Consider the following 41,540-nt stretch of genomic DNA (forward strand, 5'->3'; position numbering starts at 1 on the left):
CGAAGCTTGCGCTTCATTCGTTTTTGTATTCCGTAGAATACGATTTTTGCCTCATCGTTCAGTTTTCAAAGTTCGTCGTGTCGTTTTCAGCGACTTTAATATCTTAACAAGTTATCAACTCGATTGTCAACAACTTTTTTGATATTTATTTTTGTGTGTCGCGACCATTCGCGGCACAAGAAGTAATATACCATGGCTTTTTGAATCGTACAAGCATTTTATTAGAAAAACATTTAAAAACTTTTATTTACCCGTTTTTCAACTTGTTTATTCCTGTGTTAATTTCAAAAAGAACGCTCCGTTTCTTCTATAAGGTATAGGAGAAACGGAGCTCTACTCATTAATTTTGTTGGTGACGCATCGTTGGGAAGAGTAAGACATCACGAATCGATGGCGCATTCGTCAACAACATGACGAGACGATCGATCCCGATTCCAAGGCCACCCGTTGGCGGCATACCGTACTCAAGTGCTTCGATGAAGTCTGTATCCATTTCATGTGCTTCGTCGTTTCCTGCTTCTTTTTCAACGAGTTGAGCTTCGAACCGTTCACGTTGATCGATTGGATCGTTCAATTCCGTGAAGGCATTCGCATGTTCACGACGGACGATGAATAACTCGAAGCGATCCGTAAAGCGTGGATCCTCTGGATTTTTCTTCGCTAATGGAGATACTTCAACAGGATGACCATAGACGAATGTTGGCTGAACGAGTGTTTCTTCTACTTTTTGCTCGAAGAATTCATTTAGAATGTGTCCTGTCGTCATATGCGACTGGACTTCTACACCGTGCTCATGTGCAAGTTCGAGAGCACGTTCGTTTGAAATCTGTTCATAGAAGTCGACACCTGTCGCTTCTTTAACGAGATCAACCATGTGCGCCCGTTTCCAACCGACCGATAGATCGATGACGTCTTCTCCGTACGTGACTTGTGTCGTACCGAGTACTTCTTGCGCGACGTGTGCAATCAGGTTCTCTGTTAAGTTCATGATGTCTTTATAATCCGCATACGCTTCATAGAGTTCGATCATCGTGAATTCCGGGTTATGACGCGTCGAGATTCCTTCATTACGGAATACGCGACCGATTTCGTAGACTTTCTCAAGTCCACCGACAATCAAACGCTTCAAGTGAAGTTCAATCGCAATCCGCATGTAAAGCGTCATGTCGAGTGCATTATGATGCGTGATGAATGGACGAGCCGATGCGCCGCCCGCAATCGTGTGCAACATTGGTGTTTCGACTTCCAAGTATCCGAGGTTATCGAGATATTGACGGATTCCACGAATAACTTTACTGCGTGCGATGAATGTCTCACGCGATTCTTGGTTCGTGATGAGATCGAGGTAACGCTGACGGTAACGTTGTTCGATATCTTTTAATCCGTGATATTTATCCGGAAGCGGACGTAGTGCTTTTGTTAACAATGTAAAGGCTGTGACGTGAACAGAGAGTTCCCCGACATTCGTCTTGAACACGTATCCTTGAATTCCGACGATATCACCTAAGTCACATGTCTTATAGATCTCATACGCCTCTTCACCGACATCATCTTTACGGACGTATAACTGAATTTGACCTTGTACATCCTGAACGTTCGTAAAGCCGACCTTCCCTTTACGACGTGTCGTCATGACACGACCAGCAATGGCTACTTCCGGTTTCAATTCAGCTAGCTCTTCTTTTGTATGTTCACCAAACGAGGCACGAATGCTCGCGGTATCCGTCGAACGTTCAAAACGTGCGCCGAATGGATCGAGACCTTGGTCACGCATGGCGTTCATCTTACCGAGACGCACCTGCATTTGATCGTTCATTTCCATATCCTGACTCACTGTCTTCACTCCTTTTAATAATGGTTCACGACGATTCTCTCGACTAAAAAGCTGCCGGAATGACCGACAGCCCTTTCAGAAAACCGATACGCTCATCTTCAATGCAACTAGCGTACCACAAAACGACTCTGTCCGACTATACTTTACCTGTCAGGCATATGCTGCGTCCTCTTCGAGTGCTTGTAAGTACTGCTGTAAGAGTTCAACGAGTCCATCGTGCGTTTCAATATTGAATAACGCGTTGCGAACACGACCGTTCCCTTTCATTCCTTTTAAGTACCAGGCGACGTGTGTCCGCATTTCGCGTACTGCCAGTTCTTCTCCTTTTAAAGCGACTAAACGCGCTGCATGGAGAAGACAGATATCAATCTTCTCACGCGCCGTCGGTTCTGCCGGAAGCGTTCCGGATTCAAGGTACTGGATCGTCTGATACAACATCCATGGATTCCCGAGCGCTGCCCGTCCGATCATGACACCGTCGACGCCGATCTCATCAATCATCCGTTTGGCATCCTGCGGAGTCTGAACATCCCCGTTTCCGATGATCGGGATGTTGACGGCTTTTTTTGCTTCGCCGATGATGTTCCAGTCCGCAACCCCTTCATACTTTTGCGAACGTGTCCGACCATGGATGGCAACGGCTTTCGCACCGCCCGCTTCCGCTGCTTTGACGTTATCGACACAATAGATGTGATGGCTGTCCCAGCCGGTCCGCATCTTGACCGTCACCGGCTTATCGATCGCTTGCGTCACCGCATGGACCATCTCATAGACCTTATCCGGATCAAGCAACCATTTCGCTCCAGCATCACTCTTCGTGACTTTCGGGACGGGACAGCCCATATTGATGTCAATGATATCGGCATTCGTGTTCGCCTCGACATATTGCGCCGCTTGAACAAGCGTCTCTTTTGAACCGCCGTAGATTTGAAGACTGAGCGGCTTTTCCCGTTCATCCACGTACAGCATCTGTAACGTCCGCTCGTTCTCGTATAAAATCCCTTTATCGCTGACCATTTCCGCACAGACGAGTCCCGCACCGAATTCTTTTGCGATCAACCGAAATGCTGGGTTACAGACGCCTGCCATCGGTGCCAAGATGACCTGATTTTTCAGTGTGACATCGCCAATGTTAAATTCCATTACTGTTCCTCCGCTTCTAAAAGACCACCTAACCGTCGTACACCGTTTCGTTCCGACTCCGGTAACTGCTCATACAACTGTTCGACACTTTGCCCGAGACCCGGTATGACGCATGCTGCTGCCAGTTCCCGTAATGGTGCGAGGACGAATGCCCGCTCTTGCATCCGCGGATGCGGGACGGTTAATCCTTCGAGGTCGATCTGTTCTTCCGCATACAGCAAAATGTCTAAATCGAGCGTCCGTGGTCCATTTTTAAACAGACGCTTCCGCCCTTCCAACTGTTCGATTTCCTGCAGTCGCCCGAGTAAGACACCTGCCTCATCCGTCGTTTGCACCGCAACGACCATGTTATAGAATAAATCCTGCTCCAGATACCCGACCGGTACAGTCTCATAAATAGAGGAGGTCTTAACATCGTGTACAGACGGCAATGCGCTCAGATGCGCAATCGCCGCCGCTAGATGCGCTGCTTTATCCCCGATGTTCGAGCCGAGGGCGATATAGGCTTGCTTCATAGATAGTCCCCCCGGAGGCGGTTGATTTCAACCGCCACATGTTCATAGTGACCGGCAATCGGTGGGTCCGGTTTGATGACTTTGATTGATGCTTCTTCAATCCGTCCGTCTAACGCAAAGACGGCTTTTGCAATACGATCCGCCAAGGCTTCGACGAGTTGGAGCGGTTCTCCTTCGACGACACGTTTGGTTGCTTCATATAGTTCGGCGTAATTGACGCTTTTCGTTAAATCGTCCGTCCGACCGGCTTCTGCCAATGCAAGTCCAATCGATAAGTCGACATTAAAGCGTTGACCGAGTTTCGTCTCTTCTGCGAATACACCGTGGTATCCATAAAAACGCATTCCTGTTACATGAATTCGATCCACCGTTATTCCTCCTTCGTTGCAGCTAACATGATGTCCATCATCTGCGCTGCCCGTTTGACTTCTTTGACGTCATGCACCCGCATCCAGTCGCATCCTTGTTGGATGCCGTAGCAAACCGTTGCAATCGTCCCCTCGAGTCGTTCTTCTGTCGGTAAACCAAGGGCGAGACCGATCATCGATTTACGGGAGGTTCCGAGTAAAACCGGGTATCCGAAGTCCGTTACGATCGACAGATGACGCATCAGGTACAGGTTCTCTTCATGCGTCTTCATGAACCCGATTCCCGGATCGAGCCAGATGTGCTCTTCCGCTACGCCCGCCTGCTTGGCCAATCGGATCGATTCTTCAAGATCAGCCCGGACTTCCGCGAGCATATCTGTTCCATGCGCCGTCTCCCGGTTATGCATCAAAATGATTGGAACACGATGTCGTGCCGCCACATCGACCATCGAACGATCGCCCCACTTCGAACCCCACACATCATTGATGATATCTGCTCCCGCCTCAATAGCGGCTTCCGCGACGACCGGTTTATACGTATCAATCGAAACGAGCACATCCAGTTCCCGTTTAATCCGCTGGATGACCGGTACGACACGCGCGAGTTCTTCTTCGACCGATACGAATGCTGCACCCGGACGCGTCGATTCTCCACCGACATCAATCGCATCCGCTCCATCCGCAACCAGCTGACGGGCTTGTCGCATCGCTTGCTCGATATCGACATACTGCCCGCCGTCTGAAAACGAGTCCGGCGTCACGTTCAAGATTCCCATGATATAAGTCATCGTTGTTCCCTCCTTGTCGTCGCATGTTCGACGGATTGATCAAACAGCGCCATGATCTCTCTATATCCTGTTCCGTTAATTCCGGGGAATGGGCGTCCGTCAAGTGACGAGATGGCGACTGCTTCCTGAACGGAATTCGTATAGATGATCTCATCGGCTTCTTCGAGCTGTGGTAAATACGCTAGACGTTCTTCGACCGGTAGGTGCTGCATCAAGAACTGACGGGTAATTCCGTTCAGTGCACCCGTTTCAAGTGGCGACGTATACCATGTGCTTCCATAACGCCAAAAGATGTTGGATGTGATCCCTTCACAGACATGACCTTCCTTCGTTAAGAACAACCCTTCTGCTTCCGGATTGAATAGCTGACGTTTCGCGACTAGATTGTTCATGTAATGATGCGACTTCAGACGATAGGTCGTCTCCGGCGTACTACGCGGTAAACGAATCGTCTCGAGTGCACGTTCCGCCCGTTTTCGCGGAGCGATCGGTTTCGCATAGATCAACACGGTCGGCGTATCATATGGATCGATTGATAACCCGATCTCGCGCGGACCAGCCGAGACATTCAACCGGATATAGAGATCGTTTGCCTCGTAGGCGTCATATAAATCTTGGATCGCTTGCCGTAACGTGTCTCGATCGTACGCTAATTGAATTCCGAGCGCGACACAACTCATTCGTAAACGGTCAATATGATCATCGAATAAAAACGGGTGACCGTTATAGGTCCGAAACGTCTCGAACACCCCCATGCCGTAGACGAATCCGTGATCGAACGGGGAAATGCGAACGTCTTCTTCTCGTTTGATGGTTCCGTCATGCCAAAGATACATAATGCGTCAACTCCAAGAAATTTTTTAACATCTGTTTGCCGTCTCGCGTCAAAATCGCCTCCGGATGGAACTGGACACCGAGAATCGGTAACGTCCGATGGCGGAGTGCCATGATTTCGCCACCTGCTTCCGCCGTCACGTCGAGTACTTCCGGAAACGTCTCGCGTTCAATGACGAGTGAGTGGTAACGTGTCACCGGTGTTGCTTGCGGGATGTGTTCAAAGATTCCTTGTCCGTCATGCGTCAGCGGGGAGACTTTTCCGTGCATCAATTCCTTCGCCCGGATGACTTTCCCACCAAATACTTGTCCGATCGCTTGGTGACCTAAGCAGACCCCTAACATCGGTACCTTCCCAGCAAAATAAGCAATCGCGTCTAAGCTGATTCCCGCTTCATTCGGTGTACAGGGTCCAGGAGAGATGACGAGGTGATCCGGGCGTAACGCTTCGATTTCTTCAAGTGTAATCGCGTCGTTGCGAAACACACGGATGTCTTGTCCGAGTTCACCGAAATACTGGACTAAGTTATACGTAAATGAATCATAGTTATCAATCAGTACAATCATCGTGTTCCCTCCGCCGTTTCTTTTGTGACCCACAAGGCTTTTGCTTTACTGAGCGACTCCGCGTATTCACGCGCGGCATCGGAATCGGTGACGACTCCGGCACCCGCTTGGACATATGCCATGCCGTCTTTTGCGACGAGCGTCCGAATCAGGATGTTGAAGATAACATCATCTGCCCAGCTGATGAAGCCAAGCGATCCCGTGTAGATGCCGCGCCGGACCGGTTCGAGTTCCTCAATGATTTCCATCGTCCGGATCTTGGGCGCTCCAGTAATCGTACCACCCGGAAACATCGCGGCGAGTACCTGACTTCCCGAGTGTTCCGGCGCCACCTGCCCCCGGACGTTCGAGACGATGTGCTGTACGTGCGAGTACTTCTCGATCACCATCAGTTCATCGACATGAACCGTTCCGTAACGACTGACACGTCCTAAATCGTTGCGCTCTAAATCAACAAGCATCACGTGTTCTGCCCGTTCCTTTTCGTTATCGAGTAAGGTTTTCGCGAGTCGTAAATCCTCCGCCTCATCTTTTCCACGTGGACGTGTTCCGGCAATCGGGCGCGTCGACAGTTCGTCACCGATTTTTTCGACAAGCAATTCTGGCGATGCCGACACAAGTGTTAAATCCTCATCTGCAAAGTAACCCATATAGGGCGATGGATTGACCTGTCGCAATACATCGTACAAATGCTCCGCTGTCGTGCCAAGCGGTTCCTGCTGACGGACGGACAAATTGACTTGGAAGACATCACCGTCCTCAATATACGATTTAATCCGGTGTGCGGCTGTCATGAACGCTTCCTGTCCGAAAGCCCGTTCCCGCTCGCCGGATGGACCGGTCGCTTCAAACTGCGGTGCGTCCGTCTCGATGCACCAACGCGTGATTTCTGTTTCAAGGACACGCGCCGCTTCTTCCGCTGTATCTCGTGTCACAGCAAGGAACAGCTGCTCTGTTTCTTCATCAAAGACGGCGACTTCATCGTACCAGTAGAATGATAGATCGGGTGTTTGTAGATCATCCATCGCTTGCTCTGGTAACTTCTCTAAATAACGGACGGCATCATAACTCACGTAGCCAGCAAATCCACCAAAAAACGGTGGCATCCCGGCAGGTCGAACAGATTCACGTTCGACTCGGAGCTGTTCGAGGACATCAAACGGATTCGCCGTCGATGTCTCGACTTTTCCCTCTGCCTCGATCGTCGTCATCCCGTCTTTCGTCCGAACATATCCGACAGGACGGATCGCGGCCATCGTATAGCGTCCGATCCGACCGCTTTCAAGCCAGACATGTCCGGTTGTTCCGGTCGTTTGCTCCACGTAGCGATGATAGAATTGTTCTTTTGTCCATGGTATTGCTTTGTATTTCGTCTGTCGCATGCGCGTCCCCCACTTCACACTATTCTGCTCTCATTATACGCAAAAAAGTACACGGAAGCCGAATGACTTCCGTGTACGTGCTGTTGATTATTTGGATTGATCTGCTTCTTCTTCGACTTGATACAGTGGTGTACTTAAATACCGCTCACCGTTTGAAGGAATGATCGCGAGGACATTTTTTCCTTTTCCAAGGCGTTTTGCTGTCTTGAGCGCTGCCGCAATCGCAGCACCTGACGAGATACCACCTAAGACACCGTTCGTCTTCGCTGCTCGACGTGCATGATCGAATGCTTCTTCCGTCGTGATTTGCTCAACACCATCATAAATGTCTGTATCGAGAATCGACGGGACGAAGCCGGCACCGATGCCTTGCAGTTTGTGCGGTCCAGGTTTCCCGCCTGATAAGACTGGTGAATCCGTTGGTTCGACGGCAATGATTTCGATTCCTTTGAAAGCATCGCGTAACACTTTCCCAGCACCCGTGATCGTTCCACCTGTTCCGATTCCGGCGATGAACGCATCGAGTTGCATGCCTTCGAACGCTTCGACGATTTCAGGACCTGTCGTTTTTTCGTGGACGACCGGATTGGCACCGTTATTGAATTGTTGCGGCATGAAGTAACCGTGCTCTTCCGCTTCCGCCGTCGCGCGAGCAATCGCACCCTTCATTCCTTCAGGTCCTGGTGTCAGAATCAATTCTGCTCCATAAGCGCGAAGCAACGTCCGACGCTCCATGCTCATCGTTTCCGGCATGACAAGAATCGCGCGGTATCCTTTCGCCGAAGCGACCATCGCGAGTCCGATTCCCGTATTCCCACTCGTCGGCTCGATGATCGTATCGCCTTCTTTGAGTTGCCCCGCTTCTTCCGCCGCTTCGATCATTGATAAGGCGATCCGGTCTTTTACGCTCGACCCCGGGTTCATGTACTCCAGTTTCAGATAAACATCTGCATCCTCAGGACCTGTTAGATGATGTAACTTGACGATCGGTGTCCGACCGACTAAATCTAATACTGAATTCGCAATACGCATGACCATTCCTCCTCATTAGTGAACCGCTTGAATTCCAAGTAATCCGATAGCTTAATTATCAGCGGATTGGATGAAATCTGTCAATCAAAGCGTTTGACTTCCGGCTTTTTTCCATCTTTCGTCTGGCGTTCGACCGCTTCTTGAATCAACCGATCGATCGTCTGCTTCTCCTGCTCCGTCCGCATCGTCTGATAAACCATCGCTCGCGTGATTTTTTCATCACCGACTTCGGCAACGACATCCTCAAGCGGACCACCGATGCTGTCCTGAACGATTTTCGGAGAATCGACTTTCGGAAGCTCACCCATGAAGGCATAAGCGCCGGTCATGAAATTCGTCAACAGTAAGATGAAGATCAACATCCACAAGTACTTAGGTTGTACATTCCCCATATTCGTTTCCTCTTATGCTCTTTCGAGTGATTTTTCACGAAGTTCTTCTAATGCCGGAACATCGTAATGATAATGTTCTGAACAGAAGTGGCAGACTGCTTCCGCACCGCCATCTTCATCAATCATCGCTTGAATCTCATCTGGTCCGAGGGCGATGATTGCTGTCGCTAACTTTTCACGGTCACACGTACATTCGAATGAGACCGGAATCGTATCGAGATGTTCGTAATCACCGAGAACGAGTTCTAACATCTCTTCTGGTGTTTTTTCCTCACCGACGAGGATAGAGATTGGTTTAAGGGCTGCAACACGTTTTTCAAGCGCTGCAATCGTCTCTTCCGATGCACCCGGCATCAATTGAACGATCAAACCACCTGCTGCGATGACCGATTCGTCTTCTGGATAAACGAGTACACCTGCGCCAACGACCGATGGACTTTGTTCCGATACAGCGAAGTAATACGTGAAGTCTTCACTGATCTCACCTGTTTGAATCGGTGACTGACCACCGACGAAGTCACGTAGTCCGAGGTCTTTGATGACGGAGATATTTCCGCGACCGACGGCTTCACCGACTTTTAATTTCGTCAGACCGTCTGCATTGACGTACGTATCCATCTCGACACGTGGACGACTGACGTAGCCACGAACGACACCTTTTGCGTCGGCATCGACGATGATTTTCCCGATTGGTCCATCCCCTTCGACTTTCAGCGTGACACGTGTGTCGCCTTTTTGCATCGTTCCCATCATCGCACCGATTGTCAGTGTCCGACCGAGTGCAGCCGTGACGACGGGTGTCGTCTGGTGACGGAGCTGTGCTTCATAGACCGTTTTTGTTGAACGGATCGCAAACGCACGGACTTCACCGTTGAAGCCTAACGCCCGTACTAAATAATCATCTTTTAATTGTGCTAATAATTCTTCACGTTTCATCTTGATTCCCTCACTTATTTCGTTCGTAGATAATCCGTAATCCATCTAACGTCAAGAATGGATCGACGACTTCAATCATCGTGGATTCCTCGCTGATTAATCGGGCTAAACCACCAGTCGCAATGACCTTCGCTTCACCCATTTCATCTTTCATCCGGTGGACGAGTCCGTCTACCTGTGCCACGTATCCGAAATACGTGCCCGACTGCATCGCATGGATCGTATTCCGACCGATCGCTGACTGCGGTTTCGCAATTTCGATTCGTGGTAATTTTGCTGCCTTATTATAGAGTGCCTCGGTCGCAACCATCACACCTGGTGAGATGATGCCACCGTAATACCGTTTTTGTGCATCGATGTAACAATACGTCGTTGCTGTTCCGAAATCGACGATGATCATCGGTCCCTCGTATTTTGCTGTCGCTGCTACTGCATTGACGATGCGATCGGCTCCCACTTCACGTGGATTATCGACTTTTAAATCAAGTCCTGTCTTAATGCCTGGTCCAATCAAGAACGGACGGCGCTTAAAGTAACGCACGCACATATTTTCGAGTGGAAACACGACGGGGGGTACGACAGATGATAACACGATTCCCTCGACTTCTTCCACGTTTAGCTCTGCGTCCCGGAACAATGCTTTAACGAGCATACCGTATTCGTCCGTCGTCCGCGTCCGGTCTGTCGCAATCCGCCAATGCTCGATCAACTCTTGTCCTTGATAGACACCTAAGACGATATTCGTATTTCCGACATCGATGACTAAAATCATTTGCTTATTTCCCCGCTTCTTCTCGATTTTCGTGCTTCTCTTCATTCCGACTCTGCATGATAGGAATGATATACGCTGTGATTATACCATGCCCGTATCACGACACCTACCGATGTGTATTCACCCGTTCTGCAACAAAAAAGCGGATTCGATCGATGATCGAATCCGTCTTCTCGAATTACACTTGATCGTCGCGACGCGGCGTATCTGGTGTATCCGTATCTACATTTGTGCCTTCGTCAACGACTGAGCCCGTTTGCGTCGGAGACTGAGTCGGTTGATCGACGATTGCATCTGTCGATTCCGGTGCTTTCTCTTCTGCCTTTGGCATCGTTGCTTCTGGTTCATGTTTTTTGTATTCGCCCGTCTCGAGGAGATGGTGAATTTGTTTTTGATCGAGGGTTTCAACTTCAAGCAACGTCGTTGCAATCAAGTCGAGCTGATCGCGTTTCTCAGTCAGGATATCTTTCGCTTTTTGGTAACAGCGGTTGATGATCGCTTGGATTTCCATATCGATCTCGTGTGCAATCGCATCCGAGTAGTTTTGCTCGTTTTGGAAATCACGGCCGAGGAAGACGTTACCGCTTTGACCTGATCCGAATTGAAGGGGTCCGAGTTTTTCACTCATCCCGAACTCCATGACCATTTTCCGTGCAAGACCTGTTGCACGCTGGAAGTCATTGCTTGCCCCAGTCGACACTTCTCCGAAGACGATATCCTCTGCAACACGACCACCGAGCAATCCAGTAATCTTATCTTCGAGTTCCGGCTTCGTCATGAAGTAACGATCTTCTTTTGGCAACATAACGACGTATCCACCCGCATTACCGCGAGGAACGATCGTTACCTTGTGTACTTCATCCGCATCGTCAAGTGTGACACCGATGATCGTATGTCCGGATTCATGCCATGCAACAATCTTTTTCTCTTTCGGCGAGATGATCCGGCTCTTCTTCGCTGGTCCAGCGATGACGCGGTCAATCGCTTCTTCGAGATCAACGATCGAGACTTTATCACGATCTGCCCGAGCGGCAACAAGTGCTGCTTCGTTCAGAAGGTTTTCAAGATCCGCACCTGAGAATCCAGGTGTCCGTTGCGCGATTGCTTTTAAATCAACTGTCGAATCGAGCGGTTTGTTCCGCGCGTGAACTTTCAAGACTGCTTCACGACCAACGACATCTGGACGGTCAACCGTGATTTGACGGTCAAAACGACCTGGACGGAGTAACGCTGGGTCAAGAATATCAGCACGGTTCGTCGCAGCGATCATGATGATGCCTTCGTTTTCACTGAATCCATCCATCTCGACGAGAAGTTGGTTCAATGTCTGCTCACGCTCATCGTGTCCACCACCGAGACCTGCGCCCCGTTGACGACCGACAGCATCGATTTCATCGATGAAGATGATACATGGTGCATTTTTCTTCGCGTTTTCGAACAAGTCACGGACACGTGATGCCCCGACACCGACGAACATCTCAACGAAGTCAGAACCTGAAATCGAGAAGAACGGTACGCCAGCTTCACCAGCTGCAGCACGCGCGAGCAACGTTTTACCTGTACCTGGAGGACCTACGAGGAGAACCCCTTTCGGAATACGGGCACCGAGTTTCGCGAATTTACGTGGGTCTTTCAAGAATTCAACGACTTCGACGAGCTCTTGTTTCTCTTCGTCTGCACCGGCGACATCGTCAAACGTAATCTTTTTCTTCTCTGTATCATAGAGGCGTGCCTTCGATTTCCCGAAGTTCATGACGCGACCGCCACCACCGCCGCCTTGGGCTTGATTGATCAAGAAGAAGAAGAGGATGAAGATGATGATGAATGGAACGATCGTCGTTAGTAACGCGATCCAGCCGCCATTCGTTTCTGCTGCCTTGAAGTCCATTTTGACTCCTTGGCTTCTCAGTTGCGTGTAGAGATCCGTTAGTTCCGTATCAACAGCCGGTACGACCGTCTCATACGTCGAATCTTTTTCACGCAAATCTCCTGTCACATTATACGTCTGCCCTTCATATTGGAAGGTAGCCGTCTTGATTTCACCTTTTTCAACAGACTCGACAAACTGTGTGTAATTGATTTCTTTGCTTTTGTTCACTGGACTCTGCAAGTATTGCAGAAACAAGATCAAAGCTAGAAAAATGACCCCAAACACGAGGGTATTCTTCACTGCTCGGTTCATCTTATGCCTCCTCTCCGCATCCATCTCGTTTTTCTAGTGGATGAATACGAATCCTGGCGCGACAGGGCGCGCTTTGTAATTGGTTTCATCTTATCATGGGACAGACGAGATTAAAAATAATTAGCCGCCGTAGACTGCAGGTTTCAAGACACCTACATACGGAAGGTTCCGGTACTTCTCTTCGTAATCGAGACCATAGCCGACGACGAATTCGTGCGGAATGACGAAGCCGCTGTAATCTGCATGCAAGTCATTCTTACGTCCTGTCGGTTTGTCGAGCAATGTCACGATTTTAACGGACTTCGCTTTCCGGTACTTGAAGAGGTCGACGAGGTAACCAAGCGTTAATCCGCTGTCGATGATATCTTCGACAATCAAGATGTCGCGTCCTTCTACTGATGTGTTCAAATCTTTTTCAATCTTGACTTCACCAGTTGATGTAGTTCCACCGTGATACGTCGAAACGTCCATGAAGTCCATCTCAAGGTGCATATCCATCTTTTTAACAAGATCGGACATGAAAGGCATGGCACCTTTTAAGACACACACAAGCAACGGAAAACGATCATGATAATCCGCTGTCAGTTCGCCGGCGAGTTCGCCCACTTTATTTTGGATCTCTTCTTCTGAAATCAGTACTTTTTCCATATCGTTCATCAAGGTCATGCTAGGTATTCCTCCTCCATAATAAACACTACATTACCATTCTATCATTAAATAAGATTTTGCGAGGAGTTCAAATGACCCGAATATTGCAATTCGATGTCCAATGACGGCTAAAATCACTCCATTTGCATCGACGACGACCGGAATGTGGTCCCGGAGATAACGCGGAACCTTCGCATCAATCAGGATTCGACTGACTTTTTTCGAACCAACCGCAAGCTGGATCCGGTCTCCCGGAAGCGGTCGGCGTACTGTCAGCGGAAACGTAATCGCATCCAGCGGGATACCTTGGTTTCCGGTGGAGAAGCGAACCATTTGTTCACCATAATGATACGTTCCCAAATTCTCCCCTACTTGAAACGGTAAATCGTCATTCATTGACCGTATCACACGATCTTGCATCAAAAAGCCATAAGCACGTCGCATCCTCCAGTTTCCATAATACACTTCGTCCGAGCCCTTATCCACCCGAAGCCACGAGATGAAGCGAGTAATCACGTCCGAAGAAAACGTCTCTCCTGTTAAGGTCGGCAGGACGAACCGTTGTAAATCGGCCGGCAATTCCAAAATGCGTCCTATCGGAAATCCCCGCTCTTCTTGACACCGCTTGAGATAGGTCGCAACGAAGGTCGCGTGCTCGCGCGTGATGCGCTGTCGCGCATGAGCCGCAGCGACCGTCGCGTGTTCAAAACCGGGACGGCTCTCCCGCAGTGGCGGAAGAACGGTATGCCGGATCTGATTTCGCAGATAGGTCGTCTCTGCATTTGACATATCTTCCCGCCATGGTACCTTATATTGCTCAGCGTATTCAAGCAGCTCCTGCTTCGACTCCCTCAACAACGGGCGATGCAACCAACCGTTTCCAAACGGACGAATATCAGGAATCCCGTCGATGTTAGCTTCCCCCCGAACGAGTTGAATGAGCAGCGTCTCGACCTGATCATCTTGATGATGAGCAAGAATCAGTCGAAAACGGGCCGTCGCTTCCATGATGCGTTCAAAAAAGGCATATCGCGCTTCGCGACAAGCGGCTTGGGAACTGACTCGTCCTGTCCAGTCCAAACGGGTCATGAAAAACGGGATAGCACGGGACGCCGCCCATGATTCAATGAAACGGGCTTCCTCATCGGATGCTTCCCGTAATCCGTGGTGCACGTGCGCAATCGCAACATCATATCCTTCCCGGTACAACCGGTCGATGAGTACCATGGAATCACATCCTCCCGATACACCGACTACAAGAGGTACGAACGGTACACCTTCCACGATCACTCCACTCCTTTCTTAGAACCTAAAAAAAGCTATCTCTATATAATAGAGATAGCTTTTGAGAATGACCCGTACGGGATTCGAACCCGTGTTACCGCCGTGAAAGGGCGGTGTCTTAACCGCTTGACCAACGGGCCAAAAAAATATGGTAGCGGCGGAGGGAGTCGAACCCACGACCTCACGGGTATGAACCGTACGCTCTAGCCAGCTGAGCTACACCGCCATATTTTTAACTCGTGCGTCTTAAGCACATTTTCTATAATACGGGCAGGTCAAATGAAAGTCAACGCTTTTTCTAAAAATAATTTTAAAAAAATAAAAGATGGAATGAACGACGTCATTCCATCTCTATTCTTATAAAGAACAGGTCAGCAAGTTATTGACGTTTTGCACCGCGTCCGCCACGTTTTGAATCCGTTTGACGTTTCAATGTAGCAAGACGATCTTCACTATCTTTCAGGAAACTAGACATCAGCGTATCGAACGATTGCTCTTTACGCGGTGGTGGTGTACCACGGCCGCCTTTATTGAAGCCTCCACGGTTACCGCCTCCACGTGGTCCTTTGTTATCGAACGAACGTGGTCCACGATCTTGTCCTGCTGGACGTGGTCCGCGGTCGAACTGACGTGCTGGACGTGGACGTTCGCCTTCCGGACGATCGACGGCTTTTTTGATGGAAAGACCAATCTTACCATCATTTTCAACACTTAAGACTTTAACGGTGATCTCTTGACCAACCGTCAATACATCATTGATGTCTTTAACGTAAGAATCTGCCACTTCACTGATGTGAACAAGACCAGTTTTCCCTGTTGGTAACTCGACGAACGCTCCGAAATTCGTGATGCCTGTTACTTTCCCTTGCACTTTGCTGCCTACTTCAATCGACATAAATTGTATTGCTCCTTTTTAGTTGATTCGTTTCTTATTATACGAGTGATTCATTCTTTTTTCAATCAATCGGCAACCTTCAATTAGTCTTCCGGTGAAAAGTAGAAGATCGTTTCCCCTTTTTTCGAATAGAGCAACTCGCTCCGGGCTAAGTTCGCTACATATTCTTTATCGTTCAGACGGGTGATCTCCTCTTTCAGTCGAGCCGTCTCTTTTTTCGCCTTTGTCTGTTCCTGTTGCGCTACTTGAAACGACTGCTTTTGTTCCGCAATCAATTGCCGTTTTTCCATATATGACCACCCCATGAGGGAAAAGATGAGCAAAAAGACGGTCAGACATAAGAAAAAGCGATTTTTGAGACGTCGGCGGTTTTCGATGGCATTCTGACTCAATTGCTTCTTACGGTCATTGAGCGGCTTGATTTTCGGCGTTTGACGCCCTGATTCGAGCGGTGTTGGCATATCATCCCTCCTCTTTCTGAGTGGTCATTGCTGACACTCTTTAGTATACTTCCTTTTTCCGGTAAATTACATCGATTCCTCGGAATTCACCTTTTCTTCACGGACAATCTCATACATGTCAGATGCTTCTTCTTTTTTCGCATGTTCTTTAATGCTTGAGACAGCAACCGTGACGATCTTGTTTCCGAACCGGATCGTCATCTCATCACCTGCTGCGACCGTACTGCTTGCTTTCGCAACCGTACCGTTAATCGTAATCCGACCTTGATCGGCCACTTCTTTTGCCAGCGTCCGTCGTTTGATCAGACGCGATACCTTTAAAAATTTATCAAGTCTCATGACTTTTCCTCCTGCTTCGCTTGGTGCCAGAGCAAATCTTGCTCTTCAAGCGTCATCTCAACGAGCGGCCGATCCGCTAGTTGCTCCATTCGCATAAAGCGACGGATGAATTTATCATTCGTCCGTTGCAGTCCCTCTTCTGCCGATAGACCGAGGTATTTTCCGACGAGCGTCATCGAAAACAGAACGTCTCCGAATTCACCAAGTCGTTCCTCTGGTGAGGCTTCTTGTAACTCCCGGATCTCTTCGGCAACTTTTCCAAGTGCCCCCTCGACGTCATTCCATTCAAAACCGACTTTCGCTACTTTCTTTTGAATGTCTTCAGCCCGCATCAAGGCAGGTGCTCCTTTCGTCACACCGTCAAGCAAGGAAGTCCGCTCTGGTTTTTCTTGCGCTTTGATGTCTTGCCAGTTCGAGACGACGTCGTCCGAAGAATTGACGGTCGTTTCCCCGAAGACATGCGGATGGCGTCGAATCATCTTATCACTGACGCTTCCGATGACGTCCCGGATATCAAAATAGCCTTCATCGAGACCGATTTGCGCATGAAGCATGACCTGTAAGAGGACATCCCCTAACTCTTCTATCATTAAGTTATCGTCCTGAAGGTCGATGGCTTCCAGTAATTCGTAAGATTCTTCGATTAAATGTCGTTTTAAGGATTCATGCGTCTGCTCCTGATCCCACGGACAACCACCTTCACCGCGTAATCGGGCGATGATTTCTTTTAATGTCGCAAAATCTCGATTTAACGTTTGCTCATCCGTGACAGGCGGAACATAGACCGTCGTCAAGTTACTGAGCGTCGTCACATGATCGAGTTCATACAATGGTACCTTTTGAACGGTTTGTTGGCTTGTACCAGCTGCCGTGACGAGTGTCACCAGATGTTCATCCGGATACCGTTCCATCAGCTGGACCTTTAAATCACCCGCGACGAGCGCATCATAGACTTGTCCGATCAGTAGATGTTGACGAATCTGTGCTTCATCGACAGCAAATGCCGTAGCATCAAGTAACTGGAATCCTTCAATCGGATCTACGCCGAGCGCTGCAAACATCGGATCGAGAAAACTTTGTCCCCCTACGATGTCGACCGCGTCCGTCCGCTCTAATAACTGTTGCACCGTACTCTCAGCAACTAGAGGATGCCCCGGTACGGCGTAGATGATGTCCGTCGTCTCGGCAAGTCGAAGTAACTCCTCGACGATTTCTGTGTACACATCCTCAAAGCGGCTATGTCGTTCATAAACCGAGTCAAATGATGTAAAGTTCATTCCCTCTGCAGCGAGTTCTGAAACGACCGGATGATCCATTGTCCGCAAATAGACGGGTTGTGTCGTATTTTTTAATAATCGATAGATGCCAAACGGCAATTGTTCCAGCTCGCCGACGCCAAGGCCGACGATTGTAATTCGGTGTGTCATATACTCCTCCTACGTTGATGTATCTGATACAGTTTATCTCCTAAGGGCAACAATGCCCATTCCTGCTTCGTTAACACATGGGTACGCAAAGCGATACTGCCATAAAGGACGGCACCCCCGATGACGAGAACACCGACTTCAAGCGTCGCACCGATCCGTGTTTCAAGATCGAACAGCTGAAAGAGTGTTTCGACCAGGTAAAGAAACACACCCATGGCGAGTACAGGTAAGACCAGTCGTCGGTAAAAAGCATTTCCCGCCGATACCCGACCGAATTTACGGTTCAATAACAACCACTGCGCTGCCGCCATGACGGCAAAACCGCCAAACGTCGCCATACCCGCCCCGATCATACCATATCGCGGGATGAAATAGAGGTTCAGCGCGAGCTTTGTCCCTAGTCCGACAAGAACACCAACAAGTGCGTATTTTTCAGCATCGACCGATTGCAAACAGGAGACGATCATCATCGCAATCGAAGCAGCGAACGCTGTCGCGGCAAGCCAAATCAGTCCTGTCGTTCCTTGGTCGTTTTGATATAGCGCAACGTTGAGCGGACGCATCACACCCATTAATCCGACCGTCGCCGCAGCAGCAATCAGTAATCCTGAACGCAGGAGCGTTTCAAGCTGTTGGCGCATCAACGCCTTCTCACGCTTCCGGTACGCAGTCGAAAGCGATGGCACACTCGCTAGACTCATCGACGTCGCAAATAAAATCGCGAATTGAAGTAACGGATACCCACGGTCGAGGACCCCTTTTTCGATTTTTGTCTCCGTCGTGTTGCCAAGCAGATTGACGAATGTCAACCCATCAATCAATTGCATCAGTAGCAAGGCAAGTGACGCGATACTGACCGCCACTCCGCTCGTGACGAGGACCTTACCGACCCGACGGACGTGAACGCTTGAAAATACCGGACGACCGATCTTTCCTTTGGCAAACCGTAACAGGACGAGTAACGAGACGATACTGCCGCCGATTGCTGTCAAATGAGCACTGGCTCCAATCCAATACGGGTCTGCTTGCATCGAGACGCCGATATAGGTCACGAGTAACAGCAGTCCGACACGGACGGCATTTTCTGATACTTGCGATACAGCCGTCGGTCGCATCTCAAGATCCGCCTGAAACATTCCTCTTAACACGGCAATCACTGGTAACAAATAAAACGTACACGTGACGGCTCGCAAAGGAACGACGAGTTTGTCATCCCCAAACCATCCGGCAAGTGTCGGGGCGATCCACCAACCGAGCAGACCAAAGAAGACTGTCATGCCGAGTAAGACGTAAAAGATCGACCAAAGGACTTCTCGCTTCTCGTCCGGGTGGTGAAGGGTCAACTTCGCCACGATGACGGGCAGCGCGTAAATCCCTAGCGCTGCCGCGATCGCAAATAACGGGTAGACGGTCTGGTAGACATACAGACCAAAATCACCTGCAAGGTTCTGATACGGAATCCGGTAAAAGAAACTGAGCAGTTTCGAGATATAACTAGAGATGGCAAGTAGTGCCGCACCTTGTGCAATCGTCCGTTTATTCATCGTGCGACGAGCCGGCGATCAAGCTCTGCGAGCAACTGCTCTGCCTGCATCGTCATCTGTTGCGTCGACTGTTTGTTCCGGTTGAGGGTCAAGACGAGTTTTTGGTCTTGTTGTCCCATTCCTAAACCACGTCCAAGCGGAACGGTCCATTTGACGAAATCGGCTACATCCAGCTGCTGTGTCGCTTGGAGCGACAGGACGATCTCGATTTTCGGATCGGTTTGTTTGACACGTTCGATCCGCGCCCGTTCGGCAAGAATCCGCATCCGTGTCAACTGAATCAAACGGGCGACCTCATCCGGGAATTCACCGAAGCGTTCGAGCATTTCCGTTTCGAGTTGTTCGAGACTGTCGACGGTATCGACATATTTCAAACGTTTATAGAACTCGATTTTCAGCTCGGAGTCCGTCATGTAGTGCGATGGAATATAGGCATCGAGGCTGAACGTGAACTCAGGTACGAATTTCTCGACTCGTTTTTTACCTTTCATCCGTTCTTTCCGTTCCTCGACTGCTTCTGCGAGCATCTGTGAATAGAGATCGAAACCAACGGAATCGATGAAGCCAGATTGTTGCGAACCGAGTAAGTTCCCGGCACCACGAATCGATAAGTCACGCATGGCGATTTTAAAGCCACTTCCAAGCTCCGTGAATTCCTTGATCGCCTGCAGACGACTTTCCGCCACTTCCGTCAAACGTTTTTGCGGACGGTACGTAAAGTACGAATAAGCGACACGACTGGAGCGCCCGACACGACCGCGCAATTGATACAGTTGCGATAAGCCCATTTGATCGGCGTCATGAACGATCAGCGTATTGACGTTCGGGATATCAATCCCTGTCTCAATGATCGTCGTACTGACGAGGACGTCGGCATCTCCTTCGAAGAAGGCGATCAGCTGACTTTCGAGTTCCGTTTCCGTCATCCGACCGTGCGCCGTGACGATCCTCGCTTCCGGTACGAGCGCGCGAATCTCTTCTGCCTTTCGCTCAATGCCTTCGACCCGGTTATAGAGGAAGAACGCTTGTCCACCGCGTCCGAGTTCCCGCTCGAGCGCTTCCCGCATGACGATTCCGTCGTATTCCATGACATACGTCTGGACCGGGTATCGGTTTTCCGGCGGTGTCTCAAGGACCGAAAGATCGCGGATTCCGATCATCGACATGTGCAATGTCCGCGGAATCGGTGTTGCCGTCAACGTCAAGACGTCGACGTTCGTCTTCAACTGTTTCAGGCGTTCCTTGTGTTTGACACCGAACCGTTGCTCCTCATCGATGATCAACAATCCGATATCAGCGAACTGGACGTCTTTCGACAACACACGATGCGTTCCGACGACGACATCGATCGTTCCCTCTTTTAGTCCTTGTTTTGTCGCCTTTAATTCTGCCGGTGAACGGAACCTGCTCATGACCGATACTCGAATCGGCCATTCACTGAATCGCTCAAGCATCGTTTCATAATGCTGTTGCGCAAGGACGGTCGTCGGTACGAGCAACGCGACTTGTTTTCCAGACATGACTGCTTTAAACGCCGCTCGAATCGCCACTTCTGTTTTTCCGTACCCGACGTCGCCACACAAGAGACGATCCATCGGGCGCGGACGTTCCATGTCTTTTTTAATCTCGGCGATCGACCGCAACTGATCGACCGTCTCCTCGTACGGGAACGAAGCCTCGAACGCCTGCATGTTATCATCGTCCTCTGGGAACGCAAAACCGACAGCTGCTTCACGAGCCGCATAGAGCTTGATTAACTCATCCGCGATATCCTCGACCGATTTCTGGACCTTCGCTTTGACCTTTTTCCATTCTGTCCCACCGAGTTTATAGATTTTTGGCTCTTTTCCTTCCGCCCCGACGTACTTTTGGATCAAGTCGATCTGGTCGACAGGAACATACAACGAGTCCTCTCCCGCGTAAACGAGATGGAGATAATCCTGATGATTGCCGGCAACATCAATCGTCTTGATGCCATGGTACCGACCGATCCCGTGATGGATATGGACGACGTAATCACCGGTTTTTAGTTCCTGGTAGCTTTTGATCCGTTCAGCGTTCGTCAATTTCGTCGTCTGCTTCCGGCGGCGCGCCGGTTGTTTGAAGACTTCCTCTTCCGTGATGACGACGAGACGTGCATTCGTCATCTCGAATCCACCATGGATTCCCCCAATTAGGATTGCCGGTTGACCACGGGTGATGCCTTCTTTTGTTACGATCGAGGCTTCCACCCCATAATCGGATAACGTTTGGCGCATCCGCTCGGCACGTTCCCTGTTACTCGCTAAGAAGACCATCCACATGTCAGCGCGACGATATCGGTCGACTTCTTGCTTTAGGCGCTCCATCTGACCGTGGAACGGCGCAATCGGTTTGATATTGAAGTGGATCGCTGCACTCTCCGGTACCCCACTGCGGCGTGTCGGTAGTAGCGAGAGGTACAACAACGGTTGTCCTTCAAAGACATGTGCCATCGGAACCGACAGGACATAATCACTGACGCTTTGTCCGCGTTCAATGAGCGACGCCATCCATTCCGCCTCCTCCGCATCCTGGACTTCCGCCGCTTCTTCAACCCGCGCGACTTCATCAACGATCAAGACACTGCCCGTCACGTCTTGACGTAACGTCGACGTATAGAGAACCGGTGCATACTTCGCGAATTGTTTCGGTTGATCACCGTTTTCTAGCAATTCGACGTCGTAAGCGATCCCTTCTTCGAGTGCCGCAAGGACTTCCGTACTTTGGACGCGCTCTTTTGTCGCCTCATAGAGACGGCGGACTTTTTCACCCGCGTCCTTCAACTGATCCTTCGTCGCGAAGTGCTCCGCTGCTGGCATCAAACATGCTTCTGCGACGACACCGAGCGAGCGTTGGGTCTCCGCATCGAATGTATAGATTGAATCGACTTCCTCATCAAATAGGTCGAGCCGGTACGGACGTTCGACCGTCAGCGGATAGATATCGATGATACTTCCGCGCACAGCAAATTCACCTGGTGTCGTCACGGTCGCTGTCCGTTCATATCCCGCATCGACTAAATCCTGGACGAAGTCCGGGATCGACAAGATATCGCCTGGTTTGACCTGTTTGACGTGTGACAGGAACGTCTGTGCATCCGGAACATAGCGCCGTAAACCGACGAGCGGAATGATCAGGATCCCGTCGTCCGTCGTCAGTAGACGATGGCGGGTCTCGATCCGCGTTGCCCGCAATTCTGGACTCGCCCCGTAAGAAAGTTCCGCTGCTAACGTCTCGTCGACCGGATAGAGCATGACATCTTCTTCCGGTACGAGTTCAATCAAATCATCATACAGTTTTTGCGCTTGGAACATATTATGCGTCACGAGCACGAATCGACGTTTTGTCTCCTGATAAATCCCGGCGACAAACAGTGCTTTTCCGCTATTCATCAAACCGGTGATCAACTGTGCATTGACACCATCTCGGAAGCGTTCCCGAACCGTCTTGATTTCAGGAATCGCTAGTAAGAGTTCTTGTAATTGTTTCATCTTCTTCCTCCTAAAACACGACAGCAAAAACGCTTTGGAACCCCAAAGCGTTGCGTTCAGTTATACCGATTCATCAAAGCGAGAAACGGTGTGTCTATGAAGTCCGTCGCTACATCGACAGACGCATTGAGTACATGTTGCAGGCTTCCTTGTTCCGCCTTTGAAAAATTCATCAACACCCAGTCGATGACTTGGATCGGTGCCGGTGGTCGACCGACGCCGAGTTTGAGACGTTTGATTTCCTGTGTCCCGAGGTGCTGGATCAACGACTTGACGCCATTATGACCGCCTGCACTGCCTTTCGAACGTAAACGTAGTTTCTCAAGCGGCAGATCTAAATCATCATAGATGACGAGCATATCTTCGACCGCAATCTTATAGAAATCAAGTAACGGTCGCACCGCTTCACCTGATATGTTCATATACGTCAATGGCTTCACGAGCACGACACGTTCTCCGTTTATCATTCCCGTTCCGAAGAGGGCTTTAAACTTCGATTCTGAGAGTGCGATCCCGTGCTTCTCCGCTAAGGCATCGATCGCAAGAAAACCGATGTTGTGGCGCGTATTCGCATACTTCGCTCCGGGATTCCCTAATCCGACGATACATTTCATATCGATTCCTCATTTCTGTTTAAAAAAGTAAACGAACAAGGGTCCGATTTCAATAAACCGGACCACGTCGTTCGTATGCATCAAGCAATCAGCTGAAGAGCGGGCTGATTGATTTCTGTTCGTGTACACGGATGATTGCTTCTGCAAGCAAGCGTGCCACAGAGATTTGTTTGATTTTGCTTGCACATTCGCGTTGTGTCAAATCGATCGTGTTCAAGACGACGAGTTCTTCGATCGCTGAGTTCTCGATCCGTTCCATTGCTGGACCTGAAAGAACAGGGTGTGTACAACATGCATAGACTTGTTTCGCTCCGTTTTCGATCAAAGCGTTCGCTGCAAGTGTGATCGTACCCGCTGTATCGATGATGTCATCGATGATGATGGCGATTTTGCCATCGACCTGACCAACGATGTTCATGACTTCTGCGACGTTCGGTTTCGGACGGCGTTTGTCGATGATCGCGATTGGTGCTTTTAATTGTTCTGCTAATTTACGTGCCCGTGTGACACCGCCATGGTCTGGAGAAACGATGACGAGTTCGTTTGGATCGATGTTCTTTTTCTCGAAGTATGACGCGAGAAGCGGTACACCCATCAACTGATCTACTGGAATATCGAAGAACCCTTGGATTTGTGCTGCATGGAGATCCATCGTCACGACGCGTGTCGCCCCTGCTACTTCAAGCAAGTTCGCTACGAGTTTCGCCGTGATCGGCTCACGTGAACGTGCTTTGCGGTCTTGACGCGCATACCCATAATACGGAATGACGACGTTGATTGTCCGTGCAGACGCCCGTTTCAGTGCATCGATCATGATGAGAAGTTCCATCAGGTTTTCGTTGACTGGTTGGCTTGTCGATTGAATGATGTAAATATCATCCCCGCGGACACTTTCTTCGATGTTCATCGAAATTTCGCCATCACTGAAGTGTTTGACTGAACTTTCGCTGACCGGGATTCCGATGACTTTAGCGATTTCCTCTGCCAGTGGTTTGTTCGAGTTGAGTGCGAAAATACGAATTTCATGTTCTAAGACAGTAGACATGTGTAGGTGGCCTCCATTTGTTTGGGTTTAGACGAGTAGAGCGACAAGTAATGAATTAACGATAATCGGGTTTCGTCGTTTGACGTTCCCGTGCGATCGCGAGACCGTTTTCCGGCACATCATCCGTGACGGTTGATCCGGCAGCAACAAGGGCATTCTTGCCGACCGTGACCGGTGCGATCAAGTTGACGTTACAGCCGATGAAGGCATCGTCTTCAATGATCGTCTGGAATTTATTTTTCCCATCGTAATTGACCGTGATTGATCCGCAACCGAGATTGACGTTGTCGCCGATCGTTGCATCTCCGATATAGCTCAAGTGCGCTGATTTGCTACCTTCGCCAAATGTCGATTTTTTGACCTCAACGAAGTTTCCGACGCGTGTGTTCGCACCGAGGACTGCTTGTTGACGTAAATGTGCGAATGGACCGACTTGTGCCGCTGGACCAATCTTGCTGTCCGTGACGACCGATTGACGAACGATTGCGCCATCTGCCACTTCACTGTTGCGGATATCCGAGTTCGGACCAATCGTACATTCTGAACCGATGACGGTGTGACCGAGTAATTGCGTACCCGGATAAAGAACAGTATCTGAACCGATCATGACGTCCGGTCCGATATACGTCGAAGACGGATCAACGAACGTGACACCTTGACGCATCCAGTACTCATTCGTACGCTTGCGCATCGATGTTTCCGCTTGTGCAAGTGCGACGCGGTCATTGACACCGATCGTCTCTTCAAACGTAGGTGCCGCATACGCTGCAATCGTCTCGCCCGCTGCTTTTGCAATCTCGATCACATCTGGTAAGTAATACTCACCTTGCGCGTTATCGTTCTTGACCTGCTTCAGCGTCGCGAACAACATCTCGTTATCGAATACATACGTCCCGGTATTGATTTCCCGAAGTGCGAGCTCTTCTGCATTTGCATCCTTATGCTCGACGATTTTCGAGACGTTTCCGTCTTCGCCACGCACGATTCGTCCGTAACCTGTCGGATCGTCAGCAAGTGCCGTCAAGACAGTCACTTTTGCGTTTGTCTCCGCATGATGTTGTAACAATGAAGCGAGTGTGTCACTCGTCAAGAGTGGTGTATCGCCACAGACGACGAGTGTTGCTCCCTGTTCGTTCCCGAGTACGGGTTCTGCCATTTGAACAGCATGTCCTGTGCCAAGCTGCTCACTTTGAAGTGCGTATTCCACCGATGTGCCAAGCACTTCTTTGACGGATTCCGCACCGTGACCGACGATGACGACCTGTCGCTTGACGCCGAGCGTCGCTAATTGATCGACGACGTGTTGTACCATAGGTTTCCCAGCGACTGGGTGAAGTACTTTGTAAAGCTTCGATTTCATCCGAGTTCCTTTACCCGCTGCTAGAATTACCGCGAAATGATTCATCCTTGTCGCTCCTCCACGTAAATTAGTGTTGATTTCGTTCTGAAATAGTACACTCGTTCCAACTATAACGAAAATGACCCCGTTATTCAATGATAGGACGACGAGGAATCGAGGAAAAAACGAGAAAAAGACAGCTTTTCCCAAGAAGAGAAAAGCTGTCTTTTTTCTTATGCTTGATCCGTCGTTTGGACAGAAGAGACTTCGTAACCGACGCCTTCTTCTTGATCCTCACGTGCCGCATAGGCTTCGAGTACTGAATCTTCGACCTTTTTTCGCATTAATGCATTGATTGGATGAGCGACATCCCGGAAGATACCTTCTTGCGTTCGTTTGCTTGGCATGGCGACGAAGAGACCACTGTTCCCTTCGATGACACGCAAATCATGTACCACGAATTCGTGGTCGAGCGTAATAGAGGCAAGTGCTTTCATTCGACCCTCTGCCACGACGCGACGAATTTTAACGTCCGTAACGTTCATTTTGTCCGCACTCCTTTAACCGTTGTCACAACTCTTCGTTGTCTACTTCTACTTACGGCTTAAAACAAACAAAGGTTTAGTCTTTCCCAATCTTTTTACGCATAATTTCCAAAAGTTTGATAATTACAGTATAGTTACAATCCATGCGGCTGTCAATTTCAGGTAGTCTCGCCCTCTGAGAAATAATGGTCGACATTTCCGCGCTTGACTTGGATTTGACCAAGATCGACATCGACGTCCGCTAGTTTCATTAAACTAACGTACTCATTGACCATCTTCTTCTCGGCACCTTCTGCCTCGATCAAGACACCAACGCCTGCGACTTTTGCTTCAAACTCGCTCAAGAGACTCATCATTCCGCGAATCGTTCCCCCGGCTTTCATGAAGTCATCAATCAGTAGGACGTTTGCTCCGCGTGGCAGACTGCGACGCGCCAGTGCCATCGTCCGGATCGCTTTTGAAGAACCCGAGACGTAGTTGATACTGACCGTTGATCCTTCCGTAACGCGACTATCCGAACGGACGATGACGAACGGTACACCGAGTTGCTCAGCGACCGCATAAGCAAGCGGAATCCCCTTCGTCGCGATCGTCATGACGACATCGACCTTCTTCTGACTGAAGACAGACGCAAATACTTGTCCCATCTGTTTGACCATCTTCGGATCCCCGAGTAAATCCGTCAAATAGAGATAGCCACCAGGCAACAATCGATCGGGACGTGCAACACGTTCACATAAATCATCAATGAACGGTAACGCCTTTTTACTGCTCCACGTCGGGATGAACATGACGCCACCTGCTGCCCCTGGTACCGTGACAAGACGCCCCGTTCCTTCATGTTCTAGCATCTCACTGACGATATCTAAATCTTCACTGATCGACGATTTCGCCGATTTGTAGCGTTCTGCGAAAATCGTCAATGAGACGAGATGATGGGGATGGTCCAGCAAGTACCGTGTCATGTCGACCAACCGACCACTTCTCCGAATTTTCATTTGTATTGTTCCACCTCTCCGTAATTCCGAATATTCAATAGTGAATATATCATTTTCATACGGATATTATCAATGGTTTTCGCCTAAAAGACGAACGACGTAGACTTCGTTACAAAAGCCGCGTAATCCATTATAGAGGCGATGTGCCCGGTTTTCGTGCTCCGTCAACGCAAAGACCGTCGGACCGCTGCCGCTCATCAAAACACCTTCTGCACCACAACTTGCCATGAATTCCTTGATCTGCTCGACTTCCGGGTGCATCGGTAACGTGACCGATTCGAGAACGTTACCGAGTGACTGACAGATTGCTTGGAAATCTTGTTCTTTCACGGCATCGATCATCGCTTCGACGTTCGGACGTTTTGCCGTGTTCAGGTCAAGCGCACCGTAGACATCCGCCGTCGAAACACCGATCGTCGGTTTGGCAAGGACAACCCAGCATGGGGGTGGTGAGACGAGTTTTTCGAGCTTTTCACCACGACCTGTTGCGATCGCCGTTCCACCCATGACACAAAACGGGACATCGGAGCCAACCACCGCGCCGACTTCCGCCAACTCTTCAAGCGTCAAACCGAGTTGCCATAACTCGTTCAAACCGCGTAACGTCGCTGCCGCGTCACTGGAACCACCAGCGAGTCCCGCTGCGACCGGGATGTGTTTCTCTAAGAAGATTTCGACCCCTGTCTTGACGTCATATTTTTCTTTTAAAATCGCTGCTGCTTTATATGCAAGATTGCGTTCGTCGTTCGGAACGTAAGCATGCTGGGCGTTCATCCGAATTTCTCCTGACGGGAGCTCCGTCAATTCCAAACGGTCTGCCAAATCGACTGTCGTCATCACCATATGTACATCGTGATAGCCGTCCGGGCGCTTTGCCGTCGCATCCAGGACTAGGTTGATCTTGGCCGGAGCCTTTACAATAATCGTCATCGTGCCGTTCCTCCTCTAGTTCGTTTCCTGTAGGAATTGTATCAACCTTTCCACAAAAAAAGAAGCGAACATTTTGTCCGCTTCGGAAGGTAAGTTTACGAATTCGCAAATTCGATTTGTACGGAGTCTGTTAGCACGTCGGCGTAGCTATAAGAAACTCGCTCGACATTGTGGCGCTCTGCGTCTAGCTTGACTACAAACACCGAAGGATACGTCTCAACGAGCGTTCCGATTCGGGTTACGACCTTTTTACGACCGCCGCTTGCTTTTAGCGTCAGTCTTTCACCAACATGTGTTTCGAAAACATGTCTGATTTCGTTCAACGTCTTTGGCATACGCTTCACCTCACTAATATTTATTATAGCATATTAAATAAATATTAGAAAGGGAAAATATTATATCTGTTCTGACCGCATCCGTCAACGGTTTTTAATCGGCAAAAGTGCATCTGCTAGCTGTGCGAATTCCTGCAGGCTGAGCGTTTCTCCGCGACGACGTGGTTCGATTCCGGCGTCTAGCAATGCTGCTTCGACCGCCGCCTTTTCCGTTTTTCCGAAGTGCGTCGTCAAGTTGTTCAAAATCGTTTTCCGACGTTGGGCAAAGCTTGCCCGGACGACTTCGAAGAAGAGGGCCTCATCCTGCGTCTGTACCGCCGGCTCTTTTCGAATGTTCAACCGGATGACAGCCGAGTCGACATTTGGTGCCGGAATGAAGACTTGTTTCGGAACCGTAAAGCAGACTTCGGCTTCCGCATAGTACTGGATTGCGATTGATAGTGAACCGTACGCCTTTGTTCCTGGTTTTGCCCCGATCCGTTCAGCGACCTCCTTTTGAATCATCATGACGAGCGTCCGAAACGGTGCTTTCGCTTCAAGGATTCGCATGATGATTGGTGTCGTGACGTAATACGGCAGGTTCGCGACGACTGCGATGTCGGTAATCCCTTCTTGCGTGAACTCCTCAGCAACGATCGTCGAAAGATCAAGTTCCAGGGCATCACCATGAATGACCTTCGTATGCGGATACGGCGAAAGCGTATCGTCAAGAATCGGTAACAATCGCTGATCGATCTCGAGAGCGACGACTTTTTTTACCTGTTTCGCTGATTGTTCCGTCAGTGAGCCGATTCCCGGTCCGATTTCGAGTACACCGCTCTCAGGTGTTAATCCAGCCGCCCCGACAATGTTTCCTAATACATTTAAATCGATTAAAAAGTTTTGTCCTAACGATTTTTTAAACGAAAAGCCATGTTTCGCTAAAATTTCTTTCGTCCGGTGCAATGTAGCAATGTCTTTCAAACTTCTTCCTCCTCTAATTGTTTCAAAGCCGCTTCCCACTCTGCCCGTGTGATCCGGATTGACGCGACGCGCTTCACGAGTTGTTTTGCATTCGGTTCACCGATTGCTAGAATCTGACCTAATCGACGTCGACGGATCGAGGCTGCCGGTCCACCGATCAAGTCAGCCGCTAGGATCATCTCTCGCGTCACTTCGGCAACCGGTGCTTCTTCCGTCTCATAGACAGCAGCGAGCGCCTCTTCGATCGCAGCTGGTGCGGCATGTTCAACACCGATTTTCCCGCGCTTATCCTTCGCTTGGGCGCGGGGAAGATAGGCATGTTTACAGCCCGGCACACGTTCATTGATCCGCGCACGAATCCGATCTCCCGGAAAATCAGGATCCGTGAAAATAATGACACCGCGCCGTTCAAGGGCCTTCTCAATCCGTTGCATCGTTTGTTCATTAACGGCTGAGCCGTTCGTTTCAATTGTATCGACATCAAAGACTTCTTGTAATCGTGTCGTATCATCCCGTCCTTCGACGACGATGACTTCTTTTAAGCGTTTCCGCATGATCTCTCCACCTTCTTCAAACACTCTCGTAATTGTACCTGTTTCCACGAAAAAAACAAGGAAGCGTCACGTGTCCGCTTCCGTTGCACTAGGAATGACCCAGACTTGCAGTTGTTTTCGACCGAACGTCTTCGCTTTTTGTTCTCCGTCGACTAAAAGATCGATCTTATTGCCTTTGATGGCGCCGCCTGTATCGAGGGCGATCGCAAGACCCACTCCTTCGACGTAAACCTTCGTTCCGAGCGGAATGACTTTTGGATCCACTGCGATGATCGGCAATCCTTGATAGGTGATCGTGTCGGTCACGTCATATCCGGTCGCCGTCAAGGCGCGACCGTTATACAAACGACTGCCGTTTGAAGCCGGATCGTTCGTATACGCCGTCGCTTCGACCATCAAGCTCTTCGCACTCGAAAAATCAAGATCCGCATCGGCCTTTGGTGTTTCAGCTAGTGGATTCGTCGCCTGTTCTTCGTTAAAAACAGGGGTTTCGACAGGCGTTTCGACGGGTTTTGTCCCTACTTTGACGACTTGTTTGATTGGCGTCCGTGTCACTTGATCACCAATCAGTTTTTTCTCTTTGCTGAGACCGTCAGCGAGCGTCAACTGATACTTTTTCGTTCGGACACCCGGACGACCTGATGTCGTCACCAGTTGTTCGCCTTCCGGTAAAGTCGGATCCTCGACTTCTTCGATTTCAAACGGAACGAGCTGCTCCTGTGTCAGTGTCGCCCGACGTGTCGTGTTGACTGTGATCATGGTACCTTCCGTCACACGGGTGTCGGGATCCGGTGCAACTCGGTCTTCCTTTTGGAGCCGAACGCCTTCCCGCGCTAACAATTCCCGGACTGACGTCTCATACGTGTAGATTTGTCGTGCTTTTCCACCGACGACGAGATCAACGGGAAACGCTTCCCGGTACCGAACTGTCATACCGTTCGTTAAGACAGCGTCAGAGGACGGATAGATATCATCGGTGTCCGCTTTCTTGATGCCACGTTCCGCAAGCAAGTCCTTTACCTGACGCGCCTGCGTCCGAACACGACGGGACTCACCGTATCCCATGATCAATGTGATTTCCTTCGCCCGTTGAATGACGATTAACCGTTTTTTCGGTAAATCGGCACTAAGAGCCGGTTCAATCACATCATTGTCACGTGTCGTGATCCCTGCTTCTTCGAGCACACCATAGACGGAATCAGCCGTCGTTTTGACCTGCTGTTCCCGTCCATCAATCAAGACGGTCACGGTTTGCGGATGATCCATCATCCCGTAGACGAGTGCAGCAGCAAGCAACAGACTGCACCCGATCGTAATGAACGAAAGTGCACGCATCATGGCAGACGGAAGACCCGTTTCGCATTGGCCGTCGTTGCGGCTTCGACGTCGGCATACATCATGCCGCGGAGCTGGGCGATCTCTTCAGCGACGAACCGGACATAGGCCGGTTCATTACGTTTTCCACGGTGTGGTGTCGGCGTCAGATACGGACAATCCGTTTCGACGAGCAGACGGTCGAGTGGCACTTCCTGGGCGACACGCTTTGGCATTTTCGCATTTTTGAATGTGACGGGACCACCGAGTGAAATATAGAAATTCATCGCCAGGCAACGCGGCAATAATTCGGCACTCATGCTGTAGCTGTGCAGGATTCCCCCGACTTCTTGTGCATCCTCTTCTTCAAGGATCCGTAACGTATCCTCCGTCGCTTCCCGGTTATGGATGACAATCGGCTTCTTCTTCTGCTTCGCAAGGCGGATCTGTTTCCGGAAAGCTTCCTGTTGCACGTCCTTCGGTGACGTATCCCAGTGGTAGTCGAGACCGATTTCTCCGAGGGCGACGACTTTTTCGTGGTCCATCAACCGCTCGACCTTTTGATAGGCTTCCTCATCAAAATCAATCGAGTCGACGGGATGCCACCCGATGACGGCATAGAGATCGTCATACGCTTCGACGAGTTCCATGGCGCGATCAATCGTCTTATGATCGAATCCGACGACGATCATCGGTGAAACACCGTTCGCGCGTGCCCGCTCAATCGTTTCATGGACATCGTCCGCAAATTGGTCTGCATTCAAATGAGTGTGTGTATCGATTAACATATTGATTCGACTCCTTCTTTAAAAAAATGCCTGTGACATGAAGTCCACAGGCATCGGTTTTATTTTACGCTTGCGCCGTTCGCCATCGTTGACGGGACCGTCGCCAGTTCAAGTTTTCCTGCCTTTTCAGCAGCAAGGACCATTCCTTGTGAGAGTTCGCCACGTAATGTGACCGGTTTTAAGTTCGCTACGACGATGACCTTGCGACCGACTAAATCTTCCGGCTCATACCACTGTGCGATACCCGAGACGATTTGACGTGTTTCTTTGCCCATATCGACTTGTAACTTCAATAGTTTTTTCGCCTTCTTGATTTTTTCAGCCGTCACGACTTCACCGACACGGAGTTCGATTTGATCAAAGACATCGATCGTCGTTTCCGGACGAATGTCTTCGTCTTCTTCTTCAACTTCCTCTTCCTCGACACGCGCAGCAGAAGCTTGACGCATCATGTCGACGATCGCTTCGACTTCTTCTTTGACGTCGAGGCGCGGGAAGATCGGTGTCGCTGTACCGACTTTTGTTCCCGGTGTGATATCTGCGAACTTCTCGAGCGCCGCCCAGTCCATCGCTTGTCCGGAGAGGCCGAGTTGCGCAAAGATCTCTTTTGGTGAACGTGTCATGAACGGTTGCAGCATGATTGCGACGTGGCGCAGGACACCGACGAGGTGCACCATGACCGAACCGAGTTCGACCGTTTTGCTTTCGTCTTTTGCAAGCACCCACGGTTGTGTCTCATCAATGTATTTATTGGCACGACTGATCAATTGCCAAATGTGCGACAGCACGACAGAGAATTCCATATGTTCCATCGATGCTTCGACTTTCGTGACCGTTTCTTTCGCAAGATCCGAGAGCGTCGCATCAAACGGTGTCACGTTGCCTGTATAAGCAGGGATCTCACCGTCAAAGTATTTCGTGACCATCGCAATTGTCCGGTTGAGTAAGTTCCCGAGGTCGTTCGCTAAATCGTAGTTCATCCGCTCAACGAAGGCTTCTGGTGTGAACATACCGTCCGAACCGAATGGTACTTCCCGTAACAGGTAATAACGAAGGGCATCAAGACCGTAACGATCCGTCAATGGAATCGGATCGACGACGTTCCCTTTTGATTTCGACATTTTTCCGTCCTTCATTAACAACCAACCGTGCGCGAAGACTTTCTTCGGCAACGGGAGGTCAAGCGCCATCAAGAGTGCCGGCCAGATGATCGTGTGGAAACGAACGATTTCTTTTCCGACGAGATGGACATCTGCTGGCCAGTACTTATCGAAGTTACCGTGATCGTCCGTCCCGTAACCGAGTGACGAGATGTAGTTCGTCAACGCATCGATCCAGACGTAGACGACGTGTTTCGGATTCGACGGGACTTGTACACCCCAGTTGAATGTCGTCCGTGAGACCGCTAAGTCTTGCAGACCTGGTTTAATGAAGTTATTGATCATCTCGTGTTTACGTGATTCTGGCAAGATGAATGACGGATTCGCTTCAAAGTACTCAAGTAGACGGTCCGCGTACTTGCTGATCCGGAAGAAGTAACATTCTTCGCGCACGAGTTCGACCGGGTGTCCACTGTCAGGGCTTTTCCCGTCGACGAGTTGTGATTCCGTGTAGTATGTCTCATCCGGAATCGAATACCAACCTTCATATTCACCAAGGTAGATATCACCTGATTCGAGGAGTGTCTCGAATACTTTTTCGACGACTTTCTTGTGACGTGGTTCTGTCGTCCGGATATAATCGTCGTACGAGATGTCGAGACGATCCCATAAGACTTTAATCTGCTCGACGACACCGTCGACGAATGCCTGTTCCGAGATCCCGGCTTCCGCTGCTTTTTCCTGGATCTTTTGACCGTGCTCATCGCTACCTGTCAAATATCGGACGTCAAATCCTTGAAGTCGTTTGTACCGTGCCATCGCATCTCCAGCCACCGTCGTGTACGCGTGACCGATATGTAGTTTTGCACTTGGATAATAAATCGGGGTCGTGATATAAAATGTCTTTGCCATGTTATTCCTCCGTTCTCTGATTTCCTTCTTCATTATAGGCTATTATACGCTGTTACGGGGCTGATGTCGAAACTCGCTTTTTGTCGAATCGAAACATTTTTTGACATCGGACATCAAATTACAAAAAAACACACTCTATAGTTTGATTTCCTTAAAAAAGGGAAAATGTATTAATAAATCGTTTCAAATATGGGGTTTTTGAGAAATAAATGACATTTTGATTTCAAGGTAATCAGATTGGTTGACTACTTTTGGAAAGTCTAGTATTCTACATTCTATAGAAACGATGTCGAATTTTGACGATTTTTCAAAAGAAAAAGAGACCCATGACATCAAAGGAGGAACAACAAAATGAAATCAACAGGTATTGTACGTAAAGTAGATGAGCTCGGTCGTGTCGTTATTCCAATCGAATTACGCCGCACACTTCAAATCGCAGAAAAGGATGCACTCGAGATCTATGTCGATAACGAACAGATCATCCTTAAAAAATATAAACCAAACATGACTTGCCAAGTCACAGGTGAAGTATCAGAAGATAACTTCAAATTAGCGGATGGCAAATTGATTCTTTCACCAGACGGCGCACAGCGCGTTCTCGTTGAATTAAAAGATTTCCTCGATCGCCACTACGCTAGCAACGAATAACAAGGAAGGAAGCTCCTAACGGGGCTTCCTTTTTTTAGTCTGCTTCATGAAACGCGAGGTACAATTCCTGCCGATCCAGTCCGCGTTCTTTTGCGACACGCTTCAACGCCGCATTCGGCTTTTCGCCTTCTTCGATATACCGGCGGATTTGCTCGAGCGGATCACTGTCTTGGATGACCGTGTCCGGTCGTTCTTCGTTTGATCCTTCGACAAGGACGACGAACTCGCCCCGAACGTCTTCTGCTGCCCAAGCGCGTAGTTCACTGACAGTGCCACGAATGTATTCTTCATACCGTTTCGTGAGTTCCCGGGCTAATGTCACGTGGCGATTGCCGAGTACCTCTTCGATTCCTTGCAGCATCTCTTTCAATCGATGCGGTGCTTCATAAAAAACGAGTGTTCCTATTTCATATTTCAGGTGTTCCAGCGCTTCGCGGCGCTCTTTTTTCTTCCGTGGCAAAAAGCCGTAATACAAAAAGCGTTCCGTCGATAATCCGGACGCGACAAGAGCGGTCAACGCAGCATTTGCCCCCGGCAGCACGATCACAGGAATATCTGCTGCGATCGCTTGACGAATCAAATCACTTCCCGGATCCGAGATACCCGGCATACCGGCATCGGAAACGAGAGCGACTTGTTTTCCTGACTGCAAGTCAGCGAGCAATCGTTCGCCGCTCGTTTGTTTATTGTGTTCGTGGTAACTGACGAGTTTCGTCTCAATCGAAAAATGCCGAAATAGTTTCATCGTCTGCCGGGTATCTTCCGCTGCAACGATATCGGATTCCTGTAAAATCCGGACGGCCCGGTACGTCATGTCTTCTAGATTACCGATCGGTGTCGGGACGATATAAAGACCGGCTCCTGGTTGTTGATAGCTACTCGTCGCTTTCATGAAGTTCCTCCTTGAATCAGCCGTTCCTTTTGTGAACGGGTTAATTGTTTAATCGCATACTCCCGCTTCATCGCTTCCGACTTCGTTGCAAAGACTTCCTGATGAACGAGGACGACCGGTAGACGGGCGCGGGTATACTTCGCACCCTTACCTGCGTTATGTGTCGCGATGCGTTGCGTGACGTCTACCGCGTAACCCGTATAATACGTATCATCTTGGCAACGGACGATATAGACCGCATGCTCAGACATCGAATAATTCCTTCATCTGCGTCGCGTACGCATTATCCGCTTCATAGACGATGAAGGGGGGAAGCACCTTCAGTCCCGGTTTTGCGTCCTTGATCCCTTCGATTAACAACATGTTTGCTTCTTTCCCTGCTTTTGGATAAATCAACTGCATCCGCTTCGGTTCTAGACGATACGTCCGCATCAAGGTAACGATATCAAGCAATCGTTCCGGACGATGAACGAACGCTGCTTTTCCGCCTTGTTTTAATAAATCCGCAGCACCACGAATACAGTCTTCAAGCGTACAGAGAACTTCGTGTCTTGCAATCGTATAGTGTTCACTCTGATTTTGATTCGATGTCTCGTTGGCTAAAAAATAAGGCGGGTTACACGTAACCGCATCATAGATCCCGTATCCGAGACACGCTCCCGCCTCTTTGACGTCGCCTTCGATCATCTCAATCTGGTCGTTCAGTTCATTCAAGTCGATGCTACGACGTGCCATCTCCGCCAGTCGCGGTTGAATTTCAAGACCTGTGATCTGTCCTTTCGTCCGGTAGGATAAAAAGAGTGGAATGGCACCGTTTCCCGAACAGAGATCGGCAATCCGTCCCTGCTGAATCGGGACCCAGGCAAACCGTGCGAGCAGTGCCGCATCGAGTGAATAGGAAAAGACGGACGGACTTTGAATGATTTTCCCCTCTTGTCCTAAGAGATAATCGAGTCGCTCGTCTGGTAATAGTTCAAACATGTGATGCCTTCCTTTCCGAAAAAAAGACTGACTCATGTAGAAGTCAGCCTCTCAATGTTTCGTTAACATGGATAAGCAGAAAAGACAATCGCCGTCTTTTCGTACTTGTCCATAATGCAAGTTACAGATGTGGAATCCTTCCTGGTACAAGCGTCCGAGATTATCATAGCCTGCGCCGACGCCCGCTTCCGCTGCTTCCGCTTCCGTGACCGGCTGTTGTTCATCGCGTTCGACTTTTTCCCGAAGATGATGATTCTCCAGATACAGGTGTTGGTTCTCTTCCATCATGTAAGCCAGCTGATCTTTTAACACGCTCAGATGCTCAGTCAGCAAATGAATCTGTTGCTCAATCGCATCGACACGCGTAATGATTTCTTTTTTATCGACTCTCTCCACGCGTATGCACCCCGTTATTCTTTTGGTCGTTTTGATTTTACGGCACCGACGGACAATAATTCTTCCATCGAATACGTCAAGACGCGGGAACGATCCTTCAGTTCGATTTGAACGACTTGATCGAGGATGTTCAAGCCAACGACGCGTCCTTCGCCTTCAGGTACCGTTAATCGTTTTCCGTAATCCGGCAAGTCACGGCGCATCTCTTCATACGTATCGTTCTCATATTTCAGACAGCACATCAAACGACCACATACCCCTGAAATCTTCGTCGGATTCAATGAGAGATTTTGATCTTTTGCCATCTTGATCGAGACCGGTTCGAACTCACCGAGAAAAGACGAACAACATAAGACACGACCACATGGACCGATGCCTCCCAGTAACTTTGCTTCATCCCGAACACCGATTTGACGGAGTTCGATGCGCGTCCGGAAGACAGCTGCTAAATCTTTGACGAGCTCACGGAAGTCAACACGTCCTTCTGCCGTGAAGTAGAAAATGACCTTATTGCGGTCAAACGTGTACTCGACATCGACCAATTTCATATCGAGTTTATGTTCACGAATTTTTTCGACACATACCGCATGCGCATCCAGCGCTGCGACTTTATTTTCGCGGACGATCATTGCATCCTTATCGTCAGCAATCCGAAGAATGGATTTCAGTGGCAACACCACATCTTCTTCGTCCATTTGTTTATCGGCGATGACCACTTCGCCATATTCAATGCCCCGTACCGTCTCAACGATGACTGCTTGTCCTCGTGATAATGACTCTTGTCCAGGTGCAAAATAATAAATTTTGCCCGCTTCTTTAAAGCGAACGCCTACTACTTCTAGCATGTCGCTCTACCCTTTCTGTAAGTCAAACATGAGACGCTCAACTGTTAATTGGGGATTAACATTCGCTTCGACCCGTCGGACTGCGGCAAGCACAGCTTGTAACCAGCGGGTGATCGTCGTCTGGCTCTTGGACCCCATCTGTTCAAGTTGGGGTTTACTATTCGTATAGGTCATCCCTTCCCACGCCGGATTCAGTTTCAGGCGTAAGACATCCTCGAAGAAACAAGTGACGAGTTCAAGACCGATTCGGACATCCTGACGGTTCTTGAATTGCCCCATCCATTTCTCTTGTACGAACAGCGGTAAATCAGCCGGACGATTCGCTAATTCCTCCATCAATTGTAACACTGACGCTCGCGCATTTACAAACCAGTCTTCGAGTAATGCTTCTTCCGCATCCTCGACTTTTGGATAGACACGCGCTGCCAGTTGTGTCAACTCGTGGTCCCGTCCCGTTTTTTCAGACAGGACAGCTCCGATCATTTGACGATCCGCCGGACGAAAACTTAATAACTGTCCCCGCGACCGAATCGTCGGTAGGAGGAGCTGGGGTTGGTTCGTCAGTAATAAAGCCACTTTCCCTTCCCCTGGCTCCTCAAAGAACTTCAGCAGGCTGTTCGCTGCCTGAGGTGTCATCTTATGGGACTGGGTAATGACATAAATTTGACGATCGCCTTCGAGTCCCCGCAGTGAGAGGTCATGCATCAATTGCTGAATCTGCTCTTTTTTGATGGTTGCGCCATCTGGTTCGATTTCATAATAATCGACCAGGTTGCCACTTTCCATCCGCCGACAGCTACGACAGACACCACACGGTTCTACATCGACCGGTGCTTCACAAAAAAGGCTCTTTGCGAACAAGTGAGCCGCTTCAAGTAGAAGCGGCTCATAATCTCCGGTGAAGATATAAGCGTGATTGATTCGGTCGTTACGCAACGAATTTTGAAGAATCGTCGAAATGACCGATTGTGTCTGTTCTAGTTCATGAAACGTCTGCATTAGAATTGGTGAAACCCTTCGATTGGTAAGACGAAGACCGTCGCTCCACCGACTTGGACTTCAACAGGATACGGGATATAAGAATCCGCATGCCCACCCATGGGTGAAATCGGGGATACCATCTGTTCACGACTCGAACAATTCTTTTTAATCAATCGTAAGAGATCATCAAGGCGCTCACTTTGAACACCAATCATGAACGTCGTATTCCCTTCTTTTAGGAAACCACCTGTCGTTGCCAGTTTTGTCGCTCGGAAGTCATGCTCGACAAGTGCTTCCGCCAAACGTAGGCTATCTTTATCTTGAACAATCGTAATGACCATTTTCATGAGAATCTCTCCCTTTCTTTTAAATACGTCATGACATCTTCCACTAAATCGGTGTGAATGTCTTCAATCGATCGATTGGCTTGCACGATTTGTACTCGTTCCGAGTCAGTCGCAGCAATCTGTTGAAAGCCTTCATAGACACGAGCACGAAACGCATCATCTCGTTGCTCGATTCGATCAAGTGCTCCCCGGTCCATCATTCGTTTTTTAGAATCCGTTACCGTTAAATCAAATAAATACGTCCGGTCTGGCGCTAATCCGCCTGTTGCAGAATCATTGATTTGACGCACGAGATCAATCGGATGCCCGAGACCATATCCTTGATAGGCAAGTGATGCATCCACGAATCGGTCACATAAGACGATCGTTCCTGCCTCTAACGCCGGTCGAATCAATTCCTCGACATGTTGGGCACGAGACGCTGCATACAATAGAATTTCTGTCATCTCTGTCATCTCTTCAAAAACAGGGTTCAGAATCAACGAACGGACTTCGTTTCCGACGCGTGTGCCTCCCGGTTCTCGTGTCGTGATGACGTTATAACCCTTTTCTTTTAACACATCACTAAGCAATTGTAGTTGTGTCGTTTTACCGGCACCATCTGGTCCTTCGACAGTAATGAACGTACCTTTCATGCTTCAAACCCTTCCTCTATGACGCGTAACGCTCCGTGTTGCAATTGTTCGCCCCCTTGCAAGTGAACGGTTACGGTTTGATAATGTCGCAAGCGTAGTATCTGTTCCGCCGTAATGCGCTCACCTCTGACGATCAACGGGATGCCTGGCGGGTACGGAATAATCGTTTCGAGTGAAACACGACCGATACACTCATCCAGACGACGGAACATACCTGTTGCTTGTTCTAACTGTTCATAAGAACAAGCTAAAGCAGATACCTGTATTTTACCCATAATTGGTTGCTCGATATACCTTTTCGAGGGAATTCCTTCTGATTTCATTATTTGAATGGCTCGTTCGACACGATGGACCCAGTCATCCTGCTCAGACTTAGTCAGCAGACGAAGCGGTAAAATACAGACGACGTGATCTCCTAGAGCAAATTCCGCATCGAGCTGAACCGCTCGTAATGCTTTCAACAATGCGTCTCCTGCATATCCTTCGTACGTTAACGTCATCCGTGACCAATCGTCAAAACGAAGGACAGTCACATGATCAACGCGTTGAAGTGTTTCGACGAACGCATCGTGACTAGCCCGAATATCTGACATACCTTTAACTGTCCACTGTTCGCGATAGGAACGGGCATAGTCTAATGAAGCCAGTAGTAAATACGAAGGACTCGATGTTTGAAACGCTTGCAGTGCCCGTTGTAACTTCCTTCTCATCTTTTCCGAAAATCGCTCATGCATCCATGCGCCCATTGTCAGTGCAGGTAGTGTTTTATGTGCCGACTGGACAACTGCTGTCGCTCCTAATTCAAAGGCAGAGTGCACACCAAATGCTTCACCAAAGTGAGCGCCATGTGCTTCATCGACTAGCAAAGGAATGCCGTACGACTGTGTCACCTCAATCAACGACGCGATATCAGCTGCTTCGCCGTAATAGGTTGGTGATGTCACAAACACACCAACTCCTCCCGGGTATTTCGTAAACGCTTCCTTTAATGTTTCACGTGAAACATGCCCACTGATTCCGGTTTCTTCATGGATCTCCGGTTCAAGGAAAACCGGTTCAATGCCTAACCATTCCAATGCATTAAACACGGATTTGTGCGAATTACGCTGTACATAAACGCGTTCTCCTCTTGCTGCTGTAGCTGCAAGCATCGCCCAATTTCCGACGGTTGAGCCATTGACGAGAAAATGACTCGCTTGTGCATCATACACCTGCCGCAATAAGGCAATCGCGTCAGCAATAGCTTCTTCTGGGTGATGAAAATCATCGAGTCCCGGCAATTCTGTAACATCCCACTTAAAAAAGTCTGGCAGAGATGTCAGTGTGCCATTTTTATGTCCGGGAACATGCCATGAGATCGGCGTTCGATTTAAGTGACGTTGAAGTGCATGTACAATAGGAAGTTCGTGTTTCATGAAAACACTCCTTTTTTCATCTAAAATGATTACACAAAAAGACCGACCTGCAATCTGCAGATCGGTCAAGTGCCTGGCAACGTCCTATCCTCACAGGGGGAAGCCCCC

Annotated in this window: 43 protein-coding genes and 2 tRNA genes; 1 reads left to right on the plus strand and 44 read right to left on the minus strand. The window is 49.3% G+C overall.

The annotated features are described in order from the left end of the window. Positions 1-340: 340 nt before the first annotated feature. The 35 genes from lysS to metG all read right to left on the minus strand — a co-directional run bounded on the left by lysS (position 341) and on the right by metG (position 34,325). On the minus strand, positions 341-1,822 hold the full coding sequence (lysS, locus tag ACRPK8_RS14380; protein ID WP_432238807.1) for a lysine--tRNA ligase: 1,482 nt from the start codon (positions 1,820-1,822) through the stop codon (positions 341-343). Between the two features lie 162 nt (positions 1,823-1,984). Then, on the minus strand, positions 1,985-2,977 hold the full coding sequence (dusB, locus tag ACRPK8_RS14385) for a tRNA dihydrouridine synthase DusB (protein ID WP_432238776.1): 993 nt from the start codon (positions 2,975-2,977) through the stop codon (positions 1,985-1,987). Next, positions 2,977-3,492 carry a 2-amino-4-hydroxy-6-hydroxymethyldihydropteridine diphosphokinase gene (gene folK / locus ACRPK8_RS14390; protein WP_432238777.1) on the minus strand — a complete coding sequence of 172 codons (516 nt, stop codon included), beginning with the start codon at positions 3,490-3,492 and terminating at the stop codon, positions 2,977-2,979. Before folK ends, dusB begins: the two co-directional genes overlap by 1 nt. Then, the gene (folB, locus tag ACRPK8_RS14395) at positions 3,489-3,860 is read right to left on the minus strand and encodes a dihydroneopterin aldolase (protein ID WP_432238778.1); all 372 of its coding nucleotides are present in this window, start codon (positions 3,858-3,860) and stop codon (positions 3,489-3,491) included. The genes folK and folB overlap by 4 nt, the downstream gene beginning before the upstream one ends. Positions 3,861-3,862: 2 nt before the next feature. Further along, positions 3,863-4,648: a dihydropteroate synthase gene (gene folP / locus ACRPK8_RS14400; protein WP_432238779.1), complete on the minus strand. Its 786-nt coding sequence runs from the start codon at positions 4,646-4,648 to the stop codon at positions 3,863-3,865. Then, positions 4,645-5,484 carry an aminotransferase class IV gene (locus ACRPK8_RS14405; protein WP_432238780.1) on the minus strand — a complete coding sequence of 280 codons (840 nt, stop codon included), beginning with the start codon at positions 5,482-5,484 and terminating at the stop codon, positions 4,645-4,647. The genes folP and ACRPK8_RS14405 overlap by 4 nt, the downstream gene beginning before the upstream one ends. Beyond that, a complete protein-coding gene (locus tag ACRPK8_RS14410; protein WP_432238781.1) occupies positions 5,468-6,049 on the minus strand; it encodes an anthranilate synthase component II in 582 nt (193 codons plus the stop codon). Before ACRPK8_RS14410 ends, ACRPK8_RS14405 begins: the two co-directional genes overlap by 17 nt. Beyond that, positions 6,046-7,431 (minus strand): anthranilate synthase component I family protein, encoded by a 1,386-nt coding sequence (locus tag ACRPK8_RS14415; RefSeq protein ID WP_432238782.1) that lies wholly within the window; start codon positions 7,429-7,431, stop codon positions 6,046-6,048. Before ACRPK8_RS14415 ends, ACRPK8_RS14410 begins: the two co-directional genes overlap by 4 nt. Positions 7,432-7,518: 87 nt before the next feature. Then, entirely contained in the window at positions 7,519-8,463 is a 945-nt protein-coding gene (cysK, locus tag ACRPK8_RS14420) for a cysteine synthase A (protein ID WP_432238783.1), read from the minus strand. A gap of 80 nt (positions 8,464-8,543) precedes the next feature. Beyond that, the gene (locus ACRPK8_RS14425) at positions 8,544-8,855 is read right to left on the minus strand and encodes a hypothetical protein (RefSeq protein WP_432238784.1); all 312 of its coding nucleotides are present in this window, start codon (positions 8,853-8,855) and stop codon (positions 8,544-8,546) included. Between the two features lie 12 nt (positions 8,856-8,867). Then, on the minus strand, positions 8,868-9,791 hold the full coding sequence (gene hslO, locus ACRPK8_RS14430) for an Hsp33 family molecular chaperone HslO (RefSeq protein WP_432238785.1): 924 nt from the start codon (positions 9,789-9,791) through the stop codon (positions 8,868-8,870). A 10-nt stretch (positions 9,792-9,801) separates the two neighbouring features. Further along, complete coding sequence (locus tag ACRPK8_RS14435) at positions 9,802-10,563, minus strand: type III pantothenate kinase (RefSeq protein ID WP_053454605.1); 762 nt, start codon at positions 10,561-10,563, stop codon at positions 9,802-9,804. A 178-nt stretch (positions 10,564-10,741) separates the two neighbouring features. Further along, positions 10,742-12,745 (minus strand): ATP-dependent zinc metalloprotease FtsH, encoded by a 2,004-nt coding sequence (gene ftsH / locus ACRPK8_RS14440; protein WP_432238786.1) that lies wholly within the window; start codon positions 12,743-12,745, stop codon positions 10,742-10,744. A 120-nt stretch (positions 12,746-12,865) separates the two neighbouring features. Next, the gene (hpt, locus tag ACRPK8_RS14445; RefSeq protein WP_023466560.1) at positions 12,866-13,411 is read right to left on the minus strand and encodes a hypoxanthine phosphoribosyltransferase; all 546 of its coding nucleotides are present in this window, start codon (positions 13,409-13,411) and stop codon (positions 12,866-12,868) included. Positions 13,412-13,444: 33 nt separating this feature from the next. Next, complete coding sequence (tilS, locus tag ACRPK8_RS14450; protein WP_432238787.1) at positions 13,445-14,677, minus strand: tRNA lysidine(34) synthetase TilS; 1,233 nt, start codon at positions 14,675-14,677, stop codon at positions 13,445-13,447. A gap of 68 nt (positions 14,678-14,745) precedes the next feature. Next, positions 14,746-14,817, minus strand: a tRNA-Glu gene (locus tag ACRPK8_RS14455). Between the two features lie 9 nt (positions 14,818-14,826). Beyond that, a tRNA-Met gene (locus ACRPK8_RS14460) sits at positions 14,827-14,903 on the minus strand. Between the two features lie 153 nt (positions 14,904-15,056). Further along, the gene (locus tag ACRPK8_RS14465) at positions 15,057-15,572 is read right to left on the minus strand and encodes a S1 domain-containing RNA-binding protein (RefSeq protein ID WP_023466558.1); all 516 of its coding nucleotides are present in this window, start codon (positions 15,570-15,572) and stop codon (positions 15,057-15,059) included. 83 nt (positions 15,573-15,655) lie between these two features. Beyond that, positions 15,656-16,033: an FtsB family cell division protein gene (locus ACRPK8_RS14470; RefSeq protein ID WP_432238788.1), complete on the minus strand. Its 378-nt coding sequence runs from the start codon at positions 16,031-16,033 to the stop codon at positions 15,656-15,658. A 66-nt stretch (positions 16,034-16,099) separates the two neighbouring features. After that, positions 16,100-16,372: an RNA-binding S4 domain-containing protein gene (locus ACRPK8_RS14475; protein WP_432238789.1), complete on the minus strand. Its 273-nt coding sequence runs from the start codon at positions 16,370-16,372 to the stop codon at positions 16,100-16,102. Continuing rightward, on the minus strand, positions 16,369-17,799 hold the full coding sequence (gene mazG, locus ACRPK8_RS14480; RefSeq protein WP_432238790.1) for a nucleoside triphosphate pyrophosphohydrolase: 1,431 nt from the start codon (positions 17,797-17,799) through the stop codon (positions 16,369-16,371). The genes ACRPK8_RS14475 and mazG overlap by 4 nt, the downstream gene beginning before the upstream one ends. Next, positions 17,796-19,343, minus strand: a complete 1,548-nt coding sequence (locus ACRPK8_RS14485; RefSeq protein WP_432238791.1) for a putative polysaccharide biosynthesis protein — start codon at positions 19,341-19,343, stop codon at positions 17,796-17,798. Before ACRPK8_RS14485 ends, mazG begins: the two co-directional genes overlap by 4 nt. Further along, on the minus strand, positions 19,340-22,855 hold the full coding sequence (mfd, locus tag ACRPK8_RS14490) for a transcription-repair coupling factor (protein ID WP_432238792.1): 3,516 nt from the start codon (positions 22,853-22,855) through the stop codon (positions 19,340-19,342). Before mfd ends, ACRPK8_RS14485 begins: the two co-directional genes overlap by 4 nt. 56 nt (positions 22,856-22,911) lie before the next feature. Next, the gene (pth, locus tag ACRPK8_RS14495) at positions 22,912-23,469 is read right to left on the minus strand and encodes an aminoacyl-tRNA hydrolase (protein WP_432238793.1); all 558 of its coding nucleotides are present in this window, start codon (positions 23,467-23,469) and stop codon (positions 22,912-22,914) included. Between the two features lie 88 nt (positions 23,470-23,557). Next, a complete protein-coding gene (locus tag ACRPK8_RS14500; protein ID WP_012368955.1) occupies positions 23,558-24,514 on the minus strand; it encodes a ribose-phosphate diphosphokinase in 957 nt (318 codons plus the stop codon). A gap of 55 nt (positions 24,515-24,569) precedes the next feature. Further along, a complete protein-coding gene (glmU, locus tag ACRPK8_RS14505) occupies positions 24,570-25,919 on the minus strand; it encodes a bifunctional UDP-N-acetylglucosamine diphosphorylase/glucosamine-1-phosphate N-acetyltransferase GlmU (protein WP_432238794.1) in 1,350 nt (449 codons plus the stop codon). Positions 25,920-26,086: 167 nt separating this feature from the next. Next, the gene (gene spoVG / locus ACRPK8_RS14510; RefSeq protein ID WP_238238362.1) at positions 26,087-26,398 is read right to left on the minus strand and encodes a septation regulator SpoVG; all 312 of its coding nucleotides are present in this window, start codon (positions 26,396-26,398) and stop codon (positions 26,087-26,089) included. 158 nt (positions 26,399-26,556) lie between these two features. Next, on the minus strand, positions 26,557-27,396 hold the full coding sequence (purR, locus tag ACRPK8_RS14515) for a pur operon repressor (RefSeq protein ID WP_432238795.1): 840 nt from the start codon (positions 27,394-27,396) through the stop codon (positions 26,557-26,559). 69 nt (positions 27,397-27,465) lie between these two features. Further along, positions 27,466-28,326: a 4-(cytidine 5'-diphospho)-2-C-methyl-D-erythritol kinase gene (gene ispE / locus ACRPK8_RS14520; RefSeq protein WP_432238796.1), complete on the minus strand. Its 861-nt coding sequence runs from the start codon at positions 28,324-28,326 to the stop codon at positions 27,466-27,468. A 95-nt stretch (positions 28,327-28,421) separates the two neighbouring features. After that, on the minus strand, positions 28,422-28,661 hold the full coding sequence (locus tag ACRPK8_RS14525; RefSeq protein ID WP_012368950.1) for a Veg family protein: 240 nt from the start codon (positions 28,659-28,661) through the stop codon (positions 28,422-28,424). A gap of 84 nt (positions 28,662-28,745) precedes the next feature. Continuing rightward, positions 28,746-29,624, minus strand: coding sequence for a 16S rRNA (adenine(1518)-N(6)/adenine(1519)-N(6))-dimethyltransferase RsmA (gene rsmA, locus ACRPK8_RS14530; protein ID WP_432238797.1), 879 nt, complete (start codon positions 29,622-29,624; stop codon positions 28,746-28,748). Further along, complete coding sequence (rnmV, locus tag ACRPK8_RS14535; RefSeq protein WP_432238798.1) at positions 29,621-30,178, minus strand: ribonuclease M5; 558 nt, start codon at positions 30,176-30,178, stop codon at positions 29,621-29,623. The genes rsmA and rnmV overlap by 4 nt, the downstream gene beginning before the upstream one ends. Positions 30,179-30,244: 66 nt before the next feature. Then, positions 30,245-31,516 (minus strand): ubiquitin-like domain-containing protein, encoded by a 1,272-nt coding sequence (locus ACRPK8_RS14540; RefSeq protein WP_432238799.1) that lies wholly within the window; start codon positions 31,514-31,516, stop codon positions 30,245-30,247. Continuing rightward, positions 31,513-32,280: a TatD family hydrolase gene (locus ACRPK8_RS14545; RefSeq protein WP_432238800.1), complete on the minus strand. Its 768-nt coding sequence runs from the start codon at positions 32,278-32,280 to the stop codon at positions 31,513-31,515. The genes ACRPK8_RS14540 and ACRPK8_RS14545 overlap by 4 nt, the downstream gene beginning before the upstream one ends. A 59-nt stretch (positions 32,281-32,339) precedes the next feature. Further along, positions 32,340-34,325: a methionine--tRNA ligase gene (gene metG, locus ACRPK8_RS14550; protein WP_432238801.1), complete on the minus strand. Its 1,986-nt coding sequence runs from the start codon at positions 34,323-34,325 to the stop codon at positions 32,340-32,342. Between the two features lie 318 nt (positions 34,326-34,643). Between metG and ACRPK8_RS14555 the strand changes: the two genes are divergently transcribed. Further along, complete coding sequence (locus tag ACRPK8_RS14555; protein ID WP_023466531.1) at positions 34,644-34,940, plus strand: AbrB/MazE/SpoVT family DNA-binding domain-containing protein; 297 nt, start codon at positions 34,644-34,646, stop codon at positions 34,938-34,940. Between the two features lie 34 nt (positions 34,941-34,974). Here the strand turns inward: ACRPK8_RS14555 and rsmI are convergent, their stop codons facing one another. The 9 genes from rsmI to ACRPK8_RS14600 are packed head-to-tail and all read right to left on the minus strand — an operon-like array spanning position 34,975 to position 41,432. Then, a complete protein-coding gene (rsmI, locus tag ACRPK8_RS14560) occupies positions 34,975-35,832 on the minus strand; it encodes a 16S rRNA (cytidine(1402)-2'-O)-methyltransferase (RefSeq protein ID WP_432238802.1) in 858 nt (285 codons plus the stop codon). Next, a complete protein-coding gene (locus ACRPK8_RS14565; RefSeq protein ID WP_023466528.1) occupies positions 35,829-36,083 on the minus strand; it encodes a GIY-YIG nuclease family protein in 255 nt (84 codons plus the stop codon). The genes rsmI and ACRPK8_RS14565 overlap by 4 nt, the downstream gene beginning before the upstream one ends. Continuing rightward, positions 36,076-36,813: a tRNA1(Val) (adenine(37)-N6)-methyltransferase gene (locus ACRPK8_RS14570; RefSeq protein WP_432238803.1), complete on the minus strand. Its 738-nt coding sequence runs from the start codon at positions 36,811-36,813 to the stop codon at positions 36,076-36,078. The genes ACRPK8_RS14565 and ACRPK8_RS14570 overlap by 8 nt, the downstream gene beginning before the upstream one ends. A gap of 51 nt (positions 36,814-36,864) precedes the next feature. Beyond that, entirely contained in the window at positions 36,865-37,215 is a 351-nt protein-coding gene (yabA, locus tag ACRPK8_RS14575) for a DNA replication initiation control protein YabA (protein WP_432238808.1), read from the minus strand. An 8-nt stretch (positions 37,216-37,223) separates the two neighbouring features. Continuing rightward, positions 37,224-38,054, minus strand: coding sequence for a PSP1 domain-containing protein (locus tag ACRPK8_RS14580; protein WP_432238804.1), 831 nt, complete (start codon positions 38,052-38,054; stop codon positions 37,224-37,226). A gap of 6 nt (positions 38,055-38,060) precedes the next feature. Next, on the minus strand, positions 38,061-39,053 hold the full coding sequence (locus tag ACRPK8_RS14585; protein ID WP_053454578.1) for a DNA polymerase: 993 nt from the start codon (positions 39,051-39,053) through the stop codon (positions 38,061-38,063). After that, a complete protein-coding gene (locus tag ACRPK8_RS14590) occupies positions 39,053-39,382 on the minus strand; it encodes a cyclic-di-AMP receptor (protein WP_023466519.1) in 330 nt (109 codons plus the stop codon). The genes ACRPK8_RS14585 and ACRPK8_RS14590 overlap by 1 nt, the downstream gene beginning before the upstream one ends. Beyond that, positions 39,379-40,017, minus strand: coding sequence for a dTMP kinase (gene tmk / locus ACRPK8_RS14595; protein ID WP_432238805.1), 639 nt, complete (start codon positions 40,015-40,017; stop codon positions 39,379-39,381). The genes ACRPK8_RS14590 and tmk overlap by 4 nt, the downstream gene beginning before the upstream one ends. Then, positions 40,014-41,432, minus strand: a complete 1,419-nt coding sequence (locus ACRPK8_RS14600; protein WP_432238806.1) for an aminotransferase class I/II-fold pyridoxal phosphate-dependent enzyme — start codon at positions 41,430-41,432, stop codon at positions 40,014-40,016. Before ACRPK8_RS14600 ends, tmk begins: the two co-directional genes overlap by 4 nt. Positions 41,433-41,540: the final 108 nt, after the last annotated feature.

The organism is Exiguobacterium sp. TDN 0502, assembly GCF_050846835.1.
GTDB lineage: Bacteria > Bacillota > Bacilli > Exiguobacteriales > Exiguobacteriaceae > Exiguobacterium_A.

Bases quoted from the DNA above. Each gene is read 5' to 3' on its own strand.
- ACRPK8_RS14580 (WP_432238804.1), bottom strand. From the start codon at position 38,054: ATGCTAGAAGTAGTAGGCGTTCGCTTTAAAGAAGCGGGCAAAATTTAT.
- ACRPK8_RS14470 (WP_432238788.1), bottom strand. From the start codon at position 16,033: ATGCCAACACCGCTCGAATCAGGGCGTCAAACGCCGAAAATCAAGCCG.
- ACRPK8_RS14405 (WP_432238780.1), bottom strand. From the start codon at position 5,484: ATGTATCTTTGGCATGACGGAACCATCAAACGAGAAGAAGACGTTCGC.
- ACRPK8_RS14415 (WP_432238782.1), bottom strand. From the start codon at position 7,431: ATGCGACAGACGAAATACAAAGCAATACCATGGACAAAAGAACAATTC.
- ACRPK8_RS14555 (WP_023466531.1), top strand. From the start codon at position 34,644: ATGAAATCAACAGGTATTGTACGTAAAGTAGATGAGCTCGGTCGTGTC.
- ACRPK8_RS14545 (WP_432238800.1), bottom strand. From the start codon at position 32,280: ATGTTAATCGATACACACACTCATTTGAATGCAGACCAATTTGCGGAC.
- hslO (WP_432238785.1), bottom strand. From the start codon at position 9,791: ATGAAACGTGAAGAATTATTAGCACAATTAAAAGATGATTATTTAGTA.
- ACRPK8_RS14540 (WP_432238799.1), bottom strand. From the start codon at position 31,516: ATGATGCGTGCACTTTCGTTCATTACGATCGGGTGCAGTCTGTTGCTT.
- folK (WP_432238777.1), bottom strand. From the start codon at position 3,492: ATGAAGCAAGCCTATATCGCCCTCGGCTCGAACATCGGGGATAAAGCA.
- rnmV (WP_432238798.1), bottom strand. From the start codon at position 30,178: ATGCGGAAACGCTTAAAAGAAGTCATCGTCGTCGAAGGACGGGATGAT.
- purR (WP_432238795.1), bottom strand. From the start codon at position 27,396: ATGAAAATTCGGAGAAGTGGTCGGTTGGTCGACATGACACGGTACTTG.
- pth (WP_432238793.1), bottom strand. From the start codon at position 23,469: ATGAAATGTATCGTCGGATTAGGGAATCCCGGAGCGAAGTATGCGAAT.
- mfd (WP_432238792.1), bottom strand. From the start codon at position 22,855: ATGAAACAATTACAAGAACTCTTACTAGCGATTCCTGAAATCAAGACG.
- ACRPK8_RS14435 (WP_053454605.1), bottom strand. From the start codon at position 10,563: ATGATTTTAGTCATCGATGTCGGAAATACGAATATCGTCTTAGGTGTC.
- ftsH (WP_432238786.1), bottom strand. From the start codon at position 12,745: ATGAACCGAGCAGTGAAGAATACCCTCGTGTTTGGGGTCATTTTTCTA.
- dusB (WP_432238776.1), bottom strand. From the start codon at position 2,977: ATGGAATTTAACATTGGCGATGTCACACTGAAAAATCAGGTCATCTTG.
- ACRPK8_RS14500 (WP_012368955.1), bottom strand. From the start codon at position 24,514: ATGTCTACTGTCTTAGAACATGAAATTCGTATTTTCGCACTCAACTCG.
- rsmI (WP_432238802.1), bottom strand. From the start codon at position 35,832: ATGAAAGCGACGAGTAGCTATCAACAACCAGGAGCCGGTCTTTATATC.
- tmk (WP_432238805.1), bottom strand. From the start codon at position 40,017: ATGAAAGGTACGTTCATTACTGTCGAAGGACCAGATGGTGCCGGTAAA.
- ACRPK8_RS14475 (WP_432238789.1), bottom strand. From the start codon at position 16,372: ATGAGACTTGATAAATTTTTAAAGGTATCGCGTCTGATCAAACGACGG.
- ACRPK8_RS14585 (WP_053454578.1), bottom strand. From the start codon at position 39,053: ATGCAGACGTTTCATGAACTAGAACAGACACAATCGGTCATTTCGACG.
- ACRPK8_RS14570 (WP_432238803.1), bottom strand. From the start codon at position 36,813: ATGTTTGAACTATTACCAGACGAGCGACTCGATTATCTCTTAGGACAA.
- spoVG (WP_238238362.1), bottom strand. From the start codon at position 26,398: ATGAACGTTACGGACGTTAAAATTCGTCGCGTCGTGGCAGAGGGTCGA.
- hpt (WP_023466560.1), bottom strand. From the start codon at position 13,411: ATGACCTTGATGAACGATATGGAAAAAGTACTGATTTCAGAAGAAGAG.
- lysS (WP_432238807.1), bottom strand. From the start codon at position 1,822: ATGGAAATGAACGATCAAATGCAGGTGCGTCTCGGTAAGATGAACGCC.
- ACRPK8_RS14590 (WP_023466519.1), bottom strand. From the start codon at position 39,382: ATGAAAATGGTCATTACGATTGTTCAAGATAAAGATAGCCTACGTTTG.
- ACRPK8_RS14525 (WP_012368950.1), bottom strand. From the start codon at position 28,661: ATGCCAAAGACGTTGAACGAAATCAGACATGTTTTCGAAACACATGTT.
- ACRPK8_RS14485 (WP_432238791.1), bottom strand. From the start codon at position 19,343: ATGAATAAACGGACGATTGCACAAGGTGCGGCACTACTTGCCATCTCT.
- cysK (WP_432238783.1), bottom strand. From the start codon at position 8,463: ATGCGTATTGCGAATTCAGTATTAGATTTAGTCGGTCGGACACCGATC.
- glmU (WP_432238794.1), bottom strand. From the start codon at position 25,919: ATGAATCATTTCGCGGTAATTCTAGCAGCGGGTAAAGGAACTCGGATG.
- ACRPK8_RS14600 (WP_432238806.1), bottom strand. From the start codon at position 41,432: ATGAAACACGAACTTCCTATTGTACATGCACTTCAACGTCACTTAAAT.
- ACRPK8_RS14565 (WP_023466528.1), bottom strand. From the start codon at position 36,083: ATGTCTGAGCATGCGGTCTATATCGTCCGTTGCCAAGATGATACGTAT.
- ACRPK8_RS14425 (WP_432238784.1), bottom strand. From the start codon at position 8,855: ATGGGGAATGTACAACCTAAGTACTTGTGGATGTTGATCTTCATCTTA.
- ispE (WP_432238796.1), bottom strand. From the start codon at position 28,326: ATGACGATTATTGTAAAGGCTCCGGCCAAGATCAACCTAGTCCTGGAT.
- ACRPK8_RS14410 (WP_432238781.1), bottom strand. From the start codon at position 6,049: ATGATTGTACTGATTGATAACTATGATTCATTTACGTATAACTTAGTC.
- mazG (WP_432238790.1), bottom strand. From the start codon at position 17,799: ATGACACACCGAATTACAATCGTCGGCCTTGGCGTCGGCGAGCTGGAA.
- metG (WP_432238801.1), bottom strand. From the start codon at position 34,325: ATGAAGAAGGAAATCAGAGAACGGAGGAATAACATGGCAAAGACATTT.
- folP (WP_432238779.1), bottom strand. From the start codon at position 4,648: ATGACTTATATCATGGGAATCTTGAACGTGACGCCGGACTCGTTTTCA.
- ACRPK8_RS14465 (WP_023466558.1), bottom strand. From the start codon at position 15,572: ATGTCGATTGAAGTAGGCAGCAAAGTGCAAGGGAAAGTAACAGGCATC.